Genomic DNA, 57,671 nt, shown 5'->3' on the forward strand with positions numbered 1-57,671 from the left:
CCATTGGAACATGGGCAGGAAGCACATACGCCGCCTGTTGGACGGACTTGAAAGGCTGGAACTCATAGACACCTGCCGTTCAAGGGTAGCGTCAGTTATGACATTTCCATGCCTGTTGCAATGGATGGCAAAGGATGGCAGCGTGGTTTCCAACCCATTCATCCACAAACAAAGGGAAAAGAATATTCGTAGTGACATTTTAATCCTCCTCCCTTCCCGTGTCCCATAGCATTACGGGGTGTTTCAATTCTCACTATCGGAGATATTTTAAAACTCCTCCTCTGTGTTTTGCACAGCAAAATATAGGGGAGGTGTCCGCAAGGACGGAGGGGTTAACCCTTACAATCAAAAATCCTATCCTATCTTTTCAACCCCTCTCCTCAAAAACTACCGTTTCGTCGGTATCTCACTTATTACTAACGCAACACAAGGGAGAAACAGAAATATAATCCATCGCATTCGTTAAAATTCAAATTTATCCCCCACGAATTTTCTACTGAACCGTACCCCACACGTTACAGGGTCATCTCTCCCTCATATAAAAAACTGTGCCCCGATTTGACAACCGGGGCACAAACATATAATTGAAAAAAATCAATTACTTCTTACGATTACCATAACGGCTCATGAACTTATCTACACGACCGGCCGTATCCACCAATTTCTGTTTACCGGTGAAGAACGGGTGTGAAGAACTGGTAATTTCAAGTTTTACCAAAGGATAAGTAACACCATCAATTTCGATAGTCTCTTTGGCTGCTACGGTTGAACGAGTGATAAAGATTTCTTCGTTCGACATGTCTTTGAAAACTACGGGACGGTAGTTATCAGGATGGATTCCTTTTTTCATTGTTATATCGTCTTTTTAATTATTATCAAATGTTCACGTTGGTAGCGTGATTTTTCGTAATGGCTTGCAAATGTAGGGATAACTTTTCATTTAGAAAAATATTTATTCCACTTTTTCATAAAAAAGCCGGTCGGCGACAAAGATGCGCCGACCGGACTATGTTTTAATTCTGCAATCTGCCGATTATTCGAACTCGATCAACGGTTCGTTAGTACCCACTACATCGTTTTCTTTTACCAGAATACGTTTCACGGTTCCTTCAAGGGTGGAGAGTATATCGTTCTCCATCTTCATGGCCTCGTACACCAGCACGACATCGTCTTTTTTCACTTTGTCTCCAACCTTCACTTTTATCTCGACAACCTTCCCTCCCATAGGAGCATCGATAGTCGGGCCCGTTATAGGTTCTACGGGAGCTGCTTCCTCTGCGGCCTCTTTCACTTCCTCGACAGCCGGTTTCTTAGCCTCATACTCAGCTGCACGCACACCCTTCAAATAAGTGGTGGCAACGTTGGGGAAAAGTTCTAGCAACAAATACTCCTGTTCGTTTTCGGCCAATTTCACATTGCCATACTCCGGCAACACAGGATTTTCGGGAGCCTTGTAAGAGTTCGTATCATACGGAGTCTCAATCGGACTACCGGTAATCTTTTCACGGAATTTAGGATCGACAGGGACCGGAGTCTTGCCATATTCTCCCTTCACCAATGCCTTGAACTGGTTGGAAACCGTCGTATATTCCGGATTCCCTTTCAATTTATCCAAAGCACAGCTTACGGCTTGGCTTCCTACAATCTGGCTGGTAGGCGTAACCAAAGGAACCAATCCTGCATCAGAACGAACCTTCGGAATCAATCGCATGGCATCATCGAGCACATGCTCGGCTTTAAGCTGCTTCAACTGAGCCACCATATTGGAATACATACCGCCGGGAACCTCCGCAGCCTTCACCAACTCATTCGGTTTCGGGAATCCGAAATAATCTTCGATGGCATGACAAGCATCCAGCAAAGCGGCTTCGTTATTCTGACGCGCGGCTTCGATAGCCGTATCGAACAACTTGTCGATATGATCGGGCAACTTATCGATCAACGGATCGAACGCAATGGGGAACGAGTCTTTCTTCAAGTCGTATGCAGCCAGCTCGCGACGAATACCGAGCAACTCGGCACGTATTTTACTTACAGCTGCCATATTGACTTCCATCTCTACGCCCAATTTATTACAGAAAATATAGAGCAATTCTATGGCCGGAGCCGCCGAACCTCCGCCAAAATACCAAATATTAGTATCCAAAATATCCACACCGTGTATAACAGCCATCAACGACGATGCGAGGCCATACCCCGGTGTACAATGGGTATGAAAATCGACCGGCACTTTCAAAGCCTGTTTCAATTTAGGCATCAAAGAAGCGATTCGAGAAGGATTCACCAATCCGGCCATATCTTTGAGAGTAACCATCTTTGCACCCAACTTTTCAAAACCGAGTGCTTTTTCCACAAAATATTCATCGGTAAAGATAGGTTTCGGCAATTTTTTACCGAACAACGCCTTTACTCGATCCATAAACGTTATGGTATAATGCGGATCTACCGTGTAACATACGGCTCCATCGGAAATCGCCCCGACAGCATTTATCTTTTCCACAGAAGATTTTACATTGTTCAAATCGTTGAGTGCATCGAATATACGCATGATACCCAACCCGTTTGCCACGGCCTCGCGATAAAATCCGTCAAGAACCGTATCGGGATAAGGCGCATACCCGAACAAATTACGGCCACGAGAAAGTGCCGTTAAATAAGATGCCCCCCCAATAGCTTCACTGATTGTTTTAAGACGAGTCCACGGACTCTCGTTCAAATAACGCATCACCGAATCGGGCACAGCACCACCCCAAACTTCCATCGCAAAGAAACCGGCATCCTTGTAATAAGGTAAAACGCGGTTTATCTGTTCTTGGGTAAGACGAGTCGCAAACAAAGACTGTTGCCCGTCACGAAGAGTAAGATCTCGGATTTTCAATTTTCTTGACATAGCCATTTGATTTTATAGGTGTTACATCTATTCACATTACATGAATTTAAGAATACAAAAATAATATTCTTTAACTTATTATCAAAGGAAAAAGCGTACTTTTGTATCACAAATAAAATCTTTACGCCATTCAGATATGTTTAATTTCTTAAAAAAGAAAAACAATACTCCCAAACTACCCTATACGACAGAGGTTCACTGCCATGTATTACCGGGTATCGACGACGGGTCTCCCGATGTAGAACACTCCCTCGCCCTCATTCATCAAATGAAAGAATGGGGACTTGAACGAATCATAGCTACGCCTCATGTGACCGAGGCTTCATTCGAAAACACTCCACAAACCATCGGGTCGGCATACTCCCGGCTTTGCCAAGAGACCAATTTGGACGAACTGGGAATTAAACTCTGCTACTCCGCAGAATACCGAATGGACGATAACTTTTTGGGCATACTGCAAAGAGAAGAAATCATACCCATGCCCGGCAACCATATCCTTATCGAAAACTCTTTTCTACAACCGTTCTGGAACATCAAAAGTCTCGTCTTCGATTTGCAGATTAAAGGACTTTCCCCCATTCTAGCCCACCCCGAACGATATGCTTATTATTACGATGACAAAAAAATCTACAAAGAACTGCATGAACAAGGGTGTGAATTTCAAGTCAATCTGCTTTCCCTCGCAGGGTATTACAACAAAAGAGCGAAAGAGGTGGCCGAATGGCTGATTTCCAAACAGATGGTAGACTATCTGGGAAGCGATTTGCACAACAGTTCCCATGTCCTGCACATCAACAAATATTTATCCGGGAAAGAATATCCCAAGCACATGAGAAATATCCACATAAAAAACAACCACTTGTAAAATAAAATTATTTCAATTTCAACGGCATGTTCGGTGTAATGATAGTCATGTTATCCGGTGTTCTGATCGGATATATATTACGGAATATTCGAGCCATACCCGCCCTCGTTTCCAAAATCAACATTTACATTATTTTCTTGTTACTTTTCGTGATGGGTCTATCGGTAGGTAGCAACCCGCAAGTTATACAAGGGCTGGGAACCCTCGGCCTCTTAGGTATCGCAATCTCCGTTGTATCCATCGCAGGAAGCGTATTTTTATCGTGGATCGTTTACCGTCACCTATTCAAAAAAGAAGATGACCAACGATCATGAAAAATAGTCTCATCATTCTGTTATGTTTTGCGGCGGGAGTACTCTGTTCCTACTGGGGCATAATTCCCGAGTGCGACGACTCCCTCAGCCTCTATATCCTGTACGTCATGATGTTCTTGGTGGGAATAGGACTCGGCAGTGATTTAACCGCACTATCCGCTCCCATCAAAAAATATAAATTCCAGATTTTGTTGATACCGTTATCCACGATCGTCGGGACAATCGCCGCTTGTTGTCTGTTCTCGCTATTCTGTCCCGTTCCGTTACGGGAAACCGTTGCCATCGGTTGCGGATTCGGATATTACAGTCTATCGGCAATTTTACTGAACGAGCTTGCAGGAGCCGACATCGGTACTACCGCTCTTATTTGTAATCTGAGCAGAGAGCTTTTGACACTTCTTACAATTCCGCTACTTGCCCGTTATTGCGGGAAATTAGCCCCGATTACAGCCGCAGGAGCAACCTCCATCGACACGACTCTACCTCTCATCAGCGCCACCCTCGGAGAAAAATACGTCATCTTCGCCATCTTCCACGGCATCATCGTCGATATTTCGGTTCCCGTCCTCATCTGGCTATTATACCTGTGATTGCCCCCGACATACAGAACCTCACAGGTATCTGTCAAAACGACCCAAACGATGCAAAAATCAATCGAATATCCCCTCTATGCTCTCCACGGGAGCTGTAACGGATTCTTCGATATATGAACTTCCGCCACAAGGATCGGAATACTCCTCAGGAATCTCGAAGTCGCTATCTTGTGAGTAACCCAGACTTTGATCCCCATAAACTTTCTGCATATAAAGACCATAAATAGGCAATGCCATACTGGCTCCCTGCCCATCGGCCATACCATCGAAGTGAATCGAGCGATCCTCGCCTCCTACCCATACACCGGAAACTAAATCGGGAGTAAATCCCATAAACCAACCGTCCGAATTATTATTGGTCGTCCCTGTTTTACCTCCCATAGGAGCAGTAATACCATAACGGAAACGAACACGACCGCCCGTTCCGTGATCTATCACATCTTTCAACATCGGCAAAATGCGATAATAAGCCTGTTCACTGAAAACCTCGGTCATCGAAGGCGTGAACTCGGCTATTACATTCCCTAAATTATCCTCTATACGAGATACATACAAAGGGTCTACACGCACGCCTTTGTTCGAAAAGGCTGTATAAGCCGTCACCATTTCCTCGACCGAGACCTCGACCGGACCTAAACAAAGAGAGATGACTTCATCTATCTTATTTTTAATCCCGAACGAATGCATCAATCTCGCCAATGACGAGGGCGACAACTTATCCATCAATCGGGCAGAAATCCAATTATTCGAATTTGCCAACCCCCAACGCAAAGAAACCATCTCGCCCACACGCGCTTTCGAAGAATTCCGAGGAGACCAGGGCTTCCCGTCTTCTGTAATCAATGTAGGCTGTTCATTTAAAAACATATCGCAAGGAGTGAATCCCTCCTCCATCGCTAACGTATATAAGAACGGTTTCACGGTCGATCCTATCTGGCGCCGTCCCACCGAAGCCATATCATATTGAAAATGCGTAAAATCAGGACCGCCCACATAAGCCTTCACATGACCTGTATTCGGATCCATAGACATAAATCCCACTCGCAAGAAAGACTTCTGATAACGGATAGAATCCAATGGAGACATAATCGTGTCGATCGAACCTTGATACGAAAAGACCTGCATCTCGACAGGAGTAATAAATGCCTTTCGAATCTGCTCGTCGCTCGCACCCGACGCTTTCATCGCCCGATAACGATCCGACTGCTTCATCGCCCTATCCAAGATTGACTCCCGCTCTTCCCGAGTTATGCTTCGGGAGAACGGTGCATAACTCCGTCCTTTTTTCTCGGCGAAGAAGCGAGGTTGTAAATACCCGCCCAAATGTTTTTCCACAGCCTCCTCGGCATACCGTTGCATCTGCGCATCAAGCGTCGTATAGATTTTCAACCCATCGGTATAAATATTATACTTGGTTCCGTCAGCCTTCACATTTTTCTCGCACCAACCATACAACGGATTATTCGCCCAAGCAATGGAATCGTCTATAAATTTTTGAGCTTCCCACCCCCGATATTCCGATTTCACAGGCTTTTTTGCCGTCATCATCAATCTCAATTGCTCTCTGAAATAAGGAGCCAACCCCTCTTTATGATCCACCCGGGTATATTTCAGCTCCAAAGGCAAAGCTTGTAAAGAGTCAAGTTCCGCCTTTGTAATATACTTGGCCTTATACATTTGGTTCAAAACCGTGTTACGACGCCCCCTCGTGCGTTCGTTAAACCTGCGGGGATTATAATACGAGGGATTCTTGCACATACCCACCAACGTCGCAGCCTCCTCTATTTTCAACTTATCGGGAGCCGTATGAAAATAAATGTATGCCGCCGATTGTATCCCGACTGCATTATTCAGGAAATCGAAATGATTCAGATACATATTCACGATTTCCTCTTTGGTATAAAAACGTTCGAGCTGTACAGCTATAACCCATTCCTGCGGCTTCTGGAACAACCGTTCCACCACATTATCGGCATTAGGAGAATAAAGGAGTTTGGCCAACTGTTGGGTAATCGTACTTCCTCCCCCCGCACTCTTTTGAAATAATAGCCCTCGTTTGATAAAAGCCCGGAACAAAGCCTTCACATCTATGCCGGAATGGTCCTTGAAACGAATGTCCTCCGTAGCGATAAGAGCATTGACCAAATAAGGAGAAATTTCATCATAATGTACATACACCCGGTTACTCTTGCTTTGATAAAACCGGCCTATTACTTCCATATCGGAAGAATAAATCTCCGAGGCGAATTTATCTTTCGGATTTTCCATATCCTCTATCGGCGGCATATATCCTATCCACCCCCATGCAATCATCGCAAAGGCCGCAACGACAAGAACAACGATTCCCCCAAAGGCATACCACATATACCGCACAATACGCGATGTATCCCCGATAGATTTTTTCAACTTACCCACTTTCATCTCTCCATCTATGCATTTATTAACAAAGTCTTAAAAGCCATTCGCTCTATCCGCAGCCAATTGTTAAAGCAAAGGTAACAAATATATTTTATCCGAATACATTTTGTAGATTTATAAAGAATATTTTTTATGTCTGAACACTTGGCTTTCGGTCTTTTTTTACTATCTTTGCTTAGTGAAATGAGTGGGCAAGAACAAACATATAATCCATTACGGCACAGGCATTTTTATAATAGCCAAGAAATATATTCTCTTGAAGAGAAACAAAATAAAAGGCCAATATGACTTTTATAGTCGTGTTGGCTTTTTTGTTAACGAGCATTGTAATATAAAAACAAATCATACCGACGATGAAACGTGAGAGTTTAGTATCTATTACCGATTTTTCAAAAGAAGAAATTCTGGATCTTCTCGAAAAAGCGCGTCGATTCGAAGAAAATCCCAATCGAAAAATTCTGGAAGGTAAAGTCGTGGCGACTCTGTTCTTCGAGCCTTCTACCCGCACTCGACTCAGCTTTGAAACCGCAGTCAACCGATTAGGCGGAAAAGTCATTGGATTTTCAGACGCCAGCACGACCAGCTCCTCAAAAGGAGAAACACTGAAAGACACCATCATGATGGTAAGCAACTATGTCGACTTAATCATCATGCGCCACCATCTCGAAGGTGCGGCCCGTTATGCCTCTGAAATTTCTTCCGTTCCCGTTATCAATGCAGGAGATGGTGCAAATCAGCACCCCTCGCAAACCATGCTCGATTTATATTCCATCTACAAGACACAAGGCTCCCTATCGAACCTGAACATCACTATGGTGGGAGACTTAAAATACGGACGCACCGTACACTCCCTGCTGATGGCTATGTCTCATTTCAATCCCACATTCCATTTCGTCGCACCCGATGAACTGAAAATGCCTATCGAGTATAAACTCTTCTGTGAACAAAATCATATTCCCTACTTCGAACACTCCGAATTTTCCGAAGAGGTAATCAATCAAGCGGATATTCTATACATGACCCGGGTTCAACGCGAACGATTCACCGACCTCATGGAATACGAAAAGGTTAAAAACGTATATACGCTGCACAACAATATGCTCGAGCACAGCAAAGACAATCTGAGAATCCTACACCCGCTCCCCCGGGTTAATGAAATTTCTTACGATGTCGACAGCAATCCCAAAGCCTATTATTTCCAACAAGCCAAAAACGGGCTATTCGCTCGGCAAGCCATTATCTGTAAAGTTTTAGGAATTGAAGTTTAACCCCTTTTATTTTCGGTAATCATGAACGACGAAAAAAAAGAACTAAAAGTAGCGGCTCTCGAAAACGGAACCGTTATCGACCATATACCTTCGAGCCAGTTATTCAAGGTAGTATCTATCTTAGGACTTGAAAACTGCACGAACAGCATTACCATCGGCAACAACTTAGCCAGTAAAAAAATAGGGAAAAAAGGGATCATCAAAGTCGCCGACCGTTTCTTCAAAGAAGAAGACTTGAACAAGATCGCATTGGTAGCCCCGGCTGCACAAATCAATATTATCCGCGATTACCAAGTCATCGAAAAACGGAAAGTATCTCTACCGGACATCGTGCATGGTATTATCCGCTGCGGGAATCCCAAATGCATCACGAACAACGAACCGATGGAAACCATATTTCATGTAACCGACAAAATCGATGTCCAAGTAAGATGCCATTATTGCGAACGGTCGGTAACCAAAGAAGAAATAGAAATCTGTTAATTCTTCCGATATATGAAACAAAGTTGGAAACCCGGGACTACCATCTACCCGTTGCCGGCCGTTCTGGTCAGTTGCGGCAATACGCCCGAAGAGTATAACCTCATTACGGTAAGTTGGGTCGGCACGCTCTGCACCAATCCCCCCATGTGCTACATATCCGTTCGACCGGAAAGACATTCCTACGAGATTCTAAGAAAAAACATGGAGTTCGTAATCAATCTCACGACCGTTCAAATGGCAAAAGCAACCGATTGGTGCGGCGTTTCCTCCGGAAAGAATTATAACAAATTCGAAAAAACAGGACTCACTCCGAAAACCGCTCAAATCGTAAAAGCCCCCTACGTCGAGGAATCTCCCCTCTGTATAGAATGTAAGGTAAGAGAAATCATCAGCCTCGGATCCCACGACATGTTCATATCCGACGTAGTAAACATATTGGCCGATGATAAATATATAAATCCCAAGACAGGCGCGTTCGATATGCAAAAGGCCGATCTATTGGTCTATTCCCACGGGCATTACTATGAAACAGGAAAAGAAATAGGGAAATTCGGTTGGTCTGTCCAAAAGAAAAAATAAATAGACAGGTATGAAGAGAATCACTACGGTTATCTGCATGGCACTCTTATGGATTCTTACAGTTCAAGCTCAAATACAAGAATTGAACGTAAGCAAACGATTCAATTGGGGAATCCGCTTGGGAGTCAATGCGCCGTTAGTCGACATAAGACATTTAACCTTGAACGGGAACAAAGTCAACGAATCCGATTCCGAATCGAGGCTGGGATTATCCGGTTCTTTTATAGGAAGATACAATTTCAAGAGGAATTACATACAACTCGAAGTGGGCATGCATCAGTTCCATACCCGGCTATATAATCCCGACTACGAATTACGTAAAATCAATACTTCGGCTTATACCCTCGATGTTCCCATACTATATGGCTATAACATCACCAAACATGGCCCATACCTCATGAATCTTTTTGCTGGTCCCCGGGTTTCCTACATCTTTAACGAAACAAGCGGAGTAAGCACCACAGGTCGCTCACTCCGCAATCTAATCTACGATAACTCTCCAAACAGTTTTTCATTCTATTTGATCGGCGGATTGAGCACCACCATAGGACACCTATACATCGACTTCCGGTATGCCTATTGTGTAGGAAATTCCAAAGATCTATCTTTCAAAGTCGACCTCGACGAAACCCAAACCAGTCAGGTAAAACTGTCCAGAGCCGTCAACGAATTGAGCATTTCAATAGGATATCTATGGTAAAAACTTTTAATACACAACACAATATGAAAAGAGACGACATTATTTTCGACATCATTGAAAAAGAGAATCAACGACAACGAAAAGGTATTGAATTGATTGCCTCGGAAAACTTTGTCAGCGATCAGGTCATGCAGGCAATGGGTTCTTGCCTGACCAACAAATACGCCGAAGGGTATCCTGGGAAACGCTACTACGGAGGTTGCGAAGTGGTAGACCAAAGCGAACAAGTCGCTATCGACCGTATCAAGAAACTGTTCAATGCCGAATGGGCGAATGTTCAACCGCATTCGGGAGCACAAGCAAACATGGCCGTATTCATGGCCGTATTGAACCCCGGTGACAAATTCTTGGGGCTGAACCTTTCACATGGAGGCCACCTTTCGCACGGAAGCCCCGTAAATTTCTCCGGACTCATGTTCCACCCATTGGAATACAGCGTGAAAGAAGATACCGGATACGTCGATTATGACATGATGGAAGAGGTAGCCTTGCGCGAACGTCCGAAACTGATTATCGGCGGAGCCTCGGCTTACTCTCGCGAATGGGACTATGCCCGCATGCGCAAAATAGCCGATGAAATAGGTGCCATTTTTATGGTCGATATGGCTCACCCCGCCGGGCTCATAGCCGCCGGATTGTTGGACAATCCTTTGAAATACGCTCACATCGTCACCTCGACCACACATAAAACCCTGCGCGGGCCCCGTGGAGGTATTATCCTCATGGGCAAAGATTTTGAAAACCCATGGGGTAAAAAAACGCCTAAGGGAGAAATCAAGAAAATGTCAGCATTACTCGATTCGGCAGTCTTTCCGGGAGTACAAGGTGGTCCGCTCGAACACGTTATCGCAGCCAAAGCTGTATCGTTCGGCGAAGCCCTGCAACCCGAATACATCGAATACCAGACTCAGGTGAAGAAAAATGCCGCTGCTATGGCAAAAGCATTCATGGATAAAGGATACAAAATCATATCCAACGGTACTGACAATCACTGCATGCTCATCGACTTGCGTACCAAATTCCCCGAATTAACAGGAAAAGTCGCCGAGAAAGCATTGGTTCAAGCCGACATCACGGTGAATAAAAACATGGTTCCGTTCGATAGCCGCTCTCCGTTCCAAACATCGGGTATCCGTGTGGGAACTCCGGCGATAACGACTCGTGGAGCAAAAGAAGAAATGATGTGCGAAATCGTAGAACTTATCGACACGGTTTTGGCCAATCCAGAAAGTGAAACCGTCATCAAAGCCGTTCGGGAAAAGGTCAACGGCATGATGAAAGAATACCCCATCTTTGCTTATTAACACCGTTTATTCATTTCAAGAACACTCCGAATGGAGTGTTCTTACTTCATTTTAAATACCATGAAACTTCTATCGAAACTTTCTTTACCATTCATATTCTTTACAGCAATACTGACTCTTGAATGCGCAGCGCAAGATTGGCCCAATCTGAATCGTTATCGTGAAGCCAACAAAGCTATTATGGAAATGAGGAAAAACGACTCGGAAGATGCCCGTAAAAATTGGGTTGTCTTCATGGGTAATTCAATTACACAAAATTGGGCCTCTCTGGATCCGCAATTCTTTTCCGAAAATGACTACATCGGAAGAGGAATCAGCGGACAAACCAGCTCTCAAATGCTTCTGCGATTCCGACAAGACGTGATACATCTGGCTCCCAAAGCAGTCGTCATATTAGCCGGGACAAACGACATAGCCGGGAATACCGGCCCGACGAGTATCGATATGATCATGGACAATATCAAATCCATGACAGAACTAGCACAAGCCAACCATATAAAAGTCGTCTTATGTTCCGTACTCCCTGCCAATCGATATGGCTGGTCTCCCGAAGTCCAACCGGCAGATACGATTATTGCCTTGAACGAACTCATTAAAGATTACGCCCGTTCGAAACGATTGGTTTACGTCGATTTTTATACCGCCCTTGTCGATGAACAAAAAGGGTTAAACCCTAATTACGGCAGGGATAGCGTCCACCCCAATCTCGACGGATACAAAGTTATGGAACCATTGGTTGTTAAAGGAATCAAACGAGCATTATCCCGCCCATAGGTCGCCATCTCCAAGCGATTTCCATAAAAAGAAAAAGGCTCGAATTTTTCGAGCCTTTTCTTTTATCATTTGATTCCGTATTTCTTTAATATCCTCATAATCTGAGGTTGGTATTGCTCTACCATACGATCGAATCCCAAGTCGTTAGGGTGAGTACCGTCTACCGAACCTTCATGATCTGTCCCGATGGCATGATTGTCCCGAATCAAATACAGGTCTTTTATACCTTGTTTCTTTAACAGTTCATACTGTTTCACAAATGCCTCGCCTTGACGGGTACAACGATCGTGCACAGCTTGGTCACTATATCCGTTTTCCCTCATATAAGTCTCTATCATGATAATAGGAGTTCCCTGATGATATTTCCGAATCGTGTTCACCAAATATTGAGTACGCTCCGTGATCTCCTCGGGAGAAGGATTCGGCATACAATCCAAAATAAAAGCATCGGCATCGATATCTTTCAACATATCGGCCACCGCAGCCTCCATTTTACCGTTTCCGCTCAAACCGTAATTCACGAAATTGATACCCGTATTTCTCGACATTCGCGCAGGGTACGCCAACCCCGAACGACTGGCACAAGCCCCATGCAAGATACTCGATCCATACATAAGAACCGTATGACGGAACGGAGACGGCTCTGCCTCGATAAAAGACTCCTCGTCTACTCCGATTTCCAACGAACGTACCTCTTCGAACAACGGAAGATATAACAAAAACCTATGCACCCCCGGCTTTAAATTCTTGGTGATGACCCGCTCTTGCTCCGCTTTTCCTGCCGACGGAGTGCCTGCACCCACCGGTATCCATTTCCCGCCGTCATTCATATACAAATCCAATCCTCTATCGCATATCGGCGTAACGTTTCCCATCACACCTTTTCCCTTCGTTGTCCAACGAGCGGCAACCGTCGGGCTATTGGTCTTAAAACTAACGACCAATCCGGCCGAATGCGTAAACAACCGCTTTACTTGAAACGGCATATCGTTATACTTTACCGTATCGACCCGGTGATAGACATTTTCGGGAGTCGGCATCACTTTCCCGATGAGCGTCAAACGAGACGCATCTACATACTTCAATTCCGCATTTATCGGCAAAATAAAAGCCGAAATCAAGCACAAAACTGCAATTAAATTTCTATGTTCCATGATATGATTATAAATTAGTTATTGATTACACTACATCGGGTCTACATCATAATAGAGCAACAAAGTCTTAAACCGGTCGTCCACCAACATATTTTCATAGACCTGTTTCAAAATCTCCTTTACTTTCGGCATCGATGCCGAAAGTTCCATTTTCAAAACGACCTTCCGTATATATAAAGACTGAATACGAGCCACAGGCGGATTATCGGGGCCTAACACACGTGCGCCGAATACCTCTCTCAACAAAGATGTATATCGTACCGACAACTCCTGCAAAAGAGTCTCGTCCCTATGTTTCAGATAAATATATATCAACCGGGTATAAGGTGGGTAAGAAAAAGCCTTTCGCTCGGACAACTGCATGTTATACATACCCTCGTAATCATGAGCGATTACCTGACGTATCAGAGGAGATTCCGGCTGAGAAGTCTGTAATACGACCACACCTTTCCGATTTTTCCGACCGGCTCGTCCCGAAACTTGCTCCATCATCTGGAAAGCTCGCTCGTGGGCTCTGAAATCGGGATAATTCATCATCAAGTCGGCGCTCAATATCCCCACCACGCTCACATGGTCGAAGTCCAATCCCTTCGTAATCATTTGTGTGCCGATAAGGATTTTATTCTTTTTCTTTGAAAAATCTTCGATAATCTGCTCATAAGCACTGCGGGAACGAGTCGTATCCAAATCCATACGAGATACCGGTATATTCGGGAAATGTTGAGCAATATCCTCCTCTATCCGTTCCGTTCCGAAACCCATCACCCCGATCGTAGGCTGTCCGCAAGCCGGACACACTTTCGGTATCTCATACGTAAAACCGCAGTAATGGCACGTCAGCTGATTAAAACGCTTATGATAAGTCAGACTCACATCGCAATGTTCGCATTTAGGAACCCATGCACACTGTTTGCATTCCACCATAGGCGCGAACCCCCGCCGATTTTGAAACAAAATAACTTGCTCGTCCCCGTCCAAAGCAATCTGCATGCGATTGAGCAATTCAGGTGTAAAATTCCCTCGCATACGGTTCTTTTTCCGCATCTCCCGCACATCTACCGGGATAATTTCGGGTAACTCCACATCGTTAAATCGGCTCTTCAATTCTACCAAACCATATTTCCCCTGCCTCGCATTGAAATAAGTTTCGATAGCCGGGGTGGCCGTTCCCAACAAAGTCTTAGCCCCATGCATCGAAGCCAAAACGATCGCAGCGTTACGAGCATGATAACGGGGAGCCGGGTCGTACTGCTTATACGAAGTTTCATGTTCCTCGTCGACAATTACCAATCCCAAATCGCCGAACGGCAGAAAAATGGAAGACCGCACACCCAAAACGATTCGGGGAGAATGGTCGTCGAGCAATGTATTCCAAATCTCCACCCGCTCGTTATCCGAGAACTTCGAATGATAAATCATCAATTTATCTCCGAAAATTTTGCGTAAACGATTCGTCAACTGTGTCGTCAATGCTATTTCGGGAACCAAGTATAATACCTGCCTGCCTTCGTGCAGAACACGGTCGATCAAATGAGCATAAATCTCTGTTTTTCCGCTCGATGTGACTCCATGCAACAACGTGACGGAATGCTCTTTAAATGAATCCGATATTTGCCGATATGCAACTTGTTGGGCATCGCTCAACGGAGCAGCCTCTTGAACAGTATAAACCTCCGTCTCGAAACGACTTATCTCTTTCTTATACGGTTCGAACAGCCCCTTCTCGACCATAGCACCCAAAACCGCCGAAGACACTCCCGAACGATCGAGTAAGCTCTTCCGGGAAACCTCTCTCAATTTTCCCTTTTGCATAAACAAAGATAAATCGAGAAACGACAGTAGCATCGTCTCCTGCTTCTTGGCTTGCTTCACGCATTCAAACGCATGGCGCAAAGCCGCATCATCGCCTTGTTGGAACGTCAAACGAATATAAGTTTCCGTTTTCGGACGGTAGTTCGTCTTCAACTGTTCGGAGACAAAAACAGCCTCTCGTTCGAGCAACACCCGCAAAGTAGGTAAAATATTGCGCATTCCACTCTCCTTTTCGAGGTCCTGCACGGTCATGCGTGACTTCTTGCCCAATGCCGCCAACAGCATCCATTCGCGCTCTTTCAAACGATTATCGTCCGGTTCCTCGAAATCTGTATTCAACGTGACCGTCGTTTCACTTTCGAGTTTCAATCCCGAAGGCAACGCCGCTTTATACACATCGCCGACCGAACAGAGATAATAATCGGCGATCCATTCCCAGAACTGTAATTGGGGACGGCGCAAAACAGGACGCTCGTCGAGCACCGAAATAAGCTCTTTCACCTCGTATCCCTGTGGCATGACATCGTGCAACCGAACTACAATAGCCGTATAATACTTTTTCCTGCCGAAAGGAACTACGACTCGACTGCCAATTTGCAAAGCCTCCTGCAAATCGGAAGGAATCCGATACGTAAAATATTTATATAACGGCAGCGGTAATACAACGTCGGCAAGTGTGCTCATATCAAGTCCTGTTCTTTCCAAGAGAAATCGAAAATACCCTCTCTCTTTTATGCAAAGATAGCGAAAGGTGAGAGCAGAGACAAATGGAAATTTCATTTCCGATTTGGCTATGCCGAACCGCATCCTATCTCCATAGTGACAAAGATACATATAAGCAAGAGCAGAGCAAAACAAAGCTCGCTTTAATTTTATTCTGCCGAGCGGAGGTATCTTCGAGTTTCAATGCAAAGATAGCGAAAGGTGAGAGCAGAGACAAATGGAAATCACATTTCCGACTTGACTATGCCGAACCGTATCTATATAAATATAGCGAAAGTCAAAGGTAGAAATGAGTTTATTCGGGCACAGTAGGAAATCAGTGAGATTTGTCTCTTTACCCCCTCCCTACACCCCTCGGCGTTGCAAGACATTCACACATTCCTCCCTTGCCGTGTCCAGCCTTACGGGGGTTGCAACGCAAAGTATAGAGCGAGGTAACACAGACGGAGAATAAAAACAGTAGAACCATGTTATCGAAAGATTTCTACTCTCCTCCCCTGCGTTTTGCAACGCAAAATATAGGGGAAGGTGGCACATAGTGACGGAGGGGTTAAAAAATATCCGCAACAGAGAAAACGTATCAAGGTATCAACCCTCTCCCCCGATGTGCCGTAAGGAAATATAGGAGAATGCCCACAAAACAAAAAGGCCGTTCAAAGCGACGCTTTTACCCTCTCCCTCTGCTCATCGCAGATGAGATAGGGGGAGTGCCCGTAGGGCGAGGGGGTTAAAAAAACAGGGGAAAAAGGGAACCCCCGATAACAATAACAGAACTGTAAATCAACCTCTCCGAAAAGACTGGAATGTAGTTGTTAACAAGAAATTCATCGCTAAAATCCATATCTACATTTCCCCACTGATTACCTGCCGAACCCACATTTCCCAGACATAAAAAACAACGAGGCAGAGAGTTTCTCCCTGCCTCGCGATTATATTTTGAAAAAAATCCAGTTTAGAACAAATAAGCCGCCGTAATGGTCCATGCCCGGCTCTTACCTTTCATAACCGAATCGGGAAGGTCGTTCTTGACCTCCATGGCACTACCCAATCCCCAACCATATTGACCGGCAATCTGCAAGTGATTGAAAAGTTCGAGACCGAGGCCCACATTTATCGCCGTATCGAAACTTTTCTCTTTAAATTGCTCTTTGAAATTATCGCCCACACGGAATGCAAAACTCGGCCCGGCATATACAAAAGGAGACAATATAGAGCCGACTACCGGCAGCGAAAACTTATATTTCAAATTAATGGGAATCTCTACATAATCGACATGTTTATTCTCCGATATACCACTGGTTATATCTTTCAATTCCGACCCCTTCCGAGTATACATCAAACTGGCATCGACCCCGATACCGATAACAGGAACCATAAACTCGGCCATCAGACCTCCCGTAAAGCTCGAAATATTATTTGCCTTGAAATTATCAGACAAATTTCCACTGAGAGAAAGAGTAGATATATTCATACCCACTTTGGGACCGAACTTAAATTGTGCATTGGCAGGAACAGCCAAAAACAAGGCAGCGACAAGAGCTACACAAAAAACTGTCTTTTTCATAAACTTCATTTTATTTTTATTTATAATCAGCCATAGGCTATTATTATAACCCATTTCTCGACCTCTATTTGCACAAAGATAAAATAAAATATATTAAAATCATAAAATTGACAGACAAATCGACAAGAATCATAAAATTTTACAGACCCTTATCGGCTATCGAAAAAAATAGCGTATCTTCGACAAACAAAAACAAATATATATTTCTATGGAGAATAAACCAACCATCGAAGAAGAAATCGTAAAAATGCTGAGAACCGTTTACGATCCCGAAATACCGGTAAATATATACGACCTCGGGCTCATTTATAACATAGAGGAAAACGACGGAACCGTAAAAATAGAAATGACATTGACCGCTCCTAACTGTCCGGCCGCAGACTTCATCATCGAAGACGTGCGCATGAAAATCGAGAGCATCGAAAATGTGAAAAATGTGGATATCCAGTTGGTTTTCGAGCCGGAATGGGACAAAGACATGATGAGCGAAGAGGCAAAACTCGAACTTGGACTTTTATAACACAATCATGCCGGGGAAAAAAATTTACTTTGCATCCGACTTTCATTTGGGAGCAAGATATATCGAGAATCCCATTGAATACGAACGTCGTATCGTTAGATGGCTCGACAGCATAAAACAAGATGCCGGAACGCTCTATTTATTGGGCGATATTCTGGACTACTGGTATGAATACCGGTATGTAGTCCCCAAAGGATTCACCCGTTTTTTCGGCAAGCTGGCCGAGCTAAGCGACAACGACATTGACATACACTGGTTTATCGGGAACCACGACATCTGGATTTTCGATTATCTCCCTCATGAATTGGGCATTACGATACACGACGGAACCTTGATAACCGAAATTGGGGGAAAACGTTTCTTCCTCTCGCATGGAGACAACGTCGGAAAAAGACCCATGACACTTCGCTTCCTCAGAAAAATATTTCGAAACCGCTTCTGCCAATATCTTTACGCGGCCATACACCCCCGGTGGACCGTTGCTTTTGCATTGCGATGGTCGGCCCATAGTAGAAAGGCCGGAGATGACTACGCCGAATATCAAGGCGAGAAAAACGAGCACTTGGTATGCTTTGCCAAAGAATTTAGGAAAACGAATAAAATCGATTTTTTCATATTCGGTCATCGACATATCCTGCTCGATCTTGCACTCCCCCATCAGAGTCGCATCATTATTTTAGGGGATTGGATCAAGCATCCTTCCTATGCAGTTTTTGACGAGACAGGACTAAATCTGTTCGACTACATCGAGGAATAACAAGCAAAAAGTTACCGGCAAGTACGCATTTAATATTTTTTATACATTCGAAGTATTCAAACAAAACAGTGCGAAAGAAACTATTTATCAATAGTTTATCATATAAGAATCAAAAAAGTATTTATAAAAGCATATTGTATAACATATTATTTTGTTTGTTTATCTGCAAAAAAAGGTTGTCCTTTGTCTCAATAACCTAAAACAATCTTTTTTACCTTAAAAAAATTAATACCTATTGAAAACCTATAAAAAAGAGCTTTTGAGAAAAAGTTCTTTTTTGTTTTTATATCCACACAGTTTATCGCTACCTCATACAACCTATCTCTCGATGTGTAACTCCGTTTACGACATGCACTATTTTCTGTCCAATACGTTACGGAGAAATATATTTTATCGCTTAACCATTTCAAAACCCTACATTTCGATAAAAAAACGAAGATTTTAGTATCAATTTTTCAAAAACATTTCTATATTTGCAAAAAATAAAAATATAATATTATTATTTCATATAATTCTTTTCTAATTGTTTTAATTATGAAAAAATCTTACACTTTCACTTGGATTGGGATTGTAATATGTTTACTGGGACTGTCGCCGGTAAGTTACGCCCAAGCTATCGAAATCACCGATAGCGCCCCATTTTTTGAAAATTTTAACGAAATCTCCTCTTCCGAAGAAAATTTTGGATTAAGCGGTTGGACTCTAAAATCGGGATATGCGACAGGAAGCACTGCGACCAAATGGTCGGTAAATACATCAAGTTCAAATGCATGTGATGGCTACTCATTAAAAGCCGATGATGCCAGAGCTACCTCAACGGCAATATTAGTGACCCCGAAACTGTCTTTTGCCTCTGGACGAACCGCTAAAATTTCATTCTTCATGAATCGAGATACAGGTACGCGCCAGCCCAATGAGGGATTTAAAATATATGTCAACCCCATAGGCGATATTTACAGCTATGACGATGATAACAAAGTAATTATCAACGGAGACCAAACCGTTACGACTCTAAGTGAACCCATTCTTCACGCCAAAAGATACGCAGGCACTGAGATTACTAAAACCGGAATGTACGAAATGTCGGTCAACATACCGTCCGAAATGGCCGGGCAAGAATTTTACGTTATCTTCGAAGCGATCCAAGAATATGGAAACGCCAATTATATCGACAATATCAAAATCGAATTGATATCGGAGCAACCCAAATTAATCAACGAAACGAAAAATATCGATCTGGGTATGGTGAAAGCCGGAGAATCGGCATCACAAGAATTTATACTTTCCAACGAGGGAATAAACACGTTGAATGCTACCCTTTCCGTAGAAAACGGCGAATCGTCGCCTTTCTCCGTTACTCCGACAATGACCGATATCGCTTTCAACGAACAAAAAACAATTACTGTTAACTTCTCGTCGGCAGAAGTAAATTCATTTACCGGGAAATTATACATCGACTCTAACGGAGGAAAAGACACGATTACCCTATCGGCCGAGACCTATCCGGCAACAGCCTACTACGAAACATTCGACGAACTATCCAAACTTCCAGACGAATGGGTGGTCGTTAAAAACGGAAATGAAACTACCTATTCCATCAACAGTAGTAAAGGTGTAAACGGATCAAAATGTTTAAGCGGTTCTATCGGCTCTTGGGGAGATGAATCGACCATCGACACGATATTTACCCCTGTCATATCGGGAAAAGTAACATTCGATTTCAAGAAAGCCGGAGGCTCTTCCGATGCTATTCAAGCGTATATCGTAACAGCCGACGGTACGCAGACCGCAATAAATACGGGAACAGGCTCTTCGTCATCTTGGACAACAGTCAATGTCGACGATGTACCCGAAGGATCACGCATAGCCTTCACACTGAACAATGTCTATGTAGATAACTTCATAGCATTCACTCGGCAGGAAATTTCCAAAGGTATACAGCTGGTTAAAGAAGCCAACAACAGACCTAGTAGTTGGATGACATTATATGCAGGCCCCGACAAAGCCACTCAAAACACATTGCAATTTGCAGTTAAGAACATCGGGACTCAAACAGTCTCAGCCGACAGCTATAATTTCACGACCCAATTAGTGAACGAGAACAATACCGTAGCCGAAGGCGTCTCCTACAAAACTTACATCATTAACGGAGAAGACACAACCTTATACGAAGACAATGTTATCCCCGGGCCTGAAATAGCCGCAGGCGCAGAAACTACAATCAAGGGTTATCTGCTCATTAGCAGCAATGACGAAAAAAGCAAACTATCGTTCAATGTAAAAGTAAACAACGTCGAAAATACACATTTCACCCAAGTAAAAACGGGCGATAATATAACTATCAAGCCCAATAAGGGGGATGCCTCCTTATCGGCTATAAACTTTGGATTGGTAAACAAAGCGACGACATTGGATTATGTAATCAAAAACAACAGTAACAACGGAGCATTGACCGTATCGAAAATCACAGTGCCATCGGGGTCAGCATTCTCGGTAAATGCAGCACTGCCATTGGTTATACCCAGTAGCAAATCCGATACGATCCAAATCACTTTCAATGCCGAACCGGGCATATATAACGATAATATCACGGTAGAACATGACGGTATAGGCAATACGGAATTTACCGCCTCCGGTACAATGCTATCGGCTACGGCTTTATTAGAATCGTTCGAAGGCGAAACCTTCCCACCAATCCTTTGGGATATGAAACAAGGACTTTGGGAAAGAAATACGACGACTAAACATCATGGTGAAACCAGCATTGTCAATACAGAATCCACAGTCGATACGATCATCACCCCCTTGCTCCATCTCTCGGCAGGAGACTCTATTGCATTCTCTGTAAGAGCGACCTCATCTTCTGGATATAACACAGATATTCTATATTCCGCAGACGGAAAGACATGGAACCTGTTAAAATCTTTCGCCATTTATGCCAATTATTGGAGTGACTGGGCTGAGATGGCGGCTTATATGCCCGAAGACTTTACCGAAGGTGATTATTATATCGGATTCGCCAGCAAAAAAACTTATATCGACTTGGTTTACGGCCCACAAGTAGTTTATCAAGAGCACCGCATCGACATTAAAGGATTTACCGGAGAGAACAAAGGTATGGTAAACTACACTCAAAACTTTACCATCGACGTGGCTTGCTTGGGCACAGCCGGAGAAACGGCCGAAAGCTATTCGATTGCCTTGATGAACGGCGAAGAAAACATCGGCAACTACACAGTAGAACCTATGATATTGGGCGACATGAAAAGCTACACTTGTTCGTGGACCCCGAGAGCCGCCGGCGAAGCATCGATCTATGCACTGCTTACACTCGACGATGTAGTGACCTCGACCGACACGATTACGGTATCTGTTGCCGAGGAAAGCCTGATTTCTACCGTTATGATAGGCGATTTATCGACAGAAAAGTCAACTCCTAACTACACTAACTATCTATATGAGATACTCTACACCCCGGAAGATCTTGTAGGATTACAAGCTGGCGACGTGATTGAAACGGTAAATATCCCCTATTACGCCACAGATGCAGCCATAAAAGGATATCGAATAAATATCTGGATAGGCAATACCGAAAAAACGGCTCTCACTACCGACAAAATGAGCGAAGCGGACATAACAGGATTAAGCCATATCGGAGCGAACTTACGATACGAAGCGGGAGGAAGCAAAGAATCGCCTCTATATTTCGAAATGAGACCCGAAATTCCTATTACCTATGAAGGAGGTAATCTCAGTTTAATCATCTCGGTAGACTCCACTAGATATAAATCAGGAGCTAAATTCTTCATCAAAGAGGTATCGACCCAATCGATGAAGACATACCAAAAAGATGGTTATATTGCTGATTATATGGATATGTGGACCAATGGTTCTTACACACCCAGCTTAAAAAATGAAATCATGGTGATGGAACTGGGATTGGCAACCGAAGCGCCGGTCGTACACGGCATTGTAACCCGGAAAGATAACCAAGCCCCGATAGAGGGTGCTACGGTAACCATGCAATCGGGCGAAGTCATTTACACCGCTACTACCGATGAAACGGGAGCTTACAACATTTCCGTAATGCAACCGGGAAAAGAATATGAAATGACGGTTAGCAAAGATAACTATACAGGTGTGGACGGTGTGCTCGTGACAGTAAACGAAGATACCGAACAGAATTTCGAATTAACGATTATCAGTGGAATAGACCATACGACAGAAAATGCGACGAAAATATTCACCGACCGCACGGGAAACATTCATGTCGTAGCCGATGCCGTTATCGAAACGATAAAAGTATACTCGACGAGCGGAAGCCTCTGCATAACCGAAACCCCGGCAAGTGAATCGGCCGTTATAAATGCCGGTGATCTGAAAGGTATTTATGTGGTAGAAGTCCAAACAGCAGGCAGTGTGAAGCGCGCAAAAGTAAGGCTATAACATTGACTTGAATCACATAGCGACAGGCGGAAGAACTCTGGTTCTTCCGCCTGTCTTTTTCTTTCCCCTTTTCCCTTCATTCCCCTCGAAACCGCCCTTCGCTCTGTACGCACAAGAGAGAATATTTCTCCATACAGAAATAAATCCTTATATTTGTAGAATATAGGAGGCGGTTCGACATAGTCAAATCGGAAATGTGATTTCCGCTTGCCTTTGCACTCTCCTTTCGCTATATTTGCCTTACGGGTGGAAACAGGCTGCGCTTCGGTACAACCGAATAAATTTGTTTCTGCTCTCGCTTTGTACTATTTTTGTAATCATAGGAAAAGAAGCCATCGATGAAACGATATGCGATCATAGTAGCCGGAGGAAAAGGAACTCGTATGGGAAACGACATTCCCAAACAATTCATCGAAATAGCCGGCAAACCGATATTAGCCCATACGATAGAAAATTTCTACCGATTCGATCCGAATATCGATTTAATAATCGTACTTCCTCAAAACCAACAAGAATATTGGAAACGGCTATGCTCGATTCACCGAATCACAATTCCCCATCTCGTTGTCAAAGGGGGAGAAACACGTTTTCATTCGGTTCTTAACGGACTATCTCTTATCCCGGACGAAGGGATTGTCGCTATCCACGACGGGGTACGCCCGCTCACGGCTCATCGCGTAATAGAAAATTGTTTTCATGTCGCAGAAGAAAAAGGCGGAGCCATACCCGTTCTTCCTCTAACCGATTCATTAAGACAAATATTTCCCGACAAATCCAGCAAGGCCGTCAACCGCACGGCATTCGTGGCGGTACAAACTCCGCAGACATTCCGGGTCGAAGAAATAAAAAAGGCATACAAGCTCCCTTATAACGACACTTTCACCGACGATGCCTCGGTGTACGAGGCTGCCGGATACATTCCCGAATTGGTCGAAGGGAATCGGGAAAACTTGAAAATAACTCTGCCGGTCGACTTGGCAATCGCCGAAATAGGATTGAAGGAATGACAGATTTAGCCAGTTTAAATATCAAATACCTTCCCGGGGTCGGCCCTAAACGCGCCGAACTCCTAAACAAAGAATTAGAGATATTCACCTATCTCGACCTGCTGCACTATTATCCGTATAAATATATCGACCGAAGCAAGACCTACAAAATAAACGAAATCGACGGTTCGATGCCTTATATTCAGTTACGAGGTAAAATCGTTTCATACACCACTCACGGAGAAGGGGCACGCCGGCGGCTCACCGCTCTGTTCTCCGACGGTTCGGGAGTCATAGAGCTCGTTTGGTTCAAAGGAATACGCTATATCACAGACCGTTACAAACCGGGAACGGAATATACGCTTTTCGGGAAACCCACTCTTTTCAACGGGAAATTCAACATCGCCCACCCCGAGCTCGACCCGATAGACGATCGCATAGACAACACGACCGGACTACAAGGGTACTATACCACGACCGAAAAAATGAAAAATGCTTTCCTCAACTCGAAAGCCATACAGAAAATGGTATATACCCTTCTCTCCGGAATACAAAACCCACTGCCCGAAACATTGCCCCTTCCCATTATCTCGCGAATGCAACTCATGAGTTCGACCGATGCCCTACGCAACATTCACTTTCCGGTGACGATAGGCCACCTGAGGCGGGCAGAATTCAGGCTCAAATTCGAAGAGTTATTCTACCTGCAATTACACATTCTACGATATACCCGGTTACGGAACCTGAAATTGGGAGGATTCCGTTTCGACCACATCGGGAATTATTTCAACGACTTTTATCATCAAGTGTTGCCCTTCGAACTCACCCAAGCTCAAAAACGAGTCATCAAAGAGATTCGAGCCGATATGGGCAGCGGCAGACAAATGAACAGACTGTTACAGGGAGATGTAGGCAGTGGAAAAACATTGGTCGCGCTCATGAGTATGCTCATCGCCGTAGACAACGGTTACCAAGCCTGTCTAATGGCTCCCACCGAAATATTGGCCACCCAGCATTACGAAGGGCTGAAAAAGATGGTAGAGCCGTTAGGACTACGTATTGAACTACTCACGGGGTCGGTATCTAAAAAACGAAGAGCTCCTATTTTAGAAGGGCTCCTCACCGGAGAAATAAACCTGCTGATAGGAACCCATGCCCTTCTGGAAGACTCGGTAAATTTTGCGAATCTGGGTTTTGTCGTCATCGATGAGCAACATCGGTTCGGGGTAGAGCAACGGGCTCGGCTTTGGAGAAAAAATAAAATTCCGCCACACATTTTGGTCATGACTGCCACCCCCATTCCCCGGACTTTGGCCATGACCGTTTATGGCGATCTCGACGTATCGGTCATCGACCAACTGCCCCCCGGACGCAAACCCATACAAACACTCCTTCAATACGATAACAAAAGAGCCCAGCTATACGCTTCTTTGCGCAAGCAACTACAAATCGGGAGACAAGCCTATATCGTGTATCCGCTCATACAGGAAAGCGAGAAAAGCGACTTGAAAAATTTAGAAGAAGGATATGAACACATTCGGGAAATTTTCCCCGAATATCAAGTGTGCATGGTACATGGAAAAATGAAAGCGGCCGAAAAGGAAACCGAGATGCAAAAATTCGTATCGGGAGAAGCCCGCATTATGGTGGCGACTACGGTCATAGAAGTCGGGGTGAACGTACCCAATGCATCGGTCATGATCATCGAAAACGCCGAACGTTTCGGTCTGGCTCAGCTACACCAGCTCAGAGGGCGTGTAGGTCGTGGCGCCGAACAATCGTATTGTATCTTGATGACATCTTATAAAATCAACCAAGACACCCAAAAAAGGCTCGAAATCATGGCAGAAACCAATGACGGGTTTCGCATTGCCGAAGCCGACATGCAAATGAGGGGACCGGGGGATATGGAAGGGACTCAGCAAAGTGGAATTGCATTCAATTTACAAATCGCCAACTTGGCAAAAGATGCACAAATATTGCAAGTAGCTCGCGATGAAGCAGGTAAACTGCTAGATTCCGATGAATTGTTAGAACGACCCGAAAACCAAATCGTACGAAAAGAACTAAACCGCATTTTCGAAAAACAAAAAAACTGGGGATTAATCAGTTAAATAAAGAGTTTTTACTATTTTATGTTGTAAAACATGTTTACACATAAAGACATATAAATCAATGTTTTATACGAAAAAGCACAAACAAATCGGCTTACTGGATACCTAAATTTTGTTAACCAACCAGAACACATTCCTCCAAAATTCATTATCTTTGAAAAGTGTGTGCAAAAATATACGCATCTTTCTTTGGTGGGCTTAATAAAAAGGCTACTTCGACTATTTATTTTAGGACGCGGCTTATGCCAGAATTAGATAAATAAAATGTATTTCGGAAAAACAAAACATTACATTCTACCTCTCCTGCTTGCATTCTCGCTAGGTAACTTAAATGCCCAGCACAATAGGAATCTCTCCACTCACCTACACTCCAAACAACACCAAGACCTCATCGCAGGGCAACAAAACATACACAAAGAAATAAACTTGGTCGATTCCATCGCCCTACTCGAAATGCTCGAAGAAGAGGAAGAGGAGTTTCCCGGTATTGATATTTATGGAGAAAATTGGGATCAAACATGGGTAAACCCATACAAAGTCCCAATAGACAAATTGCCCGAATCCGCTACTATCGACGTCTCGGAATATTGTATGCCCATCATTGGTCATATTACATCGAACTACGGTTGGCGACGCAGACGCATGCACAGAGGAGTGGATTTGTCGCTTCATATCGGAGATACAGTACGTGCGGCCTTCTCCGGGAAAGTGAGATTAACACGATATGAACGCAGAGGATATGGATACTACGTAATCATTCGTCACAGCAACGGCCTCGAAACCATATACGGCCATCTCTCCAAATTCTTGGTTAAGCCCGATCAAATCGTAAAAGTGGGAGAACCCATTGCTTTGGGAGGTAACACGGGACGCTCCACGGGCCCTCATTTGCACTTCGAAACGCGCTATTTGGGAATGGACATCAATCCCAATAAGATTTTCGACTTTGTAAATCAAGTGCCTCATACCGACCAATATACTTTCAATCCGAAAGAATTAGCCAGCAGCTTGGGATACGGCAGATACAAGGGCAGTAACAACGGAGCGAAATACGTATCCTATCGAGTTAGAAAAGGAGATTCACTATCAAGGATAGCCAATAAATACGGTGTCTCGATCAGTCATCTGTGCAAGCTCAACGGGATTAAGCGAAACGGAGTATTGCGCGAAGGCAAAATCTTACGAATAAAATAAAATACAAAAAGAAATAATTTCATTTCCACTAAAACAAATTGCTTCTTTCTATAAAAGGCATTAACCGAAGGGTTAATGCCTTTTTTAATACATTCGACTCGGCTGCCGAGGGCTTTGCCAGAAATTTCGATTCAGTAGAAAATTCGTGGGGCAGGCTTGAATCTTAGCGACGAATCTCTTATCTACAACCACATTCCAATCTTTTCGGAGAGTGGTTAAAAAGTAGCTGAATAGATTTTCGATAAAATTCAGCCTCCCCCTCTGTTCATCACAGATAAGATAGGGAGAGTACCCGCAAAGCGAGAAGTATAAAATCTATCCTTATGCCAAAACAAGAAATACCACTTTTAAACCTCTCCCTCTGTGTTTCCGTAAGGGAATATAGGGGGAGTGCCCGCAGGGCGAGGGGGTTAAATTCTACAATCAAAAAATCCTATACCCCAAAAACGATGACAGCCTTTTCAATCTCTGCGCAAAAATTACCGTTCCTTCGGCAGCCCCTCTACATCGCAGCAAGAAAAGTGCAAAGAACCGATAACTCCAAAAATATAAATATCTCCCTCTTTTTTCTAAAAAAGTTCGATCATGCCATAAACAACAGACATACCGGTTCTACATTTGCCTGAAAAAACAGACGTATGGAAACACAAGAACAGATTCTGAAAGAACAACGATTGAGAATAGAAGTGTTGAGACATCAACTCCTATTACGTTATTACGAACTGCTGCTCTCGTTAGACGTACTGGCACAAGCTGCGGAAGTAAAAACTTTGATGGGCTACATCAACACCCTCGAACGATATGCCAAGCGATTCGAGAATAAGCCCTCGAAGAAAGAAGCCGAGAAGAAAGGACGGAAAAATACGGCCGACGAGACGACTGCCGATGATATCCACCCCGAAACCTCTATCTCTCTATCCGAACACGCAAAGGAACTCTTCGATATGATGGCTCTTGACGACAACCTGCCATCGGAAGAAAACGAATTGCCTGCTGACATCGACGACTTCCTAAAAGCCGGATATGCCCGTTTTCTCAAACAGCACAAACTACGAGCCCATAAAAATACGCCACATATCGAAGACAACCCGTCCCGATAAATTTAAAACAGCTTCTAAGAAAAATCCTTATCCAAAGATTTATACGATTTTACCGGGCTCAACAAAAAATTTAAATATGGCGTCCTAAAAACATATTTATTTAAATATCTTTGTAATACAATTAATCCACAGAGAACAATTCGACCCATTATGAATTTAAACGAGATAATAGCAAATATTGTTATACCGGCAGCAATAGCAGGAATATTGACACCCATTATAATGAAAGGAATCCTAAAAACATCATGGGGACAGAAAATATTCAAACATAAAGACAATGCATCAGAACCGTAAAATAAAAAAACGGCGCGGACTTGCAACTATTTACCGAACAAGGCACGATATTTATACAGCAAATCGCTGTACTGCGACAAATGTCTGATGGGTAATAGCGATACCGGAGAGTAGCGGTCGACATGAATACGATAATAATCGCCATATCCGTTTTGCAACGCCTTGTCGAGATAAGAAATCGACTTGTCGACATCAAAACCGGCGTACATACAAGCTAAATAAAAATAATCGATATTACGAACCGACCCGGAAGCCAAAAGCGAACGCTCCCACTCCTCGGCCTGTTTTTTCAAATGAAGTTTCGCAAATGCGATTCCTTTCAAATTATCGCCATAAGCGGCAGACGTACCGTCCAAGCTAAGTACTTTGCGGTAATCCGCCTCAGCAGCTATACGATTTTCCATACCATATTCTTGCGTATAAGCCCGTGCCAAATAAGAATACGGTTCATCGGGAGCTGCGACGACAGCCTCGTTATAACAACTTATCGCCTGCCCGAAGTCGCCTTCGTCATAGGCTATCATTCCCCTTTCCAGACAAATCGCCACATTCGACGGGTCATATACCGCCGCTTGCCGAACAGCTTGTTCGGCGGCAACAAGATTGCCGTCTCCCCTCTCGATTTCAGACAACAATCGATAATATTCGGCATTCTGCGAATCTTTCTCTATCGCTCTTTTTATATCGGCTCTCGCTTCGTCGAATCGGGTCAACCTCGACAGACAAAAGGCCCGGTTATAATAGACCGTATGAAAATTGAAAAAGTTCTCCTCCACGATCGTATTCCAATCACGCAAAGAAGATGCATAATCATAATGGTCTTTATAAATGGTGGCACGCACATAATAAAGCATACCCTGCCGGGGAGAACGTTCGATATTCCGATTCAACCCTTCGATAACGCCGTTATACGACTCGTTACTATAAGCGACCAGCTTTTGTATCGCTCCCGAATGCCCGTCATCGAGCGAGACGGCATAGACCAAATCATCGACTGCTTCGGGCATCATGTCCATCTCCTTATAAATCTCGCTGCGCTCCAAATAAATCTTCGGATCTTTGGGCGAGAGATTGACAGCCTGAGCTAATAAATCTTTCGCTCTCACAGGCTGACCGGTATGAGCCTCGACTCGCGCCAATCCCATAAATGCGCTTTGACTGCGAGTATCCATGCGCAACAAATGGTTATAGTCGATTTTAGCCATATCGTATTGTCCCAACCGGCACAGCAGATCTCCCCGGTCTTTCAGAGCCAACCGATGGTTAGGGACTAATCGTAAAGCACTGTTCAAATCGGTCAAAGCAGACTTGGTCTCTCCCCTTTCCGACAGAATCTTGGCTCTCAACAAATAAGCCTGTGCCAAATCGTCCTTCTCTTTTCGAGGAAAATATTTAATCGCATTGTCGATATCCGACAAAGCCTTTTTCATATCCCCCTGTCCGAAATAAGCCATAGCCCGGCTATAATACGTTCTGTAATCCTGTGGATTGGCAGCCAATTCCTCGGCATATACCTCCATCATGGCTTTCACCAAATCATCGTTTTCCGTCGCATGAAGAGCAAACGACGACGTGAAAAAACAAAATAAGATACCCCCTATAAAACACCTGAGTCGAGAAACCATTGTCAAACAGCTTTTATATGTTACTTATCTTTACTACCCAAAGACATTACAGCCTGCCGAATGCACACTAACCTTGTCAGCAAGCCTTCCAAAAGATCCAACGGCAACATATTGGCTCCGTCCGATTTAGCTTTACACGGTTCGGGGTGAGTCTCCATAAACAACCCATCGACACCCACAGCGATACCTGCCCGGGCGATAGTCTCTATCAATTCCGGCATTCCTCCGGTCACGCCTGAATCTTGATTGGGCCTTTGCAACGAATGGGTAGCATCGAGAATAACCGGGAAACCGAACTTCTGCATAATCGGAATGCCCCGATAGTCGACCAACAGATCTTGATAACCGAAAGAAGTTCCCCGTTCTGTAATCATCACATCGTTATTCCCCGCATCCACGACCTTTTGAGCGGCAAACTTCATGGCCTCGGGCGACAGGAATTGGCCTTTCTTGATATTCACCACTCGCCCTGTTTTTGCAGCAGCCACCAACAAATCGGTCTGGCGGCACAAAAATGCCGGAATTTGCAACACATCGACATACTCGGCAGCCATCTTAGCCTCCTCGGCCGTATGAATATCGGTAACGACAGGTATTTTGTATGTATCGGCGACTTTCCGTAATATTTTCAAAGCCTTCTCATCGCCTATCCCGGTAAACGAATCAAGGCGAGAACGGTTGGCCTTGCGATAAGAGCCCTTGAAAATATAGGGTATCTGCAACGATTCTGTTATCCCGACGATCTTTTCCGCAATATCCATCGCCATGTACTCTCCTTCTATGACACAAGGACCTGCCAACAGAAAGAAATTACCGCTATCGGTATATTTAAGATTTTCGAGTTTCATTATTTCGATTTTAACTGATTCAACACTTGTATCGTATGGCAGGCAACTACTCCGGCCGTTTCCGTACGCAACCGGCTCTGCCCCAACATCACCGGCTGAAATCCACAAGCAATAGCTTGCTCTACCTCTTCGAGGCTGAAATCGCCCTCAGGACCTATCAAAATCAAAGCATTCTCTCCCGGGCGATATACCTCGGAGAGTTCTTTCCGCTCGCCCTCCGCATAGCAATGAGCAATGAATTTCTGTCCATCGAAAGGACGGGCGACAAAGTCCGAAAAGGCCTCCATTTCGGACAATCGGGGCAAAACAACTTTTAAGGATTGCTTCATCGCCGAAATCAGAATTTTGTTCAGACGATCGAGTTTTAACTCTTTCCGTTCAGAGAATCGGCATTTCAACAAAGCAATCGAATCAATGCCTATCTCCGTGACTTTTTCGGCAAACCACTCCATTCTATCGAGATTCTTCGTCGGCGCAATCGCTACATGCACTTGTGCCCGCCACGGATTGGGAACTTTCGATTTTTTCAATATCCGTATGCCACAACGCTTCGGATGCACCAGAACGATTTCGGCCAGATATTTATTTCCTCCCCCATCGACAATTCCAATCTCGTCACCTTCGCCCATACGCAAAACTCTGACACAATGCTGGCTTTCCGCCTCAGGGAGCTCATGCACACTTTCAATATCGGGAGCATAAAATATCTGCATAGGACCTCGTTAAAAGATTAAACTTTCTCTGCCTTGACTTTGGCTTGATGTTTATAGTGGAACGTCAATGCAAACAAAATACCGATTACACAAGCATAAGCCGCAAAGATAGTCCAACATGCCGGCCAGTCGGTCACCACGCCATTCTCGCTATGATAAGCGATAACCAACCCAGCACCGTAACCGCCCACGATAGAGCCCAGTCCATTCGTCATCATCATGAAGATACCCTGAGCACTGGCTTTTATGGAAGCGGGAGCCTCATCGGCAATGAAAAGAGAACCCGACACATTGAAGAAATCGAAGGCCATACCATATACGATCATCGATAATACCAAGAATACGACCGGGAAGCCCTCGGGACCGCCGATTGCGAAGAATCCAAAACGCAATACCCATGCCATGAAACTGATGATCATCACCCTCTTAATACCGTATCGGCTCATAAAAAACGGTATCGCCAGAATAAAAAGAGTTTCCGATACCTGAGAAAGAGAAGAGAGTATGACCGAATATTTCACAGCCCAAGCCTCGGGGTGAGTCGCCTTGAAGCTATCGAGAAAAGGAACGCCATACATATTGGTCACTTGAAGGGCTGCCCCCAACAAAAAAGAGAAAAGCAAGAATACGGCTGTACGGTAATTCTTAAACAAGACCAAAGCATCCAATCCCAACACAGACATGAGCCCGTTATTCTTCATCGCCTTAGCCGGAGGACAAGCCGGTAAAGTGAAGCAATAAAGTCCCATTGCGGCAGAAGCGCACGCAGCCATAATCAACTGCCCATTATTGGAGCTGAACCCGGTGAGGTTATCTATCCACATAGCGACGATAAACCCTATCGTTCCCCAAACTCTCACGGGAGGATAGTCCTTAATGCGATCCAATCCGGCTTTATCGATAGCATTATATGCAACGGTATATGACAATGACAGAGTGGGCATATAGGCCAGCATATTGACCAACATCGCTATTTTGAACAAATCATAATCGGTAACGAACGCCGCACAAAAAAGAGAAATAGCTCCGACCCAATGCAGAACTCCCATCAACCGTTCGGCATTCACCCACTTATCGGAAACCACGCCTATAAGCGCAGGCATAATAAGAGAAGCTATACCCGATAGAGCAAACACACTGCCCACGAGTGCACCGTCGAAAGCCAAGCCCCCGTCTTCAACGGGTGTCGTCATATATAATCCCAATGTACAGAGCCATGATCCCCAGATAAAAAACTGGAGAAAATTCATGACTATCAGTCGAATTTTTACACTTTCCATATTCTTGCGTTTGTGTTGTAATAATTTCCTTTTTTACAGGACATGGTTTAGATTATCTGTCAAAAATAAAGCCGATCGAGCACTGGAATACCTCACTTGTCCGAGCATCTTACCGACATGCGGCTTATTTCATGCAAATCTAAAAAAATATCGGTGTTCTTACAAGTTATTATCTCTTTTATTCAGCTCATCTTGAATACGAGCGGCTTCTTCATAAGCCTCGGAAGCAATAGCCTTTTCCAAGCGTTCTTTAAGTTCCTTACGGGAACAATTCGACAAACTCTTTTCTTCGGGGAGTTCTTCTGTCTCTACGACTTCTTTACCTTCATTTTCTTCATAAACAAATCCTGCCTCGTCTATAATATTCTGCATGACATATATGTCGGACCGTGTACGCAAAGCTATGGCTATTGCATCGGAAGTACGGGCATCGATACGAATCTCACGCGTACCATCGTCAAAAAGCATTTCCGAGGAAAAAACTCCATTCTCAAATTTATAAATACAAACCTCTCTCAAACGAATACCGAACCCGTGAGAGAAACTCACAAAAAGATCATGAGTAATCGGACGAGGCGGAACAATACCTTCCAAAGATATAGCTATAGACTGAGCCTCGGACACTCCTATCACGACAGGAATACGACGAGGCCCATTTTCTTCGGCAAGCACCAAAGCATACGCACCTTTTTGTACTTGACTGTAAGTCAACCCCAACACCTTTAATTTTATACGAGTATCCACGTCACCACATTTTTAATCATACAAATATAGCGAAAGGCGAGTGCAAAGACAAACGGAAATCACATTTCCGACTTGACTCTGCCGAACCGTATCCTATATTCTACAAATATAATGAAAGGTGTGTGCAGAATAAAACAAATACGCTTGTTTTTCATACCGAATCGTATCTTATCTCTCGGTTTGGCAAAGATCTCCTCCTCTTTTGTTCAGGCTCAGAGGGAACTATTATTTATTCTATTCCGAATACAAGAAGCATCGTTACAAAGTAATTACTCCACTACCGACGCAAATATGGCGTTCCTTATCGTACACGACAGCAAATTGTCCGGGAGCGATACCCTGTACCGGTTCCTTCGAAGAGATAGAATACGACTTGCCCTCCTTAATTAAGAGACCTGACGTAAAATCGGGGGTATGCCTGTTCTTAAAAGTTATCTCGACAGGCGATTCCATCTCTCCCCACGGGTCATCTGTAATAAAATGGAACTCCGCCAACTTTAAAACCTTCCCATATTGTTTCTCCGTTCCATACCCGTTCGATACGAATATCGTATTGGTATCGACATCTTTCGCCACGACGTACCACGGACCGCCACTCAATCCGAGTCCCTTCCGTTGTCCTATCGTATGAAACCAATATCCCTTGTGAAATCCCAATATCTTACCGGTTTCGAGCTCTACTATCGCCCCTTGTCGTTCGCCCAAATGTCGACGGATAAACGCATTGTAGTCGATATTCCCCAAAAAGCAAATACCTTGACTGTCACGTCTGGAAGCATTAGGGAGCTTAGCCGAAACAGCCATCTCCCGAACCTCCTGTTTCAATAAATCGCCGATAGGAAATAGCAAATGGGAGACCTGAACAGAGTCTATCTGTGCCAGAAAATCGGTCTGATCTTTCTTTTTATCTCTTGCCGTGGAGAGATAAATTTTACCATTCCTCTCGGTCGTCGTAGCATAATGGCCGGTAGCCGTTTTATCGAACGCATGCCCCCAACGTTCCTCAAAGAAACCGAATTTGATCATTTTGTTACACATCATATCGGGATTAGGGGTTAATCCGAGTTTCACCGTTCGCAAAGCATATTCCATAACATGGTCCCAATATTCCCTATGGAGAGATACGACTTCAAACGGAAGTCCGTACTTACGCGCAATATAAGTACACATTTCTATATCCTCCTCGGCCGAACAGTCGCCTTCGTCATTGTCCATTCCTATGCGAATGTAAAATAAAGTCGGGTCTATCCCTTGCTCTTTCAGCCGATGCACAACAACGGCACTATCCACTCCCCCAGATAATAATACGGCTACGTTCATCTATTCGTTCTCTAATTCCGGTTCCGGTGATACCTGTCTTTCAAAATTAAACTTCTTCCATGCTTTCTGACGAGGTTTCTAAATGAAAAGTCTTCACGAAGAAGGCATCCGCAGAATATCGTCCGGGACCCGCAAGCAGTATAAAAGTATAAATTCCCAAATAAAGCATCGGTAATTCTGCCGTCGACAGGCTAATCGGAGAAAAGGTAAAAAAAGCTGCAATAATCATAGAAAACATCAACGGTAAAACCGCCAACCTTGTCATAAATCCCAACAGCACCAACGAGGAACAACCAACCTCTACCAATATGATAAGGATTAACGACAGCTCACTACTCATTCCCATAGTTGCAGGAAACGTAGATTTCAAAGTATCGAACTGTTCTATTTTGGCGATGCCGTGAGTCAGCATCATGAAACCGATAAACACCCGTAACCCTAGTTTTGCCCAATCGGACAATCGTTCACACAACAAAAAGCGGGAGACCGTTTTAGCGAAATTCTTCATATTCAATTTTGTTAATTCAATATTTAAATAACAACCGAATTGCTCAAATAGATTAAATAGAAAAGACTTTGTGGTCGATTCTTCCTTTTTCAGGTGTTATTGGGTCAAAAAAACCTATGCTCACGCACAGAGGGGATCTCAAATGGACGATTCACATCGTTTACACAGAATCAAAACCACAAAGTCTTTTTACTTATTTTCCTTCAATATCTTTTCTACTTCTTCCAGCGAAGTATTGCGCAATATTATTTTCTTATCTTTATCCACCAAATACAAAGCAGGCATAATCCTCAAATCGAAATAACGGTCTCCATTTTCCATAGAAGCCACCACCCACTCTTTGGGATATTTCTCAACACTGCCCAACCATTCGTCCGTCTCTCCATCGGGATAAACCGACAAAATAACGAGTCGTCCTTCTCTTATTTCCTTCAATAAGGCCTGCGAAACACTCAACCTCAAAGTAGTCAACGAGCAATCATCGCATTCGGGATCGTTAATATATAACAGGACAAAAGGAGCTTTTAATTTCTTAACACGGAACTTCTTTTCTTTTCCCGGTAATTTATATTCAAAGTCGGTCAATTCCATTCCCAATTGGTTTTTAGTCAAAACATCATATTGATAGGAATAACGCAACTTACGTAACTTATCCACTTTTTTCGAATCGAGCACCGCTTTTACAAACGGCAAATAGGCTTCCTCGCTAACTAAATGCCCCTCTCCACTATATAGATATTTATCGGCTATATCGGCATACATCAACAATATATCTTCATCGCTCGAAGCCCGCCTCAATAAAATATCAATAGATTTCAATGTGCTCTCTCGTGAAGCGATACGCATAATAGAGGTAAAATCGACGAAAGCCTGTTCCGGAATTTCCCTCGCATCCAAATATGCGCGGTTTTCAATATCAAAATTATCCCAATAATGGGCAATTAAATATTCGCTTCTAACATCGGGCGTCACCAAACTATCGGGAATATCGGGCAACTGATATGGACGGACAGACTCTTCTTGTGCCTCCGACATTACAAAGGTACATGCGAATATACACAACAGAATTTTTCTTACCATAAAATTTCCCATATAACTAACCCAAGAGTAGGAGCAAACACCCTTGACTATATCGATGTATAATCCGTTTTTGCATCGGTTGCAAATATACACAAATTATCGTAAACAGCAACCCATTTGACTTTTATATTTAGTTCATTCGTACTAAATATAAAATATTAAATAATTTCTATACTAAAAAACAGCCCGATTATTTTTTTAGATTTTTTTATTTTCCCACTTTCCCCATTTCATATAAGCCGCCGAAAATAAAAGGATTCCAATGGCATAGATATGCTCTGTCGTCCAGCAAATAGCAACATCGACCCTCAGATAAAATATCATAATCGCCACATAGACGACATAGAGCACCAGCGCCATCAGTTCCAAAATAAACGCAGCACGAGTATTGCCTGTCCCCGAAACCGACTGAAAATAGACATTCCCCGGAACTATAAAAATATAGGCAGAACAAAGGACAAACAGAGACGGAAGCGATGCCGAAATAAGATCGGGCATATCGGTGTAAATGCGCAAGATCCAATTGGGACAAAGGATAAAAAACAATATAATCAGAAACACAAACAAATATGCCATACGGATACACTGATTCAACGTGCCCCGTACATAGCGAGTATTTCCAGCTCCTATCAAATTACTGATGAGCGTACTACATGTCGAAGAGAACGTAATGACAATCATAAAAGGCAGGGCCGATACGTTACGAATAATATTCGTTATGGCCAACGATCGCTCGCCCAGATGTTCCACAGCGATAAAAAACAGGAACCACGTAGACATGGATATAAAATTTTGAACCATCGTCCATACAGAAATATTCAAAATATTTCCCAAAGGTTCTCCATTCCGCAAACCGAAGCGATTTAATCCATATTTTTTGACATCGACTCGTACACGAGTGTAAACGACAAAGAAAATTACCGATACCAACTCGGCCAAAGAAGAACCGATGGCGGCTCCTGCAATTCCCATAGCCGGAAATCCCAATTTCCCGAAAACCAGAATGTAATTAAACACGACATTCGACAATACCATGACAATCGAATTGAGTGTCAGAGTCTTTGTTTGGGTTGTTCCCACGAAAAAGGCGCGGAACATCACGGCTACGAATGAAAAGAAAAATCCATATACCCGCCAGCGAATATAACTTACGGCAGCTTCATGAACATGAGGCGAATCGATAAATCGTTCGAGAATCAAAGGCGAAACGAAATGAGAAGAGACAAACAGCACCAACGCTACTCCCAGCAAAAAATAGGTTCCCTTATAAAATATCGGGCCTATCTTCGCATAATTTCCTTCTCCGTTTCTCCGCCCCATAATGATTTGCGCTCCCAAGCTAAACCCGAAAGCAATCATATAAAATGTCATGTAATAGACTCCGGCAATGGCCGAAGCTCCCAATTCGACTTCACCGACACGCCCCATAAAGGCGGTATCGGTCATGCCGATGAGTTGCTCCATAACGAGACTGATAAGAATCGGATAGGCAATGAACCAAATCTGTTTATAGCTGAATTTTACCGGATTATTTCCCATACTCTTTCAAATAAGCCTCGGCGGCTTCACAAAGATCGTTATACCACTTTTCTCCAAACCTGCGAATCAACGGTTCTTTCAAAAATTCGTAAACCCTCACTTTTTCCCGGCGGCCCAATACTTCGGCGGCCTTGCAAATTTTCCAACGGTGATAATTTACCGCCGCAAAGTCTTTGTATTCTTTCAAACGCACAGGATACAGATGACAGGAAACAGGCTTGTAAAAATCGATTTTCCCCTCTCGAAACGCTTTCTCTACGGCACATTGGCACATTCCGTTTTTACCGTAACAGGTAAAAACACAATCCTTACCATTCACGATAGATGTCACCAAATCGCCCTCTTCATCGACATAGGCAACTCCTTGCCGTTCGATAACGGCCTTCGCTTCGGGTAACAAATCGTCCCAGATAACCGGAAGAATTTCTTTCAGTTTACGACATTCTTCCTCGGAGACCGGAGCGCCGGCATCTCCCTCAATACAGCATGCCCCCAAACATTTTTCGAGATCACAGATAAAAAAGCGTTCTATGACATCGAGGCTCACCAGCGCACTACCTACTTGCAGCATAATTTCTTCGGATTCTATCGTTTTCATCTATCTTTATGAGGAAGAAAAGCCGGAACGCAAAGCATACGTTCCGGCATATCGTCATCGTCGATCGTTGTTATTTCAACAAATCATGTCCTGTCATTTCGGCCGGCTGAGGCAATCCCATGATGTGGCAAATCGAGGGAGCTACATCGGCCAAAATACCATCTTCGACCCGTGCGTTCTTGTTCTCCGTCACATAAACGAAAGGCACAGGATTCAACGAGTGAGCCGTATTGGGTGTTCCATCGGCATTCTCGGCATTGTCAGCATTACCGTGATCAGCTATGATAATCACTTCGTAACCGTTGGCCTTAGCAGCCTCGACGGTATCGCGCACACAAGCATCGATAGCCACGACAGCTTTTTCGATAGCCGAATAGACACCTGTATGTCCCACCATATCGCCGTTAGCATAGTTCACGACAATGAAGTCGTATTTATTTTCGTCGATGGCGGCTACCAATTTATCTTTCACTTCATAGGCACTCATCTCGGGTTTCAAGTCATAGGTAGCTACTTTGGGAGAAGGAACCAAAATACGATCCTCTCCCTCGAACGGAGTTTCGCGACCGCCGTTAAAGAAGAAAGTAACATGGGCGTATTTCTCGGTTTCGGCAATGTGCAACTGGGTTTTATGCGATTTCGACAAATACTCGCCCAACGTGTTATGTACATTCTCTTTGTCGAAAAGAATATGAACACCCTTGAACGAGGCATCGTAAGGCGTCATGCAATAGTATTGCAAACCGGGAATCGTGTGCATACCGGCCTCGGGCATATCTTGCTGCGTGAGCACAATCGTCAGCTCTTTGGCGCGGTCGTTACGGTAATTGAAGAAAATAACCACGTCGCCCTCCTTGATTCGCCCGTCGCAAGTCGTGTTTACGATAGGTTTGATAAATTCGTCGGTTACATCGGCATCATACGATTCCTGCATGGCTTGCACCATATTATCCGATTTACGACCGATACCGTTTACCAAAAGGTCATAGGCTTCTTTCACCCGCTCCCAGCGTTTGTCGCGGTCCATCGCATAATATCGTCCGATAATAGAGGCTATCTTTCCGGCCGATTTAGCGCAATGAGCCTCCAACTCCTCGATAAATCCTTTACCGCTGCGAGGATCGGTGTCACGACCGTCCATGAAGCAGTGGATAAACGTATTTTCCAAACCATATTCTTTGGCGATGTCGCACAACTTGAACAAATGATCCAGCGAACTGTGCACCCCTCCATTAGAGGTCAGCCCCATAAAGTGGATATTCTTACCGTTGTCACGCGCATAAGAGAACGCAGAGACAATTTCTTTGTTCTGTAAAATGGAATTGTCGGCACAGGCTTTGTTGATCTTCACCAAATCTTGATAGACGATACGTCCTGCACCGATATTGAGGTGACCTACTTCGGAATTTCCCATCTGACCATCGGGCAAACCCACATTCTCGCCACTTGCTTGCAACTGCGAATGAGGATAGGTTTTCAACAAATAGTCCCAATAAGGAGTGGGGGTATTATAAATCACATCTGCGTGCGAATGATTACCGATGCCCCAGCCGTCGAGAATCATCAATAGTGCTTTTTTACTCATCTTCTATATCTATTTAGAGTTATCTAATTTCATATATCAACCGACAAAAACAATGCCGAACTTTCCGAAGAGAAACTCTCTACCCCGACATCTTTGCTTTCTCCGGATATCCCCTGCCAAATTGCGGGACAAAGATAGCGAAAGATGAACACAGAGACAAACGGAAATCTCATTTCCGACTTGGCTATGCCGAACCGTATCCTATCTTCGTAGTGACAAAGATACGAAAAACCAAGAGCAGAAACAAATTTACTTGATTATACCGAGAGGAATATTATATTCAATTTATTTCAACAATCTTTTTAACTTCTGCCCCAAAAACAAAAATCCCCGAAGGTTGCTTTACACCCCCCGAGGATTTTTCCTATCGTGCATTTACCGCTTTACGATTTTATACGTCCTGTTCTGGATACGACACAAGTACACACCTCGTTTGAGAGCCGACATGTCGAAAGTCATAGCCCCACCGTAGGCCCTGTCCGAAAGCACCAACCGACCGGTCATATCGTACAAGGTAATAGATGTTCCCGTGGTTACCCCCTCGATATGCAACATATCGTCTACGGGATTGGGATAAATCGACACTTGGTCTGCTTCATGCTCCTCCACGGCATCGACATAGTGCACCGACACATGGCAAGTAGCCGTCAGTGCCCCATCGTTCAACGATACGGTAATATCGGCCTCGCCCTCTTTGTTTGAATGAACAATCCCGGTTTCAGAAACCGTGGCTACCATCTCGTTACTGCTTGTCCAACGAAGGCCCGAAAAAGTAGCATGCTCGGGATAGACCGTAGCCAACAGAGACAAGGCTTCATCTTCACGGGTTATCTGGTAACTCTCTATATCGAGTATTAACTTTGTAGGAGCCACATCAGGGAAAGTCTCTATCGTATAGAAAAAACGCCACGGAGCCGTACGACGATAAACCTCCTCGGCCGATGCCGGCACCACCAGAGTGCCATCGAGAGTAACTGTTGAAAATGTAGTCATCGTCGCTTCCGGGGGAGTAGCGCCCAAGCAAATAACCTTTGACAAATTTTTACAACCCGAAACATCTTGCATGGTCAATATCATACTACCAACTGTCAACGTCGACAAATAGGCACACTCATTAAACTGCGGCGCACCACTAATCTTCCGCCCTATATATAGTGTATCAATCATCATATTGCCACCATTGAAACACTTGCCTTCAATCAAAATAGGCCGATTCCCATCTTTTAGTTCCAATGATGAAACAGAGTCACAGTCCACAAACGACGAAAGAATAGAATCTACCGAAGCGGGTATAGACAAAGACTTTAACCGTCTACACTCCCCAAAAGCCTCAACACCTATTTTTTTAACTGAATTACCTATCGCAAGGTACTTCATATTGCTACACCCCTTAAAAGCATAGTCTTCTATACGTTCTACCTCATCGGGAATGGAAACAGATTGCAAACGACTACAAGAAGCAAAGGCAGATGTGCCTATGGTTGTTACACACTGAGGTATGTTTACTACTGTCAATCCTGTACAACCTTGAAAGAGAGAAGCCTCTATCCGCAATAAATTTTCTGGCAAAACGACACTTGTTAAACCGGTACAACCCTCGAAAGCACCTTCTCCAATATCCTTAATATTCATCAAATCGAGGGTACCCTGCAAAGGACAACCCTTATATGCATAAGCTCCTATTTGCGAAACGCTCTTTGGAAGAGAAATCTGCTTCAACTGAGTGCAACCATAAAAGGCCGTGTCACCTATTACTTCCAAACCCTCGGGCAATACAATCTCAGTTAATTGGTTACAATTTCTAAAAGCCGATTTACCTATCCGTTTCACCTCTTCGGCTACTCGATAAATCCCCGAAAAATTTTTAGGGCAATACAACAATTCTCTCTTATCCTTACTATACAGCACGCCATCCTCAACCATAAAATAGGGATTCTCTTCGTCAACAGTAATCGAGGTCAAAGAATCGGAGTTCAAAAATACATTCTCCCCTATCGTTTCTACCGATTTTCCCAAATGCACATGAGTCAGTCCAATACAGTTAGCAAACGCATAATTGCCTATTGTCTTTACCTTATCGGGAATAACAAGATCTCGCAACGAATAACACCCATAAAATCCATAATCACTTATTCCTAATAAGGCTTCCGGTAAATCAATTGATTTAATTCGACTGTAAGCCAAACTACCCAAAGAGCTGAGTGTATTCGGCAATTCCAGAGACGTTATCTTACTCACACAGGAATAATAATCCGGATAACTCGATGAAAAACTTGTAACTCTAAAAACTTGCCTATTATAAGTTATAGTTTCAGGGATCGTTACAGCACCTCTATAAACAAACGGTTGCCAACCCACTCTAAATTCCATATAAAGAGTCACAACGTTTGCTGTTTTTTCACTTTCAAAAACATAATACATTATATTATCAGATTGATAATAAGGATATTCTGGTGGATATCCAAACGAAGGTGACATGTACAACATGGACAAAATCAACAACACCACTACTTTTTTCATAGTAAACCTCCTTATATTTTGTGTTTTGTAAAAGTAAGAAAAAATCTGTTTTTCACAATAATCGGCAGCCACTTTTTTCAAAAATATTTTATATTATATCATCATGCCATAAAATCACTTCTTCCCGATTCTACTTTTGCCGTGTATTAATCATTAAATTTTTTAATTATGACAGCAAATGAAATTTTAGCGGATATCGAAAATTACGAAAAGTTCGATCCGGTTAAAGGAACAGTCGAAGGGAAAACTTATGTAGTAGTCCCGACTACTACAAAAACAGACAAAGATTCAGACGTCGTTATCAATAGGCATATCACCTTAGCCCACAACACAACGTTGATTTTTGCCGGAGGAAAAATCTCAGGGACAGGCACACTCACCGGCGACAATACTCGGTTGATAGCCCCTATCACCCAAATTTTTGGCGAAGACATCACAGTCGACGGCATTTGGGTAATGGATCGCGCCTATCCTCAATGGTTCGGGGCAAGAAACGATATTTCCAACAATGAATTTTGGCATCTGCGCGTTGCCTGCGAAGCAGCCAAATCTACCGAAGAGAACCCTCTCGCCCCCGAAGCTGAAAAAGACAAGATTGAAAAAGCTCGCGATACGGCCTTAAAAAACTTAAAAGCATGGAAAGTAGACTCCTCCGATGCCATCAACAAGGCCATGAAGCTGAAACATGCCGGAGAAGTATTTCTGCCCAAAGGAGAGTACGCCATTTGTAAAACTTTGAAAGTTCCTTATGGTATTGTACTTCGAGGAGAATTGGCCGACTATCGTTTTAACATAAGCGACGGACAATTGCCTGCCGGTGATTATCCATTAGGAGGAGACACTACTCCCGACGACCTTTCGTCTTATTATAAATTGGGGACTGTTATTCGCCCCTTAAACACCAACTATCCGCTCACAGTCGATAGTGACGGGACGCCTATCACTTCGTTCGACAACAATTTTGCGGTTGTCATCAACCCCAACATTCACCCGAACGAGAATCATAATAAGGCATGGGAACAGGAATTTCCTCCTGCTTTCACTACGATACGAGATATCCAGTTTAACAATTTTTGGACAGAGACTCCCAGCATGCGGGGAATCTATGCGATAGGCGGCATGAAAATCGAGAATGTCAGTTGGAGTCAATTCGTGCAAGCCGTAGCCACACCCGACGATATGTATTGCGACGGAAAGACCATTATCAACTGTGGTTTTAGTGCTCCTACGGGCTGCATATTCAAGGACTTTGTCTTCGAAACCTTAGTAGAAGAGCCCAAGAAAATAATAAAACGATTTGCTCAGGACCAAAAAGAGTATTACGCTTTCGATCTAAATGGATTAGGCGATAATCTCTACTTCCATCGGAATCACATGAATATGAATGAAATCGCCGGAGGATTGAAATTGTCGAAATCGAATGGGGCTCAAATTAGTTGCAATATTATCAACGACAATATTACATTCTATGATTGCAAAGGCATTTCTTTTTCTGCCAACCACTGCGAAAATGGTATTCAAGTAAAAATATCCAATTCTCAAATCGTTTTTTCCAGTAACTATTTCCATAAAGGGTCAAAACCGACATTTCTCATTAGAGATAACAATGCGCGAGGATCGGTCAATGTGCAATCGTCTACAATAACCCTACAAAACAACTCTTTGGTTTTCTTAGACCACGAAGATGAAAGTTCCAACCTTTATATCGGAAATATCAGTCCTTACGATATCCAAACCGACGGGTATCTATCCTTGTCGATACAAAACACCTATCGATACCGTACTCCCAGAAATGCCGCAGGAAGCATGCACGGGTGTGGACTGGCCATTCTTAAAGAGATTTGGACTATTGGAGAACCTGAGCCTGAATTGATTCCGTTTACCGAGTTCAACGATTTGAGTTATCTCTTATCCGGGAGCTCACTTATCAAGCCCAACTTCCATATCGTACACAACCATGTGGTGAACAACACGCAATTTTTCCGAGCCTCGGCTATGCCCAACAACAATATCGTATGGTTCCTCGAAAAAGGCGCATACCATTACCGCATGCAGACTATTTGGGATAAGAAACGACTAATCGGCAGTTCAACTTTAACCTTAGGCGATTTCAATTTAGGAGAAATTGGTTCTAATCCCAACATGGGAAAACCGCAAGGTCTCTTGTTGAATATAGGGGCTAATTCTTATGACGGTCCCAGCGACGGAAATGGCAACCAAGTAGTCATTCGACTCATGCGAGCCCGTGCGAACGGGAATACAGCTTATCACAGTATTGAAATTCCCGTTTGCGGAACCCGCTTCCTATATGACAATGGTCTGTCGGTATGCGGCTTCAAATGGAAGCAAGAAACATCGATCGCCCCGTTGACAGTCAACACCATGATCCAATCTATCCACTTTGTCGGCGACAACGTTGTCTGCAAAGGAACCGCTTGTCCTACCGTTGGCGAGTGGACTGTGGGTGACATTGTTTACAACACAGGTACGGCATCGAACAATGCCATGTGGATATACACTGCAAACGGCTGGCAAGCCCGATAAAAAATAGATGAGCTCTACTTAGAAGCTGTTTTAAATTTATTGAGAAATAACATTATCATTGCAAGCAGGTATGTTCCGGCCATATTGAGCCCCCGTCTCGGAATAAATTTAAAACAGCTTCTTAAAACATAAAAACCGCACCGAATATTCGGTGCGGTTTTTATATGCCTTGTAAGAAAGATTAAACTCTTCTTTCTTTAATACGGGCTTTTTTACCGGTCAACGCACGCAGATAATAAAGTTTAGCGCGACGTACTTTACCGCGACGGTTCACTACAATCTCTTCGATGAAAGGCGACTCGATGGGGAAAATTCTTTCCACACCTACATTACCCGACATTTTACGAACCGTGAAACGCTTTTTGTTACCGTGACCCGAGATACGGATAACATCTCCGCGGAATTGCTGGATACGCTCTTTGTTACCCTCTTTGATACGGTAAGATACGGTAACAGTGTCACCACTACGAAACTCGGGGTGCTCTTTACCGCATGCGAATGCTTCTTCTGCAATCTTTACTAAATCCATTTTTAATAGCTATTTAAAATGTTCATACTGAAACGTAATTTAACAGGCCACTTCTCCTGCCAGAGATTACGAAAAGCGGGGCAAAGTAACGACTTTTTCGCCACATAAACAAATATGCCGTCGATTTTTTCAGACAAACCGCTCTTGCAAGGTTAACAAAATTCAATCTTGGGAACAATTTTTGATATATTATCTTCAAATTTGTAATTTCGTCCAAGAGAAAAAAACGACATACTAACATTCTTCACATCATGATAAGAAAACTCATAGGAATAACGGCCATATATTTGTCCGTTTCTTTGTGCGGACTGGCACAAACCGAACGCATCGTCATTCTGCACACCAACGACACTCACAGCCAAATGGAACCTTTCGCAGCCACCCACAAAACATACGGAGGTTTGGGAGGAGTGATGCGGCGTATGGCTATTATAGACAGTATCCGCAATGCCGAACCTAACGTATTATTAGTCGATGCCGGTGACGCTATTCAAGGGACACCCTATTTCAACCTTTTCAAAGGCGATGCCGAATTCGAAGCGATGAACGCCATGCGTTACGATATTCGCACTATCGGAAACCATGAATTTGATGCGGGTATGACCAAACTGGCTCAACTGATAAAAAACTCGACAGCCGATTTTATCTCTTCCAACTACGACGTATCCCATACACCTTTGCACGGGACCTTGCAACCGTGGGTCATCAAAAAAGTCGGGAAATATAAAATAGGATTTTTAGCCTTGAACGTCAATCCCGATAATCTCATTCCTTCGGAATCGTGTAAAGGGGTGATATTCCACGATCCTATCCAAGCAGCCAATGAAACCGCAGCTTTGCTTAAACAAAAAGGTGCGGATATCGTTGTGGCCGTATCGCATTTAGGATACACGGCACAAGACAAAAAAGACGTCACCGACCCACAAATAGCGGCAGCGAGCAGCGACATAGACATCATCATCGGGGGACATTCGCATACGGTCATCAATCCCGACAGTATAGACAATAATCCTCTCTCTACCCTACAATACCAAGTTAAAAACAAAGATGGGAAAAACGTACTCATCGCTCAAACCGGAATGAGCGGAGCTTACTTGGGTTGCATTACCATAGAACCTCGAAACTAACTACTAAATCGTTATGAAGAAATTAAATACATACTGTTCCATCGGCTGTCTTTCGGTCGTTTTGTCAATCCTCTCGTCCTGCTCCACGTCCCGACAGGAATTCGACATTTCTTACAAACTCATTCCCGTCGATGCCCGTTGGGACAAGACTCCCGAACCGCTAATGGAACAAATAGTCGATAAATACAAGACAAGTGTCGATAGCATAATGAGTATCGTCATCGGGAAATCGAGCCAATACATGGCTCCGGGCAGACCTGAAACCTCATTGACCAACCTCTCGGCCGACATCATAAAAACCGAAGTTCAACGAGATTTCGGTCAACCGATCGATTTCGCAATCATCAATACAGGGGGGATACGCAATCCACTCATGCAGGGAGATATTACATTGGGCGAAATATATTCTATCTTCCCTTTCGATAATACATTATGTCTCATAAAACTAAAAGGTTCCGATGTACGCGAGTTACTCAATATCGTAGCTTCCCGGAACGGAGAGGCCGTGAGCAAAGATGTACACATGACTATTGCCGACGAAAAAGCCATCGAACCGACCATCAACGGCAGACCTATCGACGACGATCGTATCTATTCCATCGCCACGATAGACTATGTAGCCAACGGCGGGGACCACATGACCCCGTTCCTGAATGCAATAGAACGAAAAAACAGCAACACTTTCATGAGAGATGCCGTTATAAATTTCATCGAGAGAGAAAACCGGGAGGGACACACCATCGCACCTCCCAAAGGGGGACGCATAATCTCATCGAATAACAAGTAACCAGACATGAAAAAGATAATTGCCTGTATCGGGACGTTTTTTGCTTTGGTAGCCCTATCTACGCAAGCTAAAAACCCGTATCTACTTCAAACGGCCGATCGGTCGGCTATGGAGCACTGGGTCGACTCGGTGTTCGAATCGCTTTCTCCCAAAGAGCGAATTGCACAACTGTTAGTTATTACAGTGCGCAACAGCGATACCCCGCAAAACCGTAAAACGTTACAAAGACTCATACAAGAACAAAAAATCGGGGGACTGCTTTTCGACTCAGGAACAGCAAAAGACCAAGCCAACTTAACAAACTACTGTCAGTCCTTATCCAAAGTTCCCCTGATGATCACTCTTGACGGAGAATGGGGGCTCGCCATGCGTTTGTCCGATACTCCGCGCTTTCCGGTCAACATGATGTTAGGAGCCGTTCAAAACGATTCTCTCCTCTACGAATACGGCCGTGCCGTAGGGAAGCAATGCAGGTGCATGGGCATACATGTCAATTTCGCTCCGGTTCTCGACATCAACAGCAACCCGCGTAATCCGGTAATCGGCAAACGTTCTTTCGGAGAGTCTTTAAAAAATGTCTCGTCCAAAGCTATCGCATACGCCAAAGGATTGGAATCCGTAGGAGTCATGGCCGTTGCCAAACATTTCCCGGGCCACGGAGACACCTCGGAAGACTCGCATAAGACACTCCCCCTTGTTCCTCATAGCAAGGGAAGGCTCATGAGTACCGAAATACCTCCATTCAAAGCATATATCGACAGCGGGCTATCGGGCATAATGGTGGGGCATCTGAATATTCCTGCATGGGATGCCACCAATACCCCCTCTTCCTTATCGCCGATTATCACCCGCGAACTTTTATGCGACTCCTTAAATTTCGAGGGGTTAATATTCACCGATGCTTTAAAAATGAAGGGAGCATCGAAATTCGGCAATACGGCACTACGAGCCATACTCGCCGGGAACGACATCGCTCTGAACCCATCGAAACCCGAAGAACAGTTGAACAGCATTTTATCGGCTATCGAGCAAGGAAAGATAACTCAACAGGCCATCGATGAAAAATGTAAAAAAGTGCTACGCTACAAATACGTTTTCGGATTAGCAAACTATACACCCATAAAAACCAAAAACCTTATCGAAGATTTGAACGCTCCCGAATACGATGCCCTTAACCGAAAGCTCAACAGCGAGGCCATGACCTTGCTACGTAACAGTCAAAATCTAATTCCTATCACACATTTGAACAAGGGCAGAATCGCCGTTGTATCCGTGGGGAACGACACGGAATCGGTTTTCCAGAAAACAATAACGCTATACGCCGACAACGTAGGCCGTTTCGACGACAGCAATCCTCTGCCTTCATTGCTGGACACACTGAAACATTATGATAAAATCATACTGGCTGTACATAGCGGCAAAGCCGAACATAGAGCCAGAATCGGCCGTATATGCCAAACCGGGAAAGCAATAGTCGCATGCTTTCTCTCCCCTTATCAGATGAATCGGTTAAGTCACGAATTGACTCATTGCAAAACGCTTTTATTAGCCTACGAAAATACCTCGTTGGCACAAGAATATGCAGCACAAGCCCTATTCGGAGGATATGCCATAAAGGGAAAATTACCCGTAAGTTTAGAAGGTTCGTTCAAACTGGAAGAAGGCATATATATTCCAAAGTGCCGATTGGGATATGCGATTCCCGAATCGGTCGACATGGACAGCCGGATATTGTCTGCTGTCGATTCCATTATAGCACAAGGGATTAAAGAAGAAGCATTCCCGGGCTGTCAATTATTGGTTGCCCGACAAGGAACAGTAGTCTGGAACAAGGCTTACGGATACTTCGACTACGAAACTCACCGCCATGCAGTCGCCACAAACGACCTCTATGACTTGGCATCCGTCTCGAAAGCGACTGGTACTTTACCGGCTATCATGAAGGCTTATGACAACGGACGTATAGACTTAAACAAACCGATGAGCAAATACTTCGCTCCACTGCGAAATACCGATAAAAAAAGTCTGACGATCAAGGAAGCTCTTTTACATGAAACCGGTATGCCTGCCTCATTGCAAATGACTTCGGTCATTATCGACCCCAACAGCTTCACGAAACCATTAATCAAGCGTAGGAAAAGTAGCATCTACTCCATACAAATAGGGAATAACGCTTTTGCCAACTGCAATGCCCAACTACGCAAAGACCTACTATCCTCTCGGAAATCGGATCGATTTCCCATGATAATCGCCCAGAATTTATATGGTTCGAAATCTTTACCCGATACCCTTATCAACCATATCATCGAGTGCAAATTACGCCCCTCCAAACGATACTTATATAGCTGCCTGAATTTCGTCTTATTGAAAGAGACTGTCGAAAGCGCCACCGGCATTGCAATGGACAAATATTTGCAGCAAAACATCTACGGACCCTTAGGCATGCAAACGACCGGATATCGCCCTCTCGACCGATTTCCAACCGAAAGAATCGCACCGACAGAATGCGACAACTTCTACCGGAAGCAACAACTGATAGGGTATGTCCATGACGAAACAGCATGTTTTTTCGGAGGCGTACAAGGCAATGCCGGACTCTTTTCCAACGCCAACGATTTGGCTAAACTATGCCAAATGTGGCTAAACAAAGGGACATATGGAAACGAAAGAATTTTATCCCCGAAAACCGTAGAACTGTTTCTGACAGAAAAAAGCTCGACCAGCCGCAGGGGGCTGGGATTCGACAAGCCCGATATGGAAAACCCGGAAAAGAGCCCTACGGCCATCGAAGCATCGGCCTCGACCATCGGTCATTTAGGCTTCACCGGCACTTGCTTTTGGATAGATCCCGAACAAGAACTCATCTATATATTTTTATGTAACCGGGTATATCCCTCCCGCACGCATGATGCGCTATCTCAATTGAATATACGTCCCGAATTATTCTCGACCATTTACAGGTCCATAAAAAATCATTCGAAATAGAACGACAATATCACCATATTCGATGTCGCTTTCTTCAAGGACTGAGTAAATTTAATATCGGCCAGATCCCTCAAATCATTTCGTTTCCGGTTAATGACGTCTGTAAGTCCGAAACAGAATTTCAATTCGGGAATCAATTTAAAATATGGTAAATAAAAGTCACAACCGAGGCCGATAGTCAAATAACCGTCGAATGTATTCAGTTTAAGCAAATCGTTTCTCTTTTTCGATACGTCGGCCGTTCCCATGACTCCCCCGATCAAGTATGGACGGAAATTATTACAACGCAAAGCACTGAACTTCAATTCGAGAGGAACGACGATATAATTCGATTTAATGTCTTGTGTCCGATATTCCTGCGTCGCCGTCTCTCTAAACTTCACCACTTTATTCCCGAAAAATATACCCGGCGAAAATCTCAAATTCAAATGGGGGCACAAATAAAGGTCGGCCATCAAATTCACATTGAACCCGGGTGAAAAATCGGGAATATCCATGTACCAACTTTCTCCACCATCGGTAACGAAACCCGAATGTACAAACTTCATATCTTGCACATGCGTACCAATAGAAAAGCCCAAATGCAAGAGTTTATGATCTGCATACGGTAAATTCTGTACTTTACGAGGTTGAGCACATACACATACCGGCCACAACAACGCTATGCACGCCACGAAAACGTACAATCGTCCCACGTATCTACGGACCGTAAATCCATGTAATACTTTCCCTTGTATATCACTACCTCTATTCATAGTACGATAACTATTTATCAAACGGAAAAACAAGCGGTATATTGTTCCACAGGAATTGTATTTGACACACAAATTCCTACTCCTTTTCTTTTGCAATAGAGATAAAAATGCTACTTTTGTGTCGCAATTAGATCTAATTATTTCAAACTAAAAACTAAAAACAATGGCTTACGTAATTAATGACAACTGTGTGGCTTGCGGTTCTTGCATTAGCGAGTGTCCGGTAGAAGCGATTTCGGAAGGTGATATCTACAAAATCGATGCAGACAAATGTTTGAGCTGCGGTACTTGCGCTGAGGTTTGTCCTAACGACGCTATCCACGAAGCATAAGCACACCGGTAAAAAAATTAAAGAAAAGGCTACTTGGTAAAACCAAGTAGCCTTTTTTAATTCAGCAGAAAATTCGTAGGAGTAGACTTGAATTTTAGAGATGAATCTCTTGCCGACAGCCTTATTCCAAATCTTCTTCGGAGAGGAGTTGGGAAAGACAACATAGGAGTTTTCGATTGTAGGACTTAACCCCTCCGTCACTTCGTGACACCTCCCCTGTGTTTTGCGACGCAAAATATAGGGGAGGAGTTTTAACACACCGTAAGGGCACGAGAGACGACCAGAGAGGAGGTTTAATACCCTTCTAACGCATTTTTTAGCGAATAAGTGGATTGTGTTTGTCCTCCTCCTTGCATTGCAGTGCAATAAAGGGAAGACATCGAAGAAACAACAGTTGCTGAGGAGAGGGGTTAAAAAGCAGCCAAATCGACTTTTGACAAAACTCAACCCCTCCGTCACTCATGTGACACCTCCCCTATATTTTGTGTCGCAAAACACAGGGGAGGAGGTTAAACAAGGACGATCTCCACGGATCACCTATTGAGCTTATTTTTTTATTATCACAAAACTCCAATTTACAAAACAGAAAATAAAAAACGTGACAACTCATATCCGAGAAGTCACGCTTTCTATAAATAGTTATAACTCTTATCAGTTATTATCCGCCGGTTTCACCGATACATACGAACGGTTTTCTTTACATTTACGGAACACTACCGTACCGTTTACCAATGCGAACAACGTATGGTCTTTTCCAATACCCACGTTTTCTCCGGGATGATGAACAGTACCTCTCTGACGAACCAAAATATTACCGGCCTTAGCATATTGTCCACCGAATATTTTGATACCCAATCGTTTGCTTTCCGATTCACGACCGTTCTTCGAACTACCAACACCTTTCTTATGTGCCATTTTCTTAGAAGTTTAATAGGGTTAAGCAACAATTTCTTTAACTAACACTTCGGTGAAATATTGGCGGTGACCGTTCAATCTACGGTAACCTTTTCTTCTTTTCTTCTTGAAAACAAGAATTCTTTCACCTTTCACGAGGCCTTTTTTACCGAAACCGTCGTTCGAAACGACCTCACACACGACTTTCGCACCTTCCACGGTGGGAGTGCCCACAGTTACAGCTCCGTCTTTATCGACGAGCAATACTTTGTCAAATTCGAGAACAGCTCCATGCTCTGCTCCCAGATAGTGGACAAACAATTTCTTTCCATTTTCTACTTTGAATTGTTGTCCTTGAATCTCAACAATAACGTACATTATATTTTTATTTTTACGTTCTCTCTGCCGGGCGGGGTCAACCGAGACACCTCTTTTTGAGCCCATATCAGAATCAGCCCACAAAAGTACTACAAAAAATCATTCCGCACAAACATTCCGCCGATTTTCTCTGAAAAAGAAAATCAATACCTCCACAATCAATTCCTAAACAAAAATCTTTTTCTTGTAATATATTTCTCGGAACTCTTTGGGCGAACACCCTTTTTTCTTCTTAAATATGCGATTGAAATTCGACAGGTTATTAAATCCGCATTCATAGCATATTTCGGCAACCGTTTTCGTCGAATCGACCAACTGTCTTGTTGCATGTCCCAAACGTATATCGATAATATAATCCGACAGACTTTTTCCTGTTCTTAATTTGAAAAATCGGCTGAAAGAGACCGACGTCATATCGGTAAGCTCCGCCAATTGCGACAACCTGATTTCTTCCGTATAATGTAAATTGATATACTCCTCCACTTTTTGTACCCGACGACTATCCGACACAGTCTTGGATCTCGCGAAAGAACTGCTCGACAACGTGCGGGCATCATCACAAATCGACAATTCATACAGGATTGTCAAAAATTTTACGAACTGATAAAATCCCGGTTCTCCCTTTAACAAAGAGTCTATTGTCGAATAGACTTTCATCACCGCATGCAGAGGGAACGACAATCCCTTTTGCGCCCTATCGAGCATTTTACGGATAGACGTGAATTGCTTCTTGTCAATAAAATTATTGGAAAACAAATCCGGAGAAAACTGTATAGTAATTTCCCGAATCTGCTTGGATTGACAGCTTCCTTGTTCCCATACATGCTCCAAATTATCCCCGCAAAGCAAGACCAAATCATAATCGCCGATCTCTTCTACCGAATCTCCGACAATCCGCCTTACTCCTGCTCCATTCTCGACGAAATTCAGCTCGTATTCCTTATGATTGTGCAAAGGATACGTAAACTCCGTTTTGTATCGTTCCACAATAAACAAGCAATCTTTTTCCGACAATGGAGATATTTCTGTAATGATATGCTTATTCATGCTATAACCATATAAATGAGGGTATAAAGATACATATTCCATTCAGCATTCAAAATTATAAGTACAATTTTTATACCTCACCTCCAAAGAATTAACACCCATTCGGAATTGATTAAAAACCCAAATGCAAAAAAAACTCTCTTGACCCAATAAGCTGATTCAGTAGAAAATTAGTGGGGATAGACTTGAATTTTAGAGATGAGTCTCTTGTCTATAATCCCCTCTGAGTACCTATTGAACCGACATACTCTTTAATTATCGACTAAGTCAATAATCTCCCGTATTTCTCCCGGTCGCATTTAAACAAACAAGCCCAATTTATTGTATTTCAATAAATTGGGCTAAAATCAGTCGGGGTGAGACGACTCGAACGTCCGACCTCCACGTCCCGAACGTGGCGCGCTAACCAACTGTGCTACACCCCGCACTTAGTTTTGCGGGGACAAAGATACACAAAGTTTGGAAAAAGTAAAACGAATCTTTCAAAAATCTATATTTAAAATAGAAATATCTTCTTTTTTCATTTTTACGGTAAAAAATTAGGAAGATAATCAAAAATAATTCTATCTTTGCACACGCAAAAATGATGGTGCCATAGCTCAGTTGGTAGAGCAAAGGACTGAAAATCCTTGTGTCACTGGTTCGATTCCCGTTGGCACCACACAAAAAAGGACTCGTAAAAACGAGTCTTTTTTTGTATTCGGACATTACTCACGACCAAGACACTCGGCAACATACAAAATATAGAGGAGCAGCGAAGACATTTCGACGAGTGTGAATATAATGCTTCCCTCTTCTCAAAATAAAAACGATAACCCGGCACAAACATCAGTCGCTACGATATCCGTGTTATAACGGTATTGTCCCCCTTTCAAATCAAGTTGCAACAGGTACTTCTTTCCTACTTGTCGAGAGCAGGTAAAAACGGCATAATAACCGACGTAATCGGAAGAAAGATTCTTGTAATTATAACACCATGCGGATAGAAGGGCGGCATCGTCAATCGAGGAAGGAGTATGAAATAACCGACTATCAAAAGTCATAGCATAATTCCCACCTATTTCCAGTCGTAAAAACCAATCTTTCGACATGCGGGAAACAGACAGCGCTACCTCTGGCGTAACTTCTCTCACACTCATTTCCCGCAACGGATAGACATACTCAGCTTTTACTCGCCCATAATTTACTCGTGGCTGTACAGAATAATTCCACCCTTTTCTACGAACCGCTTCATAGAATCCCGAAAGGGAGAGTCTGTATGCATGACTACTATACTGTTCGGCTTCTCCAATTTTCGGATAAATCTGGTTCGCCGCATCACCGAAAATATTTTCGGTCCCCAATTTCAATTCATAATTCCCAGTCAATTTTATACCCCAGCTCTCAATACCCGACAAACTTTTCCGATACAACCACTCTCCGGCGAAAGTATGCCGCCCAATCCGAGCCATAGGCAATTCGTTCAAGGAAGATATAATCTTTTCACACGAGAAATAACGATACGCCACATTCCCCACGAAACCGGTCGAACGCGAAGTGTGCACACCCAAACTTCCTCCCCATTCGTATCCGTTATAATACGTGGAATAATTATTTCCGGCAAATCGGTTATAATGCATTCCCAACCCGGTGAGATGATAGACTTTCGAAACACCCAGCTCACTATAAAATTTAATTCCGTTGGTTTGCTTGTACTTTCGTCCTGAGACCGAAATATCGAACAAATAGGAAGGAGATACCGGTATCGACAAACCTAAGGAAAGCGACAAATCCGACGTGGTGTTTTTAGGTCTCGGATCTATTCCTCGATAAGCGACGGAGGCCTCGTACGAAAAATCACCGCCCCATGTTATCGATTCATAACGAGCGGCATATCCCCCGGTAAAGCTATAAATCTCTTTCGACAAGTCTCCGCCCACCGAATCGGCCAACAAATAGGGATACAACAGCTCCCAATCGGAGGTCTCGTTCCACTTCAAATTTTTCACACGTCCATTTCTATACAACGCATTTCCCCACAAACAATAATTCTTTTTTCGTATGTACGAATCGGCTTGAAAGCCTATCGACTTTTCACCGTCTCCCGATTGTAACAACACAGGCTCGCTCTCCGAAGTATATTGTCCGTCGACGGTTGCCCGCGTAAGAGACGAAGAATATCGGTCATAGCGTACCGCAGGATTACGATACGACAATTCGATAAAAGATGCAACTACCGATCGATGTTCCCACAGACGATCCCATATAGAAACCCGAACCGTATCTCCGGCTCGTAACTCACAGAGACACACCAAGCATAATACGCAAAAGACACACAACTTTTTCATATCCCTCTAATCTATCAACTCTTGACCTCTACTCCGTCATAGGTTTCCGTTTCGGCCTTCGTACCATTTGCATCTATCGCCGTATGCTGTTGCTCTATCAAAGAGGGCACACACTCGGTATTGAAATCGGCAGACGAATCGTTGGTATCCTTCAATACCCGACGACCGTCACGGGTGAGATAAAGCATTTTTCGACGCACACTTTTGAAATAGCGAGTCTTATCGTGGTCTATCGTACCACAGTGTGTCCACCCCCGGTCCAACGAAGGGGCCGTGACATTCCACACATACTCCGATTGTACACTGGTATTCACTGCATCGATAATCCATTCGTTCGGTACTTTATAGGCGGTTTGCTCCATCGGGAAAGTCCCGGCCGGTAAAACCATAACATAGGAATAGGTATATAAATTTTCGGTCAAGAATTTTTCTTTTTCAATGGGAATTCTCGCTATGGCAAATCCCCTGAATCCCCGATTGTGGAGAACCCAAAAACTTTTCGTGTAACAATACCACTTATCGAGATTAGGAACGGTCGGACTGTCTATATCCAAATGAGCAGGAACCGAGGATTCGTCATACCACTCATAATCCGCCCGACTCAAATCAAATGAATTGGGATTCGCGATACGATGGTCTATACCCGTATCGCAAAGAATAAACGACTCTCCGGGAGCGACCGGATGGTCTGTCCCGCTACCGGGGATTACATACACAGCCTGTACAGTCATGTGAGTGCTCATAATATCGGGTGT

48 protein-coding genes and 2 tRNA genes (2 of these 50 running past the window's edge) are annotated in these 57,671 nt (G+C 43.7%); 24 read left to right on the forward strand and 26 right to left on the reverse strand.

The genetic code is table 11. From position 1 onward, the window contains the following. Positions 1 to 229, forward strand: the 3' portion of a protein-coding gene (locus HMPREF9448_RS10595) for a hypothetical protein (protein ID WP_008862565.1). Its footprint begins 266 nt before the window's first position; 229 of the gene's 495 nt are visible here — the last part of the coding sequence; the start codon falls outside the window, past its left edge; the stop codon is at positions 227 to 229. Between the two features lie 369 nt (positions 230 to 598). Here the strand turns inward: HMPREF9448_RS10595 and HMPREF9448_RS10600 are convergent, their stop codons facing one another. Together HMPREF9448_RS10600 and HMPREF9448_RS10605 are read right to left on the reverse strand one after the other, a co-directional pair. After that, positions 599 to 850: a type B 50S ribosomal protein L31 gene (locus tag HMPREF9448_RS10600; RefSeq protein ID WP_008862566.1), complete on the reverse strand. Its 252-nt coding sequence runs from the start codon at positions 848 to 850 to the stop codon at positions 599 to 601. Positions 851 to 1,033: 183 nt separating this feature from the next. Next, positions 1,034 to 2,890 (reverse strand): biotin/lipoyl-containing protein, encoded by a 1,857-nt coding sequence (locus HMPREF9448_RS10605; protein WP_008862567.1) that lies wholly within the window; start codon positions 2,888 to 2,890, stop codon positions 1,034 to 1,036. 136 nt (positions 2,891 to 3,026) lie between these two features. On the opposite strand from HMPREF9448_RS10605, the gene HMPREF9448_RS10610 reads away from it, so the two are divergent. From HMPREF9448_RS10610 to HMPREF9448_RS10620, 3 genes are read left to right on the forward strand one after another with little or no spacing between them, the layout of a single operon-like run. Further along, a complete protein-coding gene (locus HMPREF9448_RS10610; protein WP_008862568.1) occupies positions 3,027 to 3,755 on the forward strand; it encodes a tyrosine-protein phosphatase in 729 nt (242 codons plus the stop codon). A 38-nt stretch (positions 3,756 to 3,793) separates the two neighbouring features. Beyond that, positions 3,794 to 4,069: a LysO family transporter gene (locus HMPREF9448_RS10615; RefSeq protein WP_157260369.1), complete on the forward strand. Its 276-nt coding sequence runs from the start codon at positions 3,794 to 3,796 to the stop codon at positions 4,067 to 4,069. Continuing rightward, positions 4,066 to 4,659, forward strand: a complete 594-nt coding sequence (locus tag HMPREF9448_RS10620) for a LysO family transporter (protein ID WP_008862570.1) — start codon at positions 4,066 to 4,068, stop codon at positions 4,657 to 4,659. Before HMPREF9448_RS10615 ends, HMPREF9448_RS10620 begins: the two co-directional genes overlap by 4 nt. Before the next feature lie 60 nt (positions 4,660 to 4,719). Here HMPREF9448_RS10620 and HMPREF9448_RS10625 read toward each other — a convergent pair whose 3' ends face one another. Then, complete coding sequence (locus tag HMPREF9448_RS10625) at positions 4,720 to 7,083, reverse strand: transglycosylase domain-containing protein (RefSeq protein ID WP_008862571.1); 2,364 nt, start codon at positions 7,081 to 7,083, stop codon at positions 4,720 to 4,722. A gap of 350 nt (positions 7,084 to 7,433) precedes the next feature. On the opposite strand from HMPREF9448_RS10625, the gene pyrB reads away from it, so the two are divergent. Genes pyrB through HMPREF9448_RS10655 form a run of 6 tightly spaced genes read left to right on the forward strand, consistent with a single transcriptional unit; the run spans position 7,434 to position 12,188 of the window. Further along, on the forward strand, positions 7,434 to 8,348 hold the full coding sequence (gene pyrB / locus HMPREF9448_RS10630) for an aspartate carbamoyltransferase (protein ID WP_008862573.1): 915 nt from the start codon (positions 7,434 to 7,436) through the stop codon (positions 8,346 to 8,348). 21 nt (positions 8,349 to 8,369) lie between these two features. Then, positions 8,370 to 8,831, forward strand: coding sequence for an aspartate carbamoyltransferase regulatory subunit (pyrI, locus tag HMPREF9448_RS10635; protein ID WP_008862574.1), 462 nt, complete (start codon positions 8,370 to 8,372; stop codon positions 8,829 to 8,831). A gap of 12 nt (positions 8,832 to 8,843) precedes the next feature. Beyond that, a complete protein-coding gene (locus tag HMPREF9448_RS10640) occupies positions 8,844 to 9,410 on the forward strand; it encodes a flavin reductase family protein (RefSeq protein WP_008862575.1) in 567 nt (188 codons plus the stop codon). A gap of 10 nt (positions 9,411 to 9,420) precedes the next feature. Continuing rightward, on the forward strand, positions 9,421 to 10,110 hold the full coding sequence (locus HMPREF9448_RS10645) for a porin family protein (RefSeq protein WP_008862576.1): 690 nt from the start codon (positions 9,421 to 9,423) through the stop codon (positions 10,108 to 10,110). A gap of 23 nt (positions 10,111 to 10,133) precedes the next feature. Then, on the forward strand, positions 10,134 to 11,414 hold the full coding sequence (gene glyA / locus HMPREF9448_RS10650) for a serine hydroxymethyltransferase (RefSeq protein ID WP_008862577.1): 1,281 nt from the start codon (positions 10,134 to 10,136) through the stop codon (positions 11,412 to 11,414). 60 nt (positions 11,415 to 11,474) lie between these two features. After that, positions 11,475 to 12,188: an SGNH/GDSL hydrolase family protein gene (locus HMPREF9448_RS10655; RefSeq protein WP_051008922.1), complete on the forward strand. Its 714-nt coding sequence runs from the start codon at positions 11,475 to 11,477 to the stop codon at positions 12,186 to 12,188. 65 nt (positions 12,189 to 12,253) lie between these two features. Here the strand turns inward: HMPREF9448_RS10655 and HMPREF9448_RS10660 are convergent, their stop codons facing one another. The 3 genes from HMPREF9448_RS10660 to HMPREF9448_RS10670 form a co-directional block, all read right to left on the reverse strand. Beyond that, positions 12,254 to 13,342: an SGNH/GDSL hydrolase family protein gene (locus HMPREF9448_RS10660; RefSeq protein WP_008862579.1), complete on the reverse strand. Its 1,089-nt coding sequence runs from the start codon at positions 13,340 to 13,342 to the stop codon at positions 12,254 to 12,256. A gap of 30 nt (positions 13,343 to 13,372) precedes the next feature. Then, entirely contained in the window at positions 13,373 to 15,838 is a 2,466-nt protein-coding gene (gene priA, locus HMPREF9448_RS10665; protein WP_008862580.1) for a replication restart helicase PriA, read from the reverse strand. Between the two features lie 991 nt (positions 15,839 to 16,829). Beyond that, the gene (locus HMPREF9448_RS10670) at positions 16,830 to 17,441 is read right to left on the reverse strand and encodes a porin family protein (RefSeq protein ID WP_040296239.1); all 612 of its coding nucleotides are present in this window, start codon (positions 17,439 to 17,441) and stop codon (positions 16,830 to 16,832) included. A 208-nt stretch (positions 17,442 to 17,649) separates the two neighbouring features. Between HMPREF9448_RS10670 and HMPREF9448_RS10675 the strand changes: the two genes are divergently transcribed. From HMPREF9448_RS10675 to HMPREF9448_RS10705, 8 genes are all read left to right on the forward strand, one after another. Next, the gene (locus HMPREF9448_RS10675; RefSeq protein ID WP_008862582.1) at positions 17,650 to 17,961 is read left to right on the forward strand and encodes a metal-sulfur cluster assembly factor; all 312 of its coding nucleotides are present in this window, start codon (positions 17,650 to 17,652) and stop codon (positions 17,959 to 17,961) included. 7 nt (positions 17,962 to 17,968) lie between these two features. Beyond that, positions 17,969 to 18,718 carry a UDP-2,3-diacylglucosamine diphosphatase gene (locus HMPREF9448_RS10680; protein ID WP_008862583.1) on the forward strand — a complete coding sequence of 250 codons (750 nt, stop codon included), beginning with the start codon at positions 17,969 to 17,971 and terminating at the stop codon, positions 18,716 to 18,718. A gap of 534 nt (positions 18,719 to 19,252) precedes the next feature. Further along, a complete protein-coding gene (locus tag HMPREF9448_RS10685) occupies positions 19,253 to 23,164 on the forward strand; it encodes an Ig-like domain-containing protein (RefSeq protein WP_008862584.1) in 3,912 nt (1,303 codons plus the stop codon). A 338-nt stretch (positions 23,165 to 23,502) separates the two neighbouring features. Beyond that, positions 23,503 to 24,171, forward strand: coding sequence for a 2-C-methyl-D-erythritol 4-phosphate cytidylyltransferase (locus HMPREF9448_RS10690; protein WP_008862585.1), 669 nt, complete (start codon positions 23,503 to 23,505; stop codon positions 24,169 to 24,171). Further along, on the forward strand, positions 24,168 to 26,264 hold the full coding sequence (recG, locus tag HMPREF9448_RS10695; RefSeq protein ID WP_008862586.1) for an ATP-dependent DNA helicase RecG: 2,097 nt from the start codon (positions 24,168 to 24,170) through the stop codon (positions 26,262 to 26,264). The genes HMPREF9448_RS10690 and recG overlap by 4 nt, the downstream gene beginning before the upstream one ends. Before the next feature lie 264 nt (positions 26,265 to 26,528). Continuing rightward, the gene (locus HMPREF9448_RS10700) at positions 26,529 to 27,458 is read left to right on the forward strand and encodes a M23 family metallopeptidase (RefSeq protein ID WP_008862587.1); all 930 of its coding nucleotides are present in this window, start codon (positions 26,529 to 26,531) and stop codon (positions 27,456 to 27,458) included. 323 nt (positions 27,459 to 27,781) lie between these two features. Continuing rightward, on the forward strand, positions 27,782 to 28,084 hold the full coding sequence (locus tag HMPREF9448_RS14655) for a hypothetical protein (protein ID WP_046415672.1): 303 nt from the start codon (positions 27,782 to 27,784) through the stop codon (positions 28,082 to 28,084). Between the two features lie 12 nt (positions 28,085 to 28,096). Continuing rightward, positions 28,097 to 28,558 carry a hypothetical protein gene (locus HMPREF9448_RS10705; RefSeq protein WP_008862588.1) on the forward strand — a complete coding sequence of 154 codons (462 nt, stop codon included), beginning with the start codon at positions 28,097 to 28,099 and terminating at the stop codon, positions 28,556 to 28,558. 320 nt (positions 28,559 to 28,878) lie between these two features. On the opposite strand, the gene HMPREF9448_RS10710 is transcribed toward HMPREF9448_RS10705, so the two are convergent. From HMPREF9448_RS10710 to HMPREF9448_RS10765, 12 genes are all read right to left on the reverse strand, one after another. After that, complete coding sequence (locus HMPREF9448_RS10710) at positions 28,879 to 30,477, reverse strand: tetratricopeptide repeat protein (protein WP_008862589.1); 1,599 nt, start codon at positions 30,475 to 30,477, stop codon at positions 28,879 to 28,881. 20 nt (positions 30,478 to 30,497) lie between these two features. After that, a complete protein-coding gene (kdsA, locus tag HMPREF9448_RS10715) occupies positions 30,498 to 31,325 on the reverse strand; it encodes a 3-deoxy-8-phosphooctulonate synthase (protein ID WP_008862590.1) in 828 nt (275 codons plus the stop codon). Further along, entirely contained in the window at positions 31,325 to 32,038 is a 714-nt protein-coding gene (locus tag HMPREF9448_RS10720) for a 16S rRNA (uracil(1498)-N(3))-methyltransferase (RefSeq protein WP_008862591.1), read from the reverse strand. Before HMPREF9448_RS10720 ends, kdsA begins: the two co-directional genes overlap by 1 nt. A 17-nt stretch (positions 32,039 to 32,055) precedes the next feature. After that, complete coding sequence (locus HMPREF9448_RS10725; protein ID WP_040296173.1) at positions 32,056 to 33,318, reverse strand: nucleoside permease; 1,263 nt, start codon at positions 33,316 to 33,318, stop codon at positions 32,056 to 32,058. A 159-nt stretch (positions 33,319 to 33,477) separates the two neighbouring features. Next, the gene (locus HMPREF9448_RS10730; RefSeq protein ID WP_008862593.1) at positions 33,478 to 34,062 is read right to left on the reverse strand and encodes a bifunctional nuclease family protein; all 585 of its coding nucleotides are present in this window, start codon (positions 34,060 to 34,062) and stop codon (positions 33,478 to 33,480) included. A 258-nt stretch (positions 34,063 to 34,320) separates the two neighbouring features. Next, positions 34,321 to 35,382 (reverse strand): tRNA 2-thiouridine(34) synthase MnmA, encoded by a 1,062-nt coding sequence (gene mnmA / locus HMPREF9448_RS10735; RefSeq protein ID WP_008862594.1) that lies wholly within the window; start codon positions 35,380 to 35,382, stop codon positions 34,321 to 34,323. A 46-nt stretch (positions 35,383 to 35,428) separates the two neighbouring features. Beyond that, on the reverse strand, positions 35,429 to 35,890 hold the full coding sequence (locus tag HMPREF9448_RS10740; protein WP_008862595.1) for a DoxX family protein: 462 nt from the start codon (positions 35,888 to 35,890) through the stop codon (positions 35,429 to 35,431). 189 nt (positions 35,891 to 36,079) lie between these two features. Then, complete coding sequence (locus tag HMPREF9448_RS10745) at positions 36,080 to 36,970, reverse strand: DUF5106 domain-containing protein (protein ID WP_157260370.1); 891 nt, start codon at positions 36,968 to 36,970, stop codon at positions 36,080 to 36,082. A gap of 198 nt (positions 36,971 to 37,168) precedes the next feature. Then, entirely contained in the window at positions 37,169 to 38,509 is a 1,341-nt protein-coding gene (locus HMPREF9448_RS10750) for an MATE family efflux transporter (RefSeq protein ID WP_008862597.1), read from the reverse strand. Continuing rightward, positions 38,499 to 39,080: a DUF3109 family protein gene (locus HMPREF9448_RS10755; protein ID WP_040296241.1), complete on the reverse strand. Its 582-nt coding sequence runs from the start codon at positions 39,078 to 39,080 to the stop codon at positions 38,499 to 38,501. Before HMPREF9448_RS10755 ends, HMPREF9448_RS10750 begins: the two co-directional genes overlap by 11 nt. Positions 39,081 to 39,177: 97 nt before the next feature. After that, positions 39,178 to 40,692 (reverse strand): 2,3-bisphosphoglycerate-independent phosphoglycerate mutase, encoded by a 1,515-nt coding sequence (gene gpmI / locus HMPREF9448_RS10760; protein ID WP_008862599.1) that lies wholly within the window; start codon positions 40,690 to 40,692, stop codon positions 39,178 to 39,180. A 375-nt stretch (positions 40,693 to 41,067) separates the two neighbouring features. Further along, the gene (locus HMPREF9448_RS10765; protein WP_008862600.1) at positions 41,068 to 43,212 is read right to left on the reverse strand and encodes a leucine-rich repeat protein; all 2,145 of its coding nucleotides are present in this window, start codon (positions 43,210 to 43,212) and stop codon (positions 41,068 to 41,070) included. A 168-nt stretch (positions 43,213 to 43,380) separates the two neighbouring features. Between HMPREF9448_RS10765 and HMPREF9448_RS10770 the strand changes: the two genes are divergently transcribed. Then, positions 43,381 to 45,756 carry a hypothetical protein gene (locus tag HMPREF9448_RS10770; RefSeq protein WP_008862601.1) on the forward strand — a complete coding sequence of 792 codons (2,376 nt, stop codon included), beginning with the start codon at positions 43,381 to 43,383 and terminating at the stop codon, positions 45,754 to 45,756. 181 nt (positions 45,757 to 45,937) lie between these two features. On the opposite strand, the gene rplS is transcribed toward HMPREF9448_RS10770, so the two are convergent. Beyond that, on the reverse strand, positions 45,938 to 46,285 hold the full coding sequence (gene rplS, locus HMPREF9448_RS10775; protein WP_008862602.1) for a 50S ribosomal protein L19: 348 nt from the start codon (positions 46,283 to 46,285) through the stop codon (positions 45,938 to 45,940). Positions 46,286 to 46,536: 251 nt separating this feature from the next. On the opposite strand from rplS, the gene HMPREF9448_RS10780 reads away from it, so the two are divergent. Genes HMPREF9448_RS10780 through HMPREF9448_RS10790 form a run of 3 tightly spaced genes read left to right on the forward strand, consistent with a single transcriptional unit; the run spans position 46,537 to position 51,184 of the window. Further along, positions 46,537 to 47,412 (forward strand): bifunctional metallophosphatase/5'-nucleotidase, encoded by an 876-nt coding sequence (locus HMPREF9448_RS10780; RefSeq protein WP_008862603.1) that lies wholly within the window; start codon positions 46,537 to 46,539, stop codon positions 47,410 to 47,412. A gap of 13 nt (positions 47,413 to 47,425) precedes the next feature. Further along, a complete protein-coding gene (locus tag HMPREF9448_RS10785; protein ID WP_008862604.1) occupies positions 47,426 to 48,199 on the forward strand; it encodes a 5'-nucleotidase C-terminal domain-containing protein in 774 nt (257 codons plus the stop codon). A gap of 6 nt (positions 48,200 to 48,205) precedes the next feature. Further along, positions 48,206 to 51,184: a glycoside hydrolase family 3 N-terminal domain-containing protein gene (locus tag HMPREF9448_RS10790; protein ID WP_008862605.1), complete on the forward strand. Its 2,979-nt coding sequence runs from the start codon at positions 48,206 to 48,208 to the stop codon at positions 51,182 to 51,184. On the opposite strand, the gene porT is transcribed toward HMPREF9448_RS10790, so the two are convergent. Further along, positions 51,172 to 51,939 carry a type IX secretion/gliding motility protein PorT/SprT gene (gene porT / locus HMPREF9448_RS10795; RefSeq protein WP_083855868.1) on the reverse strand — a complete coding sequence of 256 codons (768 nt, stop codon included), beginning with the start codon at positions 51,937 to 51,939 and terminating at the stop codon, positions 51,172 to 51,174. The two genes, HMPREF9448_RS10790 and porT, sit on opposite strands and share 13 nt — an antisense overlap. Before the next feature lie 163 nt (positions 51,940 to 52,102). Here porT and HMPREF9448_RS10800 point away from each other — a divergent pair, with 163 nt between their 5' ends. Further along, complete coding sequence (locus tag HMPREF9448_RS10800) at positions 52,103 to 52,270, forward strand: DUF362 domain-containing protein (protein ID WP_008862607.1); 168 nt, start codon at positions 52,103 to 52,105, stop codon at positions 52,268 to 52,270. Between the two features lie 651 nt (positions 52,271 to 52,921). Here the strand turns inward: HMPREF9448_RS10800 and rpmA are convergent. The 4 genes from rpmA to HMPREF9448_RS10820 all read right to left on the reverse strand — a co-directional run bounded on the left by rpmA (position 52,922) and on the right by HMPREF9448_RS10820 (position 55,014). Continuing rightward, on the reverse strand, positions 52,922 to 53,185 hold the full coding sequence (rpmA, locus tag HMPREF9448_RS10805) for a 50S ribosomal protein L27 (RefSeq protein ID WP_008862608.1): 264 nt from the start codon (positions 53,183 to 53,185) through the stop codon (positions 52,922 to 52,924). 21 nt (positions 53,186 to 53,206) lie between these two features. After that, positions 53,207 to 53,542, reverse strand: a complete 336-nt coding sequence (gene rplU, locus HMPREF9448_RS10810; protein ID WP_008862609.1) for a 50S ribosomal protein L21 — start codon at positions 53,540 to 53,542, stop codon at positions 53,207 to 53,209. 165 nt (positions 53,543 to 53,707) lie between these two features. Then, positions 53,708 to 54,589 (reverse strand): AraC family transcriptional regulator, encoded by an 882-nt coding sequence (locus HMPREF9448_RS10815; RefSeq protein WP_040296243.1) that lies wholly within the window; start codon positions 54,587 to 54,589, stop codon positions 53,708 to 53,710. A gap of 351 nt (positions 54,590 to 54,940) precedes the next feature. Further along, positions 54,941 to 55,014 (reverse strand) — tRNA-Pro (locus HMPREF9448_RS10820). A gap of 163 nt (positions 55,015 to 55,177) precedes the next feature. On the opposite strand from HMPREF9448_RS10820, the gene HMPREF9448_RS10825 reads away from it, so the two are divergent. Beyond that, positions 55,178 to 55,250: transfer RNA gene (locus HMPREF9448_RS10825), tRNA-Phe, on the forward strand. A 136-nt stretch (positions 55,251 to 55,386) separates the two neighbouring features. On the opposite strand, the gene HMPREF9448_RS10830 is transcribed toward HMPREF9448_RS10825, so the two are convergent. Next, positions 55,387 to 56,916: a DUF6850 family outer membrane beta-barrel protein gene (locus tag HMPREF9448_RS10830; RefSeq protein ID WP_008862611.1), complete on the reverse strand. Its 1,530-nt coding sequence runs from the start codon at positions 56,914 to 56,916 to the stop codon at positions 55,387 to 55,389. 14 nt (positions 56,917 to 56,930) lie between these two features. Beyond that, positions 56,931 to 57,671 carry the 3' portion of a DUF4876 domain-containing protein gene (locus tag HMPREF9448_RS10835; protein WP_008862612.1) on the reverse strand. Its footprint extends 549 nt past the window's final position, so the window shows 741 of its 1,290 coding nt (coding positions 550–1,290); its start codon lies off the right edge, out of view; the stop codon is at positions 56,931 to 56,933.

Origin of the sequence: Barnesiella intestinihominis YIT 11860 (assembly GCF_000296465.1) — a bacterium.
GTDB lineage: Bacteria > Bacteroidota > Bacteroidia > Bacteroidales > Barnesiellaceae > Barnesiella > Barnesiella intestinihominis.

Bases quoted from the DNA above. Each gene is read 5' to 3' on its own strand.
- HMPREF9448_RS10710 (WP_008862589.1), bottom strand. From the start codon at position 30,477: ATGGTTTCTCGACTCAGGTGTTTTATAGGGGGTATCTTATTTTGTTTT.
- HMPREF9448_RS10670 (WP_040296239.1), bottom strand. From the start codon at position 17,441: ATGAAAAAGACAGTTTTTTGTGTAGCTCTTGTCGCTGCCTTGTTTTTG.
- HMPREF9448_RS10610 (WP_008862568.1), top strand. From the start codon at position 3,027: ATGTTTAATTTCTTAAAAAAGAAAAACAATACTCCCAAACTACCCTAT.
- HMPREF9448_RS14655 (WP_046415672.1), top strand. From the start codon at position 27,782: ATGCCAAAACAAGAAATACCACTTTTAAACCTCTCCCTCTGTGTTTCC.
- glyA (WP_008862577.1), top strand. From the start codon at position 10,134: ATGAAAAGAGACGACATTATTTTCGACATCATTGAAAAAGAGAATCAA.
- porT (WP_083855868.1), bottom strand. From the start codon at position 51,939: ATGAATAGAGGTAGTGATATACAAGGGAAAGTATTACATGGATTTACG.
- HMPREF9448_RS10655 (WP_051008922.1), top strand. From the start codon at position 11,475: ATGAAACTTCTATCGAAACTTTCTTTACCATTCATATTCTTTACAGCA.
- HMPREF9448_RS10605 (WP_008862567.1), bottom strand. From the start codon at position 2,890: ATGTCAAGAAAATTGAAAATCCGAGATCTTACTCTTCGTGACGGGCAA.
- HMPREF9448_RS10765 (WP_008862600.1), bottom strand. From the start codon at position 43,212: ATGAAAAAAGTAGTGGTGTTGTTGATTTTGTCCATGTTGTACATGTCA.
- HMPREF9448_RS10720 (WP_008862591.1), bottom strand. From the start codon at position 32,038: ATGCAGATATTTTATGCTCCCGATATTGAAAGTGTGCATGAGCTCCCT.
- HMPREF9448_RS10745 (WP_157260370.1), bottom strand. From the start codon at position 36,970: ATGGTAAGAAAAATTCTGTTGTGTATATTCGCATGTACCTTTGTAATG.
- kdsA (WP_008862590.1), bottom strand. From the start codon at position 31,325: ATGAAACTCGAAAATCTTAAATATACCGATAGCGGTAATTTCTTTCTG.
- recG (WP_008862586.1), top strand. From the start codon at position 24,168: ATGACAGATTTAGCCAGTTTAAATATCAAATACCTTCCCGGGGTCGGC.
- HMPREF9448_RS10640 (WP_008862575.1), top strand. From the start codon at position 8,844: ATGAAACAAAGTTGGAAACCCGGGACTACCATCTACCCGTTGCCGGCC.
- HMPREF9448_RS10620 (WP_008862570.1), top strand. From the start codon at position 4,066: ATGAAAAATAGTCTCATCATTCTGTTATGTTTTGCGGCGGGAGTACTC.
- HMPREF9448_RS10790 (WP_008862605.1), top strand. From the start codon at position 48,206: ATGAAAAAGATAATTGCCTGTATCGGGACGTTTTTTGCTTTGGTAGCC.
- rpmA (WP_008862608.1), bottom strand. From the start codon at position 53,185: ATGGCACATAAGAAAGGTGTTGGTAGTTCGAAGAACGGTCGTGAATCG.
- rplS (WP_008862602.1), bottom strand. From the start codon at position 46,285: ATGGATTTAGTAAAGATTGCAGAAGAAGCATTCGCATGCGGTAAAGAG.
- HMPREF9448_RS10645 (WP_008862576.1), top strand. From the start codon at position 9,421: ATGAAGAGAATCACTACGGTTATCTGCATGGCACTCTTATGGATTCTT.
- HMPREF9448_RS10750 (WP_008862597.1), bottom strand. From the start codon at position 38,509: ATGGGAAATAATCCGGTAAAATTCAGCTATAAACAGATTTGGTTCATT.
- HMPREF9448_RS10830 (WP_008862611.1), bottom strand. From the start codon at position 56,916: ATGAAAAAGTTGTGTGTCTTTTGCGTATTATGCTTGGTGTGTCTCTGT.
- HMPREF9448_RS10690 (WP_008862585.1), top strand. From the start codon at position 23,503: ATGAAACGATATGCGATCATAGTAGCCGGAGGAAAAGGAACTCGTATG.
- HMPREF9448_RS10625 (WP_008862571.1), bottom strand. From the start codon at position 7,083: ATGAAAGTGGGTAAGTTGAAAAAATCTATCGGGGATACATCGCGTATT.
- HMPREF9448_RS10725 (WP_040296173.1), bottom strand. From the start codon at position 33,318: ATGGAAAGTGTAAAAATTCGACTGATAGTCATGAATTTTCTCCAGTTT.
- HMPREF9448_RS10600 (WP_008862566.1), bottom strand. From the start codon at position 850: ATGAAAAAAGGAATCCATCCTGATAACTACCGTCCCGTAGTTTTCAAA.
- HMPREF9448_RS10770 (WP_008862601.1), top strand. From the start codon at position 43,381: ATGACAGCAAATGAAATTTTAGCGGATATCGAAAATTACGAAAAGTTC.
- priA (WP_008862580.1), bottom strand. From the start codon at position 15,838: ATGAGCACACTTGCCGACGTTGTATTACCGCTGCCGTTATATAAATAT.
- HMPREF9448_RS10660 (WP_008862579.1), bottom strand. From the start codon at position 13,342: ATGGAACATAGAAATTTAATTGCAGTTTTGTGCTTGATTTCGGCTTTT.
- HMPREF9448_RS10615 (WP_157260369.1), top strand. From the start codon at position 3,794: ATGATAGTCATGTTATCCGGTGTTCTGATCGGATATATATTACGGAAT.
- mnmA (WP_008862594.1), bottom strand. From the start codon at position 35,382: ATGAACGTAGCCGTATTATTATCTGGGGGAGTGGATAGTGCCGTTGTT.
- HMPREF9448_RS10780 (WP_008862603.1), top strand. From the start codon at position 46,537: ATGATAAGAAAACTCATAGGAATAACGGCCATATATTTGTCCGTTTCT.
- HMPREF9448_RS10700 (WP_008862587.1), top strand. From the start codon at position 26,529: ATGTATTTCGGAAAAACAAAACATTACATTCTACCTCTCCTGCTTGCA.
- HMPREF9448_RS10800 (WP_008862607.1), top strand. From the start codon at position 52,103: ATGGCTTACGTAATTAATGACAACTGTGTGGCTTGCGGTTCTTGCATT.
- HMPREF9448_RS10680 (WP_008862583.1), top strand. From the start codon at position 17,969: ATGCCGGGGAAAAAAATTTACTTTGCATCCGACTTTCATTTGGGAGCA.
- rplU (WP_008862609.1), bottom strand. From the start codon at position 53,542: ATGTACGTTATTGTTGAGATTCAAGGACAACAATTCAAAGTAGAAAAT.
- gpmI (WP_008862599.1), bottom strand. From the start codon at position 40,692: ATGAGTAAAAAAGCACTATTGATGATTCTCGACGGCTGGGGCATCGGT.
- HMPREF9448_RS10675 (WP_008862582.1), top strand. From the start codon at position 17,650: ATGGAGAATAAACCAACCATCGAAGAAGAAATCGTAAAAATGCTGAGA.
- HMPREF9448_RS10705 (WP_008862588.1), top strand. From the start codon at position 28,097: ATGGAAACACAAGAACAGATTCTGAAAGAACAACGATTGAGAATAGAA.
- pyrI (WP_008862574.1), top strand. From the start codon at position 8,370: ATGAACGACGAAAAAAAAGAACTAAAAGTAGCGGCTCTCGAAAACGGA.
- HMPREF9448_RS10685 (WP_008862584.1), top strand. From the start codon at position 19,253: ATGAAAAAATCTTACACTTTCACTTGGATTGGGATTGTAATATGTTTA.
- pyrB (WP_008862573.1), top strand. From the start codon at position 7,434: ATGAAACGTGAGAGTTTAGTATCTATTACCGATTTTTCAAAAGAAGAA.
- HMPREF9448_RS10815 (WP_040296243.1), bottom strand. From the start codon at position 54,589: ATGAATAAGCATATCATTACAGAAATATCTCCATTGTCGGAAAAAGAT.
- HMPREF9448_RS10785 (WP_008862604.1), top strand. From the start codon at position 47,426: ATGAAGAAATTAAATACATACTGTTCCATCGGCTGTCTTTCGGTCGTT.
- HMPREF9448_RS10740 (WP_008862595.1), bottom strand. From the start codon at position 35,890: ATGAAGAATTTCGCTAAAACGGTCTCCCGCTTTTTGTTGTGTGAACGA.
- HMPREF9448_RS10755 (WP_040296241.1), bottom strand. From the start codon at position 39,080: ATGCTGCAAGTAGGTAGTGCGCTGGTGAGCCTCGATGTCATAGAACGC.